The sequence below is a fragment of the Pseudomonas sp. SDO5271_S396 genome, from assembly GCF_054071795.1.
In genome coordinates, this window is the sequence record NZ_JBSVWB010000005.1 from 114,235 (window position 1) to 170,764 (window position 56,530).

56 protein-coding genes (2 of these 56 running past the window's edge) are annotated in these 56,530 nt (G+C 60.5%); 26 read left to right on the forward strand and 30 right to left on the reverse strand.

Going from position 1 to position 56,530, the window contains the following annotated elements; genetic code table 11:
* From ACW9IN_RS06135 to ACW9IN_RS06170, 8 genes are all read right to left on the reverse strand, one after another.
* Positions 1-1,614, reverse strand: the 5' portion of a protein-coding gene (locus ACW9IN_RS06135; RefSeq protein ID WP_457365037.1) for a phage tail-collar fiber domain-containing protein. 381 nt of this gene lie to the left of the window's left edge; the window shows 1,614 of its 1,995 coding nt (coding positions 1-1,614); it begins with the start codon at positions 1,612-1,614; its stop codon lies off the left edge, out of view.
* On the reverse strand, positions 1,615-2,244 hold the full coding sequence (locus tag ACW9IN_RS06140; RefSeq protein ID WP_457365038.1) for a phage tail protein I: 630 nt from the start codon (positions 2,242-2,244) through the stop codon (positions 1,615-1,617).
* Positions 2,241-3,236 (reverse strand): baseplate J/gp47 family protein, encoded by a 996-nt coding sequence (locus tag ACW9IN_RS06145; RefSeq protein ID WP_457365039.1) that lies wholly within the window; start codon positions 3,234-3,236, stop codon positions 2,241-2,243. The genes ACW9IN_RS06140 and ACW9IN_RS06145 overlap by 4 nt, the downstream gene beginning before the upstream one ends.
* The gene (locus ACW9IN_RS06150; RefSeq protein ID WP_457365040.1) at positions 3,233-3,565 is read right to left on the reverse strand and encodes a phage baseplate protein; all 333 of its coding nucleotides are present in this window, start codon (positions 3,563-3,565) and stop codon (positions 3,233-3,235) included. Before ACW9IN_RS06150 ends, ACW9IN_RS06145 begins: the two co-directional genes overlap by 4 nt.
* A 9-nt stretch (positions 3,566-3,574) precedes the next feature.
* Positions 3,575-4,186, reverse strand: a complete 612-nt coding sequence (locus ACW9IN_RS06155; RefSeq protein WP_457365041.1) for a phage baseplate assembly protein V — start codon at positions 4,184-4,186, stop codon at positions 3,575-3,577.
* 9 nt (positions 4,187-4,195) lie between these two features.
* Positions 4,196-4,693 (reverse strand): hypothetical protein, encoded by a 498-nt coding sequence (locus ACW9IN_RS06160; protein ID WP_457365042.1) that lies wholly within the window; start codon positions 4,691-4,693, stop codon positions 4,196-4,198.
* A 21-nt stretch (positions 4,694-4,714) separates the two neighbouring features.
* Positions 4,715-5,059, reverse strand: coding sequence for a phage holin family protein (locus ACW9IN_RS06165; protein WP_457365043.1), 345 nt, complete (start codon positions 5,057-5,059; stop codon positions 4,715-4,717).
* 598 nt (positions 5,060-5,657) lie between these two features.
* Positions 5,658-6,392 carry a LexA family transcriptional regulator gene (locus ACW9IN_RS06170; RefSeq protein ID WP_457365044.1) on the reverse strand — a complete coding sequence of 245 codons (735 nt, stop codon included), beginning with the start codon at positions 6,390-6,392 and terminating at the stop codon, positions 5,658-5,660.
* 199 nt (positions 6,393-6,591) lie between these two features.
* Between ACW9IN_RS06170 and mutS the strand changes: the two genes are divergently transcribed.
* Positions 6,592-9,183: a DNA mismatch repair protein MutS gene (gene mutS, locus ACW9IN_RS06175; protein ID WP_457365045.1), complete on the forward strand. Its 2,592-nt coding sequence runs from the start codon at positions 6,592-6,594 to the stop codon at positions 9,181-9,183.
* A 142-nt stretch (positions 9,184-9,325) separates the two neighbouring features.
* Complete coding sequence (gene fdxA / locus ACW9IN_RS06180) at positions 9,326-9,649, forward strand: ferredoxin FdxA (protein ID WP_457365046.1); 324 nt, start codon at positions 9,326-9,328, stop codon at positions 9,647-9,649.
* A 496-nt stretch (positions 9,650-10,145) separates the two neighbouring features.
* Here fdxA and apbC read toward each other — a convergent pair whose 3' ends face one another.
* The gene (apbC, locus tag ACW9IN_RS06185; RefSeq protein WP_457365047.1) at positions 10,146-11,240 is read right to left on the reverse strand and encodes an iron-sulfur cluster carrier protein ApbC; all 1,095 of its coding nucleotides are present in this window, start codon (positions 11,238-11,240) and stop codon (positions 10,146-10,148) included.
* A gap of 171 nt (positions 11,241-11,411) precedes the next feature.
* Between apbC and metG the strand changes: the two genes are divergently transcribed.
* The 4 genes from metG (at position 11,412) to ACW9IN_RS06205 (ending at position 15,539) form a co-directional block, all read left to right on the forward strand.
* On the forward strand, positions 11,412-13,463 hold the full coding sequence (gene metG / locus ACW9IN_RS06190; RefSeq protein WP_457365048.1) for a methionine--tRNA ligase: 2,052 nt from the start codon (positions 11,412-11,414) through the stop codon (positions 13,461-13,463).
* A gap of 119 nt (positions 13,464-13,582) precedes the next feature.
* Positions 13,583-14,539 (forward strand): electron transport complex subunit RsxB, encoded by a 957-nt coding sequence (rsxB, locus tag ACW9IN_RS06195; RefSeq protein ID WP_457365113.1) that lies wholly within the window; start codon positions 13,583-13,585, stop codon positions 14,537-14,539.
* A gap of 68 nt (positions 14,540-14,607) precedes the next feature.
* Positions 14,608-15,246: an endonuclease III gene (gene nth, locus ACW9IN_RS06200; protein WP_457365049.1), complete on the forward strand. Its 639-nt coding sequence runs from the start codon at positions 14,608-14,610 to the stop codon at positions 15,244-15,246.
* Between the two features lie 107 nt (positions 15,247-15,353).
* Positions 15,354-15,539 (forward strand): PA3496 family putative envelope integrity protein, encoded by a 186-nt coding sequence (locus ACW9IN_RS06205; RefSeq protein WP_457365050.1) that lies wholly within the window; start codon positions 15,354-15,356, stop codon positions 15,537-15,539.
* Positions 15,540-15,609: 70 nt separating this feature from the next.
* Here ACW9IN_RS06205 and ACW9IN_RS06210 read toward each other — a convergent pair whose 3' ends face one another.
* The 3 genes from ACW9IN_RS06210 to ACW9IN_RS06220 form a co-directional block, all read right to left on the reverse strand.
* Positions 15,610-16,242: a response regulator gene (locus tag ACW9IN_RS06210; RefSeq protein WP_457365051.1), complete on the reverse strand. Its 633-nt coding sequence runs from the start codon at positions 16,240-16,242 to the stop codon at positions 15,610-15,612.
* Positions 16,243-16,832: 590 nt separating this feature from the next.
* Positions 16,833-18,050, reverse strand: a complete 1,218-nt coding sequence (locus ACW9IN_RS06215) for an argininosuccinate synthase (RefSeq protein WP_457365052.1) — start codon at positions 18,048-18,050, stop codon at positions 16,833-16,835.
* 129 nt (positions 18,051-18,179) lie between these two features.
* The gene (locus ACW9IN_RS06220) at positions 18,180-19,088 is read right to left on the reverse strand and encodes a flagellar protein MotY (RefSeq protein WP_457365053.1); all 909 of its coding nucleotides are present in this window, start codon (positions 19,086-19,088) and stop codon (positions 18,180-18,182) included.
* 156 nt (positions 19,089-19,244) lie between these two features.
* Here ACW9IN_RS06220 and pyrC point away from each other — a divergent pair, with 156 nt between their 5' ends.
* Both pyrC and rnt read left to right on the forward strand, forming a co-directional pair.
* Positions 19,245-20,291 carry a dihydroorotase gene (pyrC, locus tag ACW9IN_RS06225; protein ID WP_457365054.1) on the forward strand — a complete coding sequence of 349 codons (1,047 nt, stop codon included), beginning with the start codon at positions 19,245-19,247 and terminating at the stop codon, positions 20,289-20,291.
* On the forward strand, positions 20,288-20,959 hold the full coding sequence (rnt, locus tag ACW9IN_RS06230; protein ID WP_457365055.1) for a ribonuclease T: 672 nt from the start codon (positions 20,288-20,290) through the stop codon (positions 20,957-20,959). The genes pyrC and rnt overlap by 4 nt, the downstream gene beginning before the upstream one ends.
* A gap of 64 nt (positions 20,960-21,023) precedes the next feature.
* On the opposite strand, the gene ACW9IN_RS06235 is transcribed toward rnt, so the two are convergent.
* Positions 21,024-21,626 (reverse strand): peroxiredoxin C, encoded by a 603-nt coding sequence (locus ACW9IN_RS06235; RefSeq protein WP_457341699.1) that lies wholly within the window; start codon positions 21,624-21,626, stop codon positions 21,024-21,026.
* Positions 21,627-21,870: 244 nt separating this feature from the next.
* Between ACW9IN_RS06235 and ACW9IN_RS06240 the strand changes: the two genes are divergently transcribed.
* Both ACW9IN_RS06240 and bfr read left to right on the forward strand, forming a co-directional pair.
* Positions 21,871-22,089 carry a bacterioferritin-associated ferredoxin gene (locus tag ACW9IN_RS06240; RefSeq protein WP_010564137.1) on the forward strand — a complete coding sequence of 73 codons (219 nt, stop codon included), beginning with the start codon at positions 21,871-21,873 and terminating at the stop codon, positions 22,087-22,089.
* 201 nt (positions 22,090-22,290) lie between these two features.
* A complete protein-coding gene (gene bfr, locus ACW9IN_RS06245; RefSeq protein ID WP_457365056.1) occupies positions 22,291-22,761 on the forward strand; it encodes a bacterioferritin in 471 nt (156 codons plus the stop codon).
* Positions 22,762-22,828: 67 nt separating this feature from the next.
* Here bfr and grxD read toward each other — a convergent pair whose 3' ends face one another.
* Both grxD and ACW9IN_RS06255 read right to left on the reverse strand, forming a co-directional pair.
* Positions 22,829-23,167, reverse strand: coding sequence for a Grx4 family monothiol glutaredoxin (grxD, locus tag ACW9IN_RS06250; protein WP_457365057.1), 339 nt, complete (start codon positions 23,165-23,167; stop codon positions 22,829-22,831).
* 100 nt (positions 23,168-23,267) lie between these two features.
* The gene (locus ACW9IN_RS06255; RefSeq protein ID WP_457365058.1) at positions 23,268-25,376 is read right to left on the reverse strand and encodes a molybdopterin oxidoreductase family protein; all 2,109 of its coding nucleotides are present in this window, start codon (positions 25,374-25,376) and stop codon (positions 23,268-23,270) included.
* 433 nt (positions 25,377-25,809) lie between these two features.
* Here ACW9IN_RS06255 and argF point away from each other — a divergent pair, with 433 nt between their 5' ends.
* Together argF and ACW9IN_RS06265 are read left to right on the forward strand one after the other, a co-directional pair.
* A complete protein-coding gene (gene argF / locus ACW9IN_RS06260) occupies positions 25,810-26,730 on the forward strand; it encodes an ornithine carbamoyltransferase (protein WP_457365059.1) in 921 nt (306 codons plus the stop codon).
* Positions 26,727-27,773, forward strand: a complete 1,047-nt coding sequence (locus ACW9IN_RS06265; RefSeq protein ID WP_457365060.1) for an ABC transporter ATP-binding protein — start codon at positions 26,727-26,729, stop codon at positions 27,771-27,773. The genes argF and ACW9IN_RS06265 overlap by 4 nt, the downstream gene beginning before the upstream one ends.
* An 8-nt stretch (positions 27,774-27,781) precedes the next feature.
* Here ACW9IN_RS06265 and ybaK read toward each other — a convergent pair whose 3' ends face one another.
* Positions 27,782-28,252, reverse strand: a complete 471-nt coding sequence (ybaK, locus tag ACW9IN_RS06270) for a Cys-tRNA(Pro) deacylase (RefSeq protein ID WP_457365061.1) — start codon at positions 28,250-28,252, stop codon at positions 27,782-27,784.
* 326 nt (positions 28,253-28,578) lie between these two features.
* On the opposite strand from ybaK, the gene ACW9IN_RS06275 reads away from it, so the two are divergent.
* The 11 genes from ACW9IN_RS06275 (at position 28,579) to ACW9IN_RS06325 (ending at position 41,049) form a co-directional block, all read left to right on the forward strand.
* Positions 28,579-29,433 carry an MIP/aquaporin family protein gene (locus ACW9IN_RS06275; RefSeq protein WP_457365062.1) on the forward strand — a complete coding sequence of 285 codons (855 nt, stop codon included), beginning with the start codon at positions 28,579-28,581 and terminating at the stop codon, positions 29,431-29,433.
* Positions 29,434-29,513: 80 nt separating this feature from the next.
* Positions 29,514-31,019, forward strand: coding sequence for a glycerol kinase GlpK (gene glpK, locus ACW9IN_RS06280; RefSeq protein WP_457365063.1), 1,506 nt, complete (start codon positions 29,514-29,516; stop codon positions 31,017-31,019).
* A 95-nt stretch (positions 31,020-31,114) separates the two neighbouring features.
* The gene (locus tag ACW9IN_RS06285; RefSeq protein WP_457365064.1) at positions 31,115-31,870 is read left to right on the forward strand and encodes a DeoR/GlpR family transcriptional regulator; all 756 of its coding nucleotides are present in this window, start codon (positions 31,115-31,117) and stop codon (positions 31,868-31,870) included.
* 211 nt (positions 31,871-32,081) lie between these two features.
* The gene (gene glpD, locus ACW9IN_RS06290; RefSeq protein WP_457365065.1) at positions 32,082-33,620 is read left to right on the forward strand and encodes a glycerol-3-phosphate dehydrogenase; all 1,539 of its coding nucleotides are present in this window, start codon (positions 32,082-32,084) and stop codon (positions 33,618-33,620) included.
* A gap of 373 nt (positions 33,621-33,993) precedes the next feature.
* Positions 33,994-34,920: a glutamate/aspartate ABC transporter substrate-binding protein gene (locus ACW9IN_RS06295; protein WP_457365066.1), complete on the forward strand. Its 927-nt coding sequence runs from the start codon at positions 33,994-33,996 to the stop codon at positions 34,918-34,920.
* Between the two features lie 195 nt (positions 34,921-35,115).
* The gene (locus tag ACW9IN_RS06300) at positions 35,116-35,862 is read left to right on the forward strand and encodes an amino acid ABC transporter permease (protein WP_457365067.1); all 747 of its coding nucleotides are present in this window, start codon (positions 35,116-35,118) and stop codon (positions 35,860-35,862) included.
* On the forward strand, positions 35,862-36,533 hold the full coding sequence (locus ACW9IN_RS06305) for an amino acid ABC transporter permease (RefSeq protein WP_457365068.1): 672 nt from the start codon (positions 35,862-35,864) through the stop codon (positions 36,531-36,533). Before ACW9IN_RS06300 ends, ACW9IN_RS06305 begins: the two co-directional genes overlap by 1 nt.
* Complete coding sequence (locus tag ACW9IN_RS06310; protein ID WP_457365069.1) at positions 36,530-37,264, forward strand: amino acid ABC transporter ATP-binding protein; 735 nt, start codon at positions 36,530-36,532, stop codon at positions 37,262-37,264. Before ACW9IN_RS06305 ends, ACW9IN_RS06310 begins: the two co-directional genes overlap by 4 nt.
* A gap of 208 nt (positions 37,265-37,472) precedes the next feature.
* Positions 37,473-39,374, forward strand: a complete 1,902-nt coding sequence (aauS, locus tag ACW9IN_RS06315) for a two-component sensor histidine kinase AauS (RefSeq protein WP_457365070.1) — start codon at positions 37,473-37,475, stop codon at positions 39,372-39,374.
* Positions 39,371-40,711, forward strand: coding sequence for a two-component response regulator AauR (gene aauR, locus ACW9IN_RS06320; RefSeq protein ID WP_457365071.1), 1,341 nt, complete (start codon positions 39,371-39,373; stop codon positions 40,709-40,711). Before aauS ends, aauR begins: the two co-directional genes overlap by 4 nt.
* Positions 40,711-41,049 carry a GlpM family protein gene (locus tag ACW9IN_RS06325; protein WP_457365072.1) on the forward strand — a complete coding sequence of 113 codons (339 nt, stop codon included), beginning with the start codon at positions 40,711-40,713 and terminating at the stop codon, positions 41,047-41,049. Before aauR ends, ACW9IN_RS06325 begins: the two co-directional genes overlap by 1 nt.
* Before the next feature lie 71 nt (positions 41,050-41,120).
* On the opposite strand, the gene ACW9IN_RS06330 is transcribed toward ACW9IN_RS06325, so the two are convergent.
* From ACW9IN_RS06330 to ACW9IN_RS06355, 6 genes are read right to left on the reverse strand one after another with little or no spacing between them, the layout of a single operon-like run.
* A complete protein-coding gene (locus tag ACW9IN_RS06330) occupies positions 41,121-42,518 on the reverse strand; it encodes a sigma-54-dependent transcriptional regulator (protein WP_457365073.1) in 1,398 nt (465 codons plus the stop codon).
* Positions 42,508-44,277, reverse strand: coding sequence for an ATP-binding protein (locus ACW9IN_RS06335; RefSeq protein WP_457365074.1), 1,770 nt, complete (start codon positions 44,275-44,277; stop codon positions 42,508-42,510). The genes ACW9IN_RS06330 and ACW9IN_RS06335 overlap by 11 nt, the downstream gene beginning before the upstream one ends.
* Entirely contained in the window at positions 44,277-45,401 is a 1,125-nt protein-coding gene (locus ACW9IN_RS06340; protein WP_457365075.1) for a GNAT family N-acetyltransferase, read from the reverse strand. The genes ACW9IN_RS06335 and ACW9IN_RS06340 overlap by 1 nt, the downstream gene beginning before the upstream one ends.
* A 30-nt stretch (positions 45,402-45,431) precedes the next feature.
* Entirely contained in the window at positions 45,432-46,391 is a 960-nt protein-coding gene (locus tag ACW9IN_RS06345) for an alpha/beta hydrolase (protein ID WP_457365076.1), read from the reverse strand.
* Positions 46,388-47,782, reverse strand: a complete 1,395-nt coding sequence (locus ACW9IN_RS06350) for an aspartate aminotransferase family protein (protein WP_457365077.1) — start codon at positions 47,780-47,782, stop codon at positions 46,388-46,390. The genes ACW9IN_RS06345 and ACW9IN_RS06350 overlap by 4 nt, the downstream gene beginning before the upstream one ends.
* On the reverse strand, positions 47,775-48,473 hold the full coding sequence (locus ACW9IN_RS06355; RefSeq protein ID WP_457365078.1) for an MtnX-like HAD-IB family phosphatase: 699 nt from the start codon (positions 48,471-48,473) through the stop codon (positions 47,775-47,777). Before ACW9IN_RS06355 ends, ACW9IN_RS06350 begins: the two co-directional genes overlap by 8 nt.
* A 227-nt stretch (positions 48,474-48,700) precedes the next feature.
* Between ACW9IN_RS06355 and ACW9IN_RS06360 the strand changes: the two genes are divergently transcribed.
* Entirely contained in the window at positions 48,701-49,471 is a 771-nt protein-coding gene (locus tag ACW9IN_RS06360) for a MipA/OmpV family protein (protein WP_457365079.1), read from the forward strand.
* Positions 49,472-49,526: 55 nt separating this feature from the next.
* Positions 49,527-50,393 carry a fatty acid desaturase family protein gene (locus ACW9IN_RS06365; protein ID WP_457365080.1) on the forward strand — a complete coding sequence of 289 codons (867 nt, stop codon included), beginning with the start codon at positions 49,527-49,529 and terminating at the stop codon, positions 50,391-50,393.
* A gap of 84 nt (positions 50,394-50,477) precedes the next feature.
* On the opposite strand, the gene ACW9IN_RS06370 is transcribed toward ACW9IN_RS06365, so the two are convergent.
* The 5 genes from ACW9IN_RS06370 to ACW9IN_RS06390 all read right to left on the reverse strand — a co-directional run bounded on the left by ACW9IN_RS06370 (position 50,478) and on the right by ACW9IN_RS06390 (position 54,096).
* Positions 50,478-50,882, reverse strand: a complete 405-nt coding sequence (locus tag ACW9IN_RS06370) for a transporter (protein WP_457365081.1) — start codon at positions 50,880-50,882, stop codon at positions 50,478-50,480.
* A complete protein-coding gene (locus ACW9IN_RS06375; protein WP_457365082.1) occupies positions 50,879-51,259 on the reverse strand; it encodes a transporter in 381 nt (126 codons plus the stop codon). Before ACW9IN_RS06375 ends, ACW9IN_RS06370 begins: the two co-directional genes overlap by 4 nt.
* On the reverse strand, positions 51,256-52,176 hold the full coding sequence (locus ACW9IN_RS06380; RefSeq protein ID WP_457365083.1) for an arginase family protein: 921 nt from the start codon (positions 52,174-52,176) through the stop codon (positions 51,256-51,258). The genes ACW9IN_RS06375 and ACW9IN_RS06380 overlap by 4 nt, the downstream gene beginning before the upstream one ends.
* Positions 52,177-52,367: 191 nt before the next feature.
* Positions 52,368-53,021, reverse strand: coding sequence for a DsbA family oxidoreductase (locus ACW9IN_RS06385; RefSeq protein WP_457365084.1), 654 nt, complete (start codon positions 53,019-53,021; stop codon positions 52,368-52,370).
* Between the two features lie 55 nt (positions 53,022-53,076).
* Positions 53,077-54,096: an alpha/beta fold hydrolase gene (locus ACW9IN_RS06390; protein WP_457365085.1), complete on the reverse strand. Its 1,020-nt coding sequence runs from the start codon at positions 54,094-54,096 to the stop codon at positions 53,077-53,079.
* A gap of 194 nt (positions 54,097-54,290) precedes the next feature.
* Between ACW9IN_RS06390 and metR the strand changes: the two genes are divergently transcribed.
* Positions 54,291-55,208 (forward strand): transcriptional regulator MetR, encoded by a 918-nt coding sequence (gene metR, locus ACW9IN_RS06395; protein ID WP_457365086.1) that lies wholly within the window; start codon positions 54,291-54,293, stop codon positions 55,206-55,208.
* 139 nt (positions 55,209-55,347) lie between these two features.
* Here the strand turns inward: metR and ACW9IN_RS06400 are convergent, their stop codons facing one another.
* From ACW9IN_RS06400 to ACW9IN_RS06410, 3 genes are all read right to left on the reverse strand, one after another.
* Positions 55,348-55,854 (reverse strand): N-acetyltransferase family protein, encoded by a 507-nt coding sequence (locus tag ACW9IN_RS06400; protein WP_457365087.1) that lies wholly within the window; start codon positions 55,852-55,854, stop codon positions 55,348-55,350.
* Positions 55,851-56,258: an NUDIX hydrolase gene (locus ACW9IN_RS06405; RefSeq protein WP_457365088.1), complete on the reverse strand. Its 408-nt coding sequence runs from the start codon at positions 56,256-56,258 to the stop codon at positions 55,851-55,853. Before ACW9IN_RS06405 ends, ACW9IN_RS06400 begins: the two co-directional genes overlap by 4 nt.
* A 204-nt stretch (positions 56,259-56,462) precedes the next feature.
* Positions 56,463-56,530, reverse strand: the 3' portion of a protein-coding gene (locus ACW9IN_RS06410; RefSeq protein ID WP_457365089.1) for an HD domain-containing phosphohydrolase. It continues 1,273 nt past the right edge of the window; 68 of the gene's 1,341 nt are visible here — the last part of the coding sequence; the start codon falls outside the window, past its right edge — the gene reads right to left on this strand; the stop codon is at positions 56,463-56,465.

Below are 56,530 nucleotides of genomic sequence, written 5' to 3' on the forward strand. Positions count from 1 at the left end.
GGAGAGGTTGGAAACCTCGAGTGCCAGTGCGCTGATGTCTATCTGGCCTTGGTTGACGGGGGCGTTCCAGGCTTTGATGCACCACATCACCGCAAGATTTCGAGGACGTGTAACCCCGAAATTATTGCCTTCAGCAGCCATCGTGCCGCCACTGCCTGTCACGCCACCATAGGCGGCACCTGGATAGTCCGCCGAGTTCGCCACATCCAATCCGTACGCCGAACGTGCGTTCGATTCAGGTGATGTCGTGGCGTTATACAGCCCAGTGACAGAGACGGTGGAGACCGTCGAATCGACCGTCTGCAAGCTACCCTTTTGGACTGTCCCCACTTCTCGTCCAGCATCTACGCCACGGCCATGATCCCAACCGCGCAAGAACTCCCCGCGCGACTCTGGCAGGCGAAAGAACCCGGCTGGCTCATTACCGGTGTTGAACGTAGTCCCTAGATACGTCGCCAGGTCAGGGTAGGTCGCAATGCTCTTCACACTGCCGTCCAACTCCAGGTATCCGGGCGGCACGGCAGCTTTGGGGAACGGAACGATCGAGCCGATGGGCACGGCAGATTTCAAGGTATCGAGCTCGCTGACCAGCGCTGCAACGTCGATGTTTCCCTGGTTGATGGGGGCGTTCCAGGCTTTGATGCAGTACATCACGGCAATACTGCGTGGGCGTGTTTCATTCGCAGTGCGAGGGTCGCCGTTCACGCCATCAGTAATCGGTGTGGCAACTGTAGGACCAAGGACCGTATCACCTGCTTTATTGGATACGAATGGCCCATTTGACGCTTCACTGATAACGCCCGCCCTACCACGCAACTCATGACCATGGCCCTGGAAAGAGTCTGCGCGCCAACTACCGATTACACGCCCAGCATCCACCCCCCGCCCATGATCCCACCCACGCAAAAACTCCCCACGGGACTCCGGCAGTCGAAAATTCCCAACGCCCTCATCGCCCTTGTTGAACGCCGTCCCCAGGAACTTCGCCAAGTCCGGATAGGCCGCCGCACTCTTGACGCTGCCGTCGATTTCCAGGAAACCCACCGGGACCTTGTCGACCGGAAACGCGACCATCGATCCCACGGGCAATGCCGAAGACTGGGCAATCAGCGTCTCGATCTCCGCCTTCGAATAGGTGCCCTGCTTCAGGTAGTCCATCACCCAGGCCCGTGTCGCCTTCACCACTGTGTCGTCAATCAACAACGTCACGATCGAAGCGTTGCTGGTTTCGAAGATCGAGCGGATGTAGAACTCTTTCCCCGACCCGGACGTGGCCAGCACCGGCTTGTAGGATTCGGGGTATTTGACGATGGCGTACAGGATGCCGGTGTCGGTCCACAGCCCGGCCTCGCGCACATACCAGCCGCCAACATCGGAGGGGATGGTGACTTCGGCCATCAGCCAGCTGGAGTTCTTTTCGTCCTGGAACAACGCGTTCAACGGGCCGCGCCAGACTTCGCGTTTCAGCGCTTTTGCGTTGGCGTCGGGGTTGTAGACGGCGCCGTTGCCGTCGCCGACGGAGATCTGCGCCAGTTTGATCGGTACGCCTGCGGCCTTGCAGGCGGTTTCGTAGGCGATCCCCGCATTAGTGAGCAGGGTGTAATAGTCAGCCATTTAATGCTCCTGTGGATAAAGAGTGGTGGTTTCGACGGTGTAGAGACCGGCCGCCATAAAAGCGCGTCCTGTGGCCTCGACCCCTGCCAACACGCTGGGGTAAATCGTGGTGAGTTCGCCGCACAACGTGGCGGCGCCGATGCTGTGGCGACCCGAGGCGCTCAATCCGACGGAAATCGACAGAATGTCGCGCTCGCTTTTGGCGTCCGCCAGGCGGCGGTCGAGTCGAGCGTCGACGGTTTCGCTGTAAGGCAATTCGGTCCAGGCCCGTACGGCAAAGCTGTAGGGCACGCCGGGCGGTGTCTGTTCGTACCAGGCGCGCACTTCGGGGCTCAGTTGCAGCCCCTTGGCGGCGTTTTCCAGGGCCTGGCGGGTGCCGGCCTGGCGTGCGGTGGGCCAGGCCAGTTTGACGGTCAGGCGCTTCTCGATTTCGGGCGCCGTGGTGCTCCACTCGTTCACCGCCCGATCCGCCGCCAGGTACGGCAGGAATGCTGCCGGGGTGCGGTCCGGGTCCATCAATTCGGGAAAGGGTGGCGTGACCCGCTCCAGTAAATAACCAAAACCCAGGTCCAGGGCTTTTTCCAGGGGGGCGCTGTTGACGGGCAACAGGCTCGGTTTGGGCTCACTCATAGTGTGCGCACCTCCACCTCGACACCCGTGCAATACGGGGCCTGGAACGCGGTGCTGATAATCGGCGCCAGCGGTTCGAGGATCTGCAATTGCACCGCGCCGGCGCTGTGGATGGCATAGTCGATCCAGCTGGGGTCCACGCGGCCTTCCAGGCGGTGACACGAGTCAGCGTAGGTTTGCAGCAGGTTTTGCGCCGCGACCTGGGTCAACCCCGAGTCGGGGCCGGCGTTGATTTTGGCGACCACACGAATCTTGTAGCGTTGAATCTGCGCCCCCTGGACGCTGACGAGATCGGTCTCCGGGCGGACATCGGGCCGTGCGAAATGACGCCGCACGCCGTCGAGCAAATCGGCGGACGGCGTGCCGTCGCCCTCCCGTGAAAGCACGGTGACCATCACTTCGCCCGGTGCCGTGCGCCGACCGTTGCCGTCCTTGACCTGGGCCGCAAAGCCATCCGGGTCGAAGGTGTAACTGACGGTGACCACGCCAGGCGTCGCGCTTTGCACCTTGACCGAGGGCCGTTCGCCAAGGGTGAACACTTCGCGGCGATACTGCATGCGCGAACCCGCCGCCGGCGCGTGGGGCGCCAGGTAATAGCGCAGGCGGGCGTCGTCATCGCTTTCCAGCACCGGCGGCACAGGCGGGAATGCCGACGGGTCACCGGGGTCGAGTACCTGGCGCTCCAGGCCCATGTCGGCCAGACGCGCATCCAGGTTGCTGCCGGTGGCCCACCACGCCAGCATCTGCTTGATGCGGGCGTTGTATTTGCGCTCGTGGGTTTGCAGGCGCACGCAAAACGCTTCCAGGGCCAGGGTCAGCAGTTCGCTTTCGTTGTCGAGACTGACCTTGAGCTTGGCCGCATTCTGCGGCGCGCGGGTGGCGACGTAATCGATGACAAACGCCTTGAATTCCGCCAGCAACGGTTCGAACGCATCGACGGCGATGATGGCCGGTTCCGCCAGTTGGTTCTGGCCAGGGATCAGCATGCTCATGTGACGACCTCGAAGGATTGTTGACGGTTTTTCCAGGTGCCAGCAAAACGCAGCAACAGACCTGCGCCCTGGCGGCTGGCGACGATGACCTGGGGTTGAAAGTCGGTGATGCCGTTCTGGGTGTTGTAGAACGCCTGGGCGGCATGGCTCTGGGCGAGGATCAGCAGGTCATCGCCCAGGTTCTGGCCTAGCAGTTGCGGGATCATCGAGCCGTATAGCGGGCGCTTCTGCCGAGTGCCCACGGGGGTAGTCAGCGCTCGGGTGGCACGCTGCACGAATTGCAGCCAGTCATCGACCGCTGCCCCGGTGTTCCTATCGATTCCGATCATGGCAAATCCTTATGCGCTGCTGATCACGCGGCCCTGGTGATCGACCACCGGGCCGCTCAGGTGAATGCCGGCGGCGTCGAGCACAAGGCCGCTGCCACCGAGTTGCAAATTGATGCGGTCGGCGCTCATCAGCAGCGTCGCCGCGCCGACCGTCGCCGTGACCTGCTCACGGGAACCGCTGACGGTGGTGGGGCCGTTGACCCAGTTGAAGGTGTGGCTGGCATCGTCGTAATCGCTTTGAGTGCCGTCCTGATAGCGGCGCCGCGTCAACGACGCCACACCGGACACTGGTGGAAACTGGCCGCTGTTGAGGCCGAACAGGGCGACCGATTGTTCGCCCCCTTCCCCACCGCCATAGTTGAGCAGCAGGCATTGTTCGCCCACCGAAGGAATGCGGGTTTCCGTCTGCGCACCGGCGCTGGGGTTGAAGAAGCGGATGGACGGCGAGAGCAACTCACCGTGACTGACCCGACAGGTATTGCTGGCCGGGTCGACCGCCTGGCAGACGCCGATCCGGCAGAAGCTTTCGGCACGGCGATAGAGGTCGTCGAGTTGGGCCTCCATTTCGGCCAGGCGCTCGACAATCGGCCCCAGTTGCATGCGCAGCAATGCATCGAACATGGGCGACTCCTACAGGGGGCGGTATTGATCCGGGTCGTCGATGTTCGAGACTTCCCAGGTGCGGGCAAACAGCGGAATACCGGTGGGATCTTCGAGCAGCAGCGGTCCGATATAGAGGGTTTGGGTGAAGGACACGGTCCAGGTGTCGTAGTCCGTTTCCGCGCTGACTGATACCGACGGTGCCGCGACAATCTCCACAGGCAAATCGCACTGGTCTGGAGGCAGACCCCAGCGGTTATCCAGGGCCAGGTCCATCAGTTGGCTGGCCAGGTCGCAGGCCGCGAAAGGTGCCGAACCGCTGGCCACGGTGGCCCTGAGTGAAACCGACAAGGCGTGGGCCTTGCGGCCCTCGACTGAACGGGTGCCGGGGCCGTTGCGCTCCACGCTGATCAGTACGCCGGCGCCGGCAAAGTCGTGGTGATTGCCTACACGCAATTGTGGGAAAGCACTTTTCAGCGCGTCTCCAATCGCGACAGGCAGTTGAGAAGGTTTTTCGAGAGGTGTCATCGCGTTGCGTCCTTGCGGCGGTTATTGCTGATCCGGGCGGGAGGTCGGGGCCTGGTTGACCCCGATGCGTTTGGCTGCCCACCGTTCATACAGGCCGATGGCGACATCCGCGCCAGCCATGGCCGTGAGGCAACCAATGGCGCCGGCGGTCCAGATCGACATGCCGGCGGCGTAACACAGCATCAGTGCCGATACCCCGCAGACCATGCACGCCCCGGAGCGCAGGGCGAGGCGCCGTATCAGCGACCAGCCACGGGCGCCCTCCTTGTCGGCGCGCCACATCTCACCCGACACCCCGCCGATCAAGGCCAGTGCGATCACCAGCCAGATAGGCATTTCCGCTAACGCTTGCTGCTCGTTTGTCATGTCACGCCTCCTGGCTGAGCATTACCGGCAACGGGCCGGTTTCTGGGTAAATCCATGGGTAGGTAGGCATTCCAAAAAGCCCGGTTGCCCGGGCTTTTCAGTAATGCGGTCCTTCTTCGATCTTTCGGCGCTACTGGCGCGGTACGGATCTTTCCTCGATGTTTTTCCGACCACGATCCCTGTCTGCCGGATAACTGCTTCTGGTGCTTTACGCTGCACACCCGGGTCAGTTGCCAACCCTCTGAACCGTTATGAGGCCGGTTCATCGCTGCCTGTTGTTGAAGCGGTGAAACTAAAGAGCGTCGGCATCCTTGCCGGTGTTGCCTGGCATCCCTGCCATCGCTTCGATGGCGTCCTTGCCGGTGTTGCGTGCCTTCCTTGTCTTCCTTGGCGGCATCCTTGCCACCTCCACCAGACCTTGTTGGCTGGCTTGAGACGAAGAATATGCATGCATGCATATACAGTCAATGCGTAAATGCATTTATTTTTCTTGATGGCATGCATGAGTGCATCAAAAGCCTTGCAGGCATTGGGCTGGATGATTTTTACAGGCGAAAAAAAGCCCGCTCAGGTGCGGGCTTTGTCTTGGGCAAGGCGGTCAGCGGGCGTACATGCCCCACCAGAACACGTGGCCGAGGATGCTGATCTGCTCCTCCTGGATTTCCTGGAAGCTGTAGTCTTCGTCCGGATGTTCATCACGATTGAAACTGCGCAGGCGAATCCCGGAAGGCAGGCGGTAGAGCTGTTTCACCCGCAGTTGACCATTGTGATTGATGGCATACAAGTCGCCATCGACGATATCGCCAATGCCGCTCTTGCCCGCATTCACGCCGACCGTCGCGCCGTCGCGCAGCACTGGCAGCATGCTGTTGCCACGCACGGTCACGCACTTGGCCTGGTCGAACTGCACGCCGTTGTGCCGCAAGCTGCGCTTGCCGAACCGCAGGCTGGCCTTCTCGCTTTCCTCGATGACGAATCTTCCTGATCCAGCAGCCAATTCAACCTCGCGCAGAAAGGGGATCGACACCTCGTCGTCATTCACGGGGGTGTCGTCATCCCACAGGCTTATGTCCTTGAGTTCCGAATGCATCGGGTCACGCCCCTCCTCCCGCGAAACGCCCACCGCCGCGCGGCCGCGCAGCTGGTCGGTGCTCACGCGAAAGTACTCGGCGATACGGGAAATGTGCTTGTCCGAGGGGTCAACGATCTTGCCGCTGAGGATCCGGGACAACGTGGATTGAGGCACGCCGGTACGCCGGTGAAGCTCCGTGGGGGAGATCCGGTCGCGGTCCAGCAGTTCTCTTAAGACGGATGAAACGTTGCGTTTTTGCATAACGGGGATAATGACGGGGGATTTTGGGGTTTGCAAATGCTGATTTGCATATTTCTGGCATTTACCTTGCCGGGGTACCTATCCGCTTGTGAACTGCGCCCGCCCGACCTCGCGTGTTAACCTTGCCGCCATCGCAAAATCGCAGGGCGGAATGCCCCACCTTTGCCCCACTCCTTTCAACGAATTTGCCTACTATCCAATGAGTAAGAACACTCCCGAGCTGTCCTCCCACACCCCAATGATGCAGCAGTACTGGCGCCTGAAAAACCAGCACCCTGATCAGTTGATGTTCTATCGCATGGGCGACTTCTACGAGATCTTCTATGAGGATGCGAAGAAGGCTGCCAAGTTGCTCGACATTACCCTGACGGCGCGTGGGCAGTCGGCGGGGCAGTCGATTCCGATGTGCGGGATTCCTTACCACTCTCTGGAAGGTTACCTGGTCAAGCTGGTGAAGCTTGGCGAGTCGGTGGTGATTTGTGAGCAGATCGGCGATCCGGCGACGAGCAAGGGGCCGGTTGAACGTCAGGTGGTGCGCATTATCACGCCGGGCACGGTGAGTGACGAGGCGCTGCTGGATGAGCGCCGCGATAACCTGATCGCCGCCGTGCTGGGGGATGAGCGGCTGTTCGGGCTGTCGGTGCTGGACATCACCAGTGGCAACTTCAGCGTGCAGGAGATCAAGGGCTGGGAGAATCTGCTGGCGGAACTGGAGCGCATCAACCCGGTGGAGTTGTTGATCCCGGATGATTGGCCGAAGGACCTGCCGGCGGAAAAGCGCCGTGGGACCAAGCGCCGTGCGCCGTGGGATTTCGAACGTGATTCGGCGCTGAAAAGCCTGTGCCAGCAGTTCTGCGTGCAGGACCTGAAAGGCTTCGGCTGCGAAACCCTCACCTTGGCCATCGGCGCCGCCGGTTGCCTGCTCAGTTATGCCAAGGAAACCCAGCGCACTGCCCTGCCGCACTTGCGCAGCCTGCGCCATGAGCGTCTGGACGATACCGTGGTGCTCGATGGCGCCAGCCGTCGCAACCTGGAACTGGACACCAACCTGGCCGGCGGGCGTGACAACACCCTGCAATCGGTGGTCGACCGTTGCCAGACCGCCATGGGCAGCCGCTTGCTGACCCGTTGGTTGAACCGCCCATTGCGCGACTTGAGCGTGCTGCAAGCGCGTCAGTCGTCCATTACCTGCCTGCTGGACGCTTACCGCTTCGAGAAATTGCAGCCGCAGTTGAAGGAGATTGGCGATATCGAGCGCATCCTGGCGCGGATCGGTTTGCGCAACGCACGCCCCCGTGACCTGGCTCGCCTGCGTGACGCCCTCGGCGCGCTGCCGCAACTGCAAGTGGCGATGACCGAGCTGGACACGCCTCACCTGCAACAACTGGCCGTGACCACCGGCACGTACCCGGACCTTGCAGCCCTGTTGGAGAAGGCCATCATCGACAACCCGCCAGCCATCATCCGTGACGGCGGCGTATTGAAGACCGGCTACGACGCCGAGCTGGACGAGTTGCAATCCCTGAGCGAAAACGCCGGGCAATTCCTGATTGATCTGGAGGCCCGCGAAAAGGCCCGCACCGGGCTGGCCAATTTGAAGGTCGGCTATAACCGTGTGCATGGCTACTTTATCGAACTGCCGAGCAAGCAGGCCGAGTCGGCGCCGATCGACTATCAGCGTCGCCAGACTCTTAAAGGTGCCGAGCGCTTTATTACACCAGAACTGAAAGAGTTCGAAGACAAGGCGCTGTCGGCCAAGAGCCGCGCCCTGGCTCGGGAAAAGATGCTTTACGAAGCCTTGCTCGAAGACCTGATCAGCCGCCTGGCGCCGCTGCAGGACACCGCTGCCGCGCTGGCGGAACTGGATGTGCTGAGCAATCTGGCCGAGCGCGCGCTGAACCTTGACCTGAACTGCCCGCGTTTCGTCAGCGAGCCGTGCATGCGCATCGTGCAGGGCCGTCACCCGGTGGTGGAACAGGTGTTGACCACGCCGTTCGTCGCCAACGACCTGTCGTTGGACGACGATACCCGCATGTTGGTGATCACAGGCCCGAACATGGGCGGTAAATCCACCTATATGCGTCAGACGGCGTTGATCGTGCTGCTGGCGCATATCGGCAGTTTTGTACCGGCGGCCAGCTGTGAGTTGTCCCTTGTGGACCGTATTTTCACGCGGATCGGCTCCAGTGATGACCTGGCCGGCGGCCGCTCTACCTTTATGGTGGAAATGAGCGAAACCGCGAACATCTTGCACAACGCCACTGAACGCAGCCTCGTGCTGATGGATGAAGTAGGGCGCGGCACGAGTACCTTCGACGGTTTGTCCCTGGCCTGGGCGGCAGCCGAGCGCCTGGCGCATCTGCGTGCCTACACCTTATTTGCCACCCACTACTTCGAACTGACCGTGCTACCGGAAAGCGAACCGCTGGTGGCCAACGTGCACCTTAACGCCACCGAGCACAACGAGCGCATCGTGTTTCTGCACCATGTATTGCCTGGGCCGGCCAGCCAGAGCTACGGCCTGGCCGTAGCGCAATTGGCCGGTGTGCCGAACGATGTGATCACCCGCGCCCGCGAACACCTCAGCCGCCTGGAAACCACCGCCTTGCCCCACGAAACCGTGGTCGCCAGCCCCGCCAAGGCCAAAACCAAACCCAGTGCGCCGCATCAGAGCGATATGTTCGCCAGCCTGCCCCACCCGGTGCTGGAGGAGTTGGCCAAGCTTGACCTGGATGACGTAACGCCGCGCAAAGCACTCGAAATGTTATATGCACTGAAGGTTCGGATATAACGCTGACGCGTGCAAGCTGGTAGACTCTCGCGCGGTTTGGGATGCTGCGGGCTATTAGCCTGGCCTGCAGACTATCGCTCCCGAACCTCGCGAGCCCTGCCACAAAGGGTTTCGCCGCCGCCGCCTGAGGAGAAAATTAGAAATGACCTTCGTCGTCACCGACAACTGCATCAAGTGCAAGTACACCGACTGCGTGGAAGTATGTCCGGTGGACTGCTTCTACGAAGGCCCGAACTTCCTGGTTATCCACCCGGATGAGTGCATCGACTGCGCCCTGTGTGAGCCGGAATGCCCGGCCGTCGCCATTTTCTCCGAGGACGAAGTCCCGGCAGAGATGCAGGAATTTATTGCGTTGAACGTCGAGCTGGCGGAAATCTGGCCGAACATCACCGAACGCAAGGATCCGATGCCGGATGCAGCAGAGTGGGATGGCAAAAAAGGCAAGATCGCAGACCTCGAACGCTGATAGCGTCGCCGCCCCCAAAAGGCCCCTTGCGGGCCTTTTTGCCTTTCTGGAGACAGGGTTTCACTTTTCTGCAGGCAAAAAAAAGGGGCGGTATGACCCGCCCACATTTTTTCCCTAGTCCCTGTATTCCTTTTCATCATCCTGATGAATCGCATCCTGCGACGTTCCTTCAAACCATCGTTCCTTGATGGCTGTGCCAATCCGTGGACACAGGGCTGATGTTAAAGAGTTCCAAGGGAAGTTCAACGGGATCCAACCCAGGGAATGACAGGTTTCTTGATTCCACATCCAATATTTAATTCTTATATTTCAACAAGATAGAAAACTCTCTCGTCGATTCGAGACAGACATGGATGGTAAAAAAACCAAACACTTACGAAAAAGTAAGCAAATGCTTACACGAGCAATTGCGTAAAAGCGTAACGGGCTACTGTTGCCAATCTTCCAGACATGAAAAAGCCCCGGCAGGGCCGAGGCTCTTTCCTTTCAATGGCCGTCAATCATCACTGACGGTAATGGTCGGCATCGCCGGAGCAGCCGCTTCCTGCAGCACAATCCGAGCGCCCACGTGGCGAGCCAGTTCCTGGTAGATCATGGCGATCTGGCTATCAGGTTCGGCCACAGCGGTGGGCTTGCCACTGTCAGCCTGCTCACGGATCAGCATCGACAGCGGCAACGAAGCCAACAGTTCGACACCGTACTGGCTGGCCAGCTTCTCGCCACCGCCCTCGCCGAACAGATGTTCTGCATGGCCGCAGTTGGAACAGATGTGTACCGCCATGTTTTCCACGACACCCAGCACCGGGATATTGACCTTGCGGAACATTTCCACGCCTTTCCTGGCGTCGAGCAGTGCCAGGTCCTGAGGCGTGGTCACGATCACCGAGCCGGCCACCGGAACCTTTTGCGCCAGGGTCAGCTGGATATCGCCTGTGCCTGGCGGCATATCGATCACCAGGTAGTCCAGGTCGCCCCAGGCGGTCTGGGTGACCAGTTGCAGCAAGGCACCGGATACCATCGGTCCGCGCCAGACCATCGGCGTGTTGTCATCGGTGAGGAAAGCCATGGACATCACTTCGACGCCCAGAGACTCGATGGGCACGAACCACTTCTGGTCCTTGACCTTGGGTCGGGTGCCTTCGGCGATGCCAAACATCACACCCTGGCTCGGTCCATAGATATCCGCGTCGAGAATACCCACGCGCGCGCCTTCTCGCGCCAGGGCCAGGGCCAGGTTAGCCGCTGTGGTGGACTTGCCCACGCCGCCTTTGCCGGAGGCTACGGCCACCACGTTCTTGACGTTGGCCAGGCCCGGGATCTGCGCCTGCGCCTTGTGCGGCGCAATCACGCACTGGATGTCGACCTTGGCCGAACGCACGCCGTCCAAACCTTCGATGGCCATTTGCAGCATCTGCGCCCAGCCGCTCTTGAACAGGCCGGCGGCGTAACCCAGTTCCAGGCGAACGTCCACTTGGTCACCCTGAACCTCGATGGCACGAACACACCCGGCGCTGACCGGGTCCTGATTCAAATAGGGGTCGGTGTACTGGCGAAGAACGGCTTCCACCGCTGCGCGATTGACGGCGCTCATGGGCTACTCCCGAAAAAGACTGACTGAAACAGGCGGCTATCCTAACCGTTCCAGAGGCTTAACGGCATGCTTTCGCAGGTTTGGACGCAGCGGAAACAGCGCCACGGGGTGAAATAAATTTCCCGGCGCTTTATAGTGGCCGACCTCCGTTTCATCAAGTAGCCGAGCCCCATGTCCGAGCCACGCAAGATCCTCGTCACCAGCGCCCTGCCCTATGCCAATGGCTCCATCCATCTTGGCCATATGCTTGAGTACATCCAGACCGATATGTGGGTGCGCTTCCAGAAGCATCGCGGCAACCAATGCATTTATGTCTGCGCGGACGACGCCCACGGTTCGGCCATCATGCTGCGCGCCGAAAAGGAAGGGATCACGCCAGAACAACTGATCGCCAACGTGCAGGCTGAACACAGCGCCGACTTTGCCGATTTCCTGGTGGACTTCGATAACTACCACTCGACCCACGCCGAAGAAAACCGCGAGCTGTCGACCCGGATTTACAAACGGCTGCGGGACGCGGGGCATATCGACCAACGTTCGGTCACACAGTATTTCGACCCGGAAAAGAAAATGTTCCTGGCCGATCGCTTCATCAAGGGCACCTGCCCCAAATGCGGCACCGAAGACCAATACGGCGACAACTGCGAGAAGTGCGGCGCCACCTACGCGCCTACCGAATTGAAGGACCCGAAGTCGGCGATTTCCGGCGCGACCCCGGTGCTCAAGGATTCGCAGCACTTCTTCTTCAAGCTCCCGGACTTCCAGGCCATGCTGCAAACCTGGACCCGCAGCGGCACCTTGCAGGACGCCGTGGCCAACAAGCTCGCCGAATGGCTCGACAGCGGCCTGCAACAGTGGGACATCTCCCGCGATGCACCGTATTTCGGCTTCGAGATTCCTGACGAGCCAGGCAAATATTTCTATGTGTGGCTGGACGCGCCAATCGGCTACATGGCCAGCTTCAAGAACCTGTGCGACCGCACGCCGGCGCTGGACTTCGATACGTTCTGGGACCAGGACTCAACCGCAGAGCTGTACCATTTCATCGGAAAAGACATCGTCAACTTCCACGCCCTGTTCTGGCCGGCAATGCTCGAAGGCTCGGGCTACCGCAAGCCGACCGGCATCAACGTGCATGGCTACCTGACAGTCAACGGCCAGAAGATGTCCAAGTCCCGGGGCACCTTTATCAAGGCGCGCACCTACCTGGATCATCTGTCGCCGGAATACCTGCGTTACTACTACGCCTCCAAGCTGGGTCGTGGCGTCGATGACCTGGACCTGAACCTGGAAGACTTTGTACAGAAGGTCAACTCGGACCTGGTGGGCAAGCTGGTCAACATCGCCAGCCGCTGTGCAGGGTTCATCCACAAGGGCAATGCGGGCCTGCTGGTGAGCGAAAATGCCGCCCCGGAGCTGACCGAAGCGTTCCTGGCCGCTGCGCCCAGTATCGCCGATGCCTACGAGGCCCGTGACTTTGCCCGTGCCATGCGCGAGATCATGGGCCTGGCCGACCGCGCCAATGCCTGGATCGCCGACAAGGCGCCGTGGTCACTGAACAAGCAGGAAGGCAAGCAGGCCGAGGTCCAGGCGATCTGCGCCACGGGCATCAACCTGTTCCGCCAGTTGGTGATCTTCCTCAAGCCGGTGCTGCCAGTGCTGGCCGCCGACGCCGAGGCCTTCCTCAATGTCGCACCGCTGACCTGGAACGATCACACCACCTTGCTCGCCAACCATCAATTGAACGAATTCAAGCCACTGATGACCCGTATCGACCCGGTCAAGGTGCAGGCCATGACCGACGCGTCGAAAGAAGACCTGATCGCCAGCCAGACCGATACCGGCGAATCGGCGCCAGCCGGCAATGGCGAACTGGCCAAGGACCCGATTTCCCCGGAAATCGAATTCGACGCCTTCGCAGCCGTGGACCTGCGTGTCGCATTGATCGTCAAGGCTGAAGCCGTGGAAGGTGCCGACAAGCTGCTGCGCCTCACGCTGGACATCGGTGACGAGCAACGCAACGTGTTCTCGGGCATCAAGAGCGCCTACCCGGATCCGTCCAAGCTCGATGGCCGCCTGACCATGATGATCGCCAACCTCAAGCCGCGGAAAATGAAGTTCGGTATCTCCGAAGGCATGGTGATGGCAGCCGGCCCTGGTGGCGAAGAAATCTACCTGTTGAGCCCCGACAGCGGTGCCAAGCCGGGCCAGCGCATCAAGTAAGCGAGTAAGGCCGGTGTCGAGCGGGCTTGTGTGGCCAGCGGGCTTGCCCGCTTGCTACAAAAGCTGCTCACAACTCAAACCCGCTCAATACGACACGCCGCCTGCCAATGATCGCCCCCATGAACCTCATTCAACGCATCGATGCACTCTTGCCGCAGACCCAATGCGGCAAATGCGGGCATCCTGGCTGTAAGCCTTACGCCGAGGGTATCGCACGGGGCGAAGCCATCAACCGGTGCCCGCCAGGCGGGCAGGAAACCATCGCGGGTCTGGCGCAATTGCTGGGCGTGCCGGTGCTGGAACTGGACATCAGCCGGGGAGAAGCGCCGGCGCAGGTCGCCTATATACGCGAAGCCGAGTGCATCGGCTGCACAAAATGTATCCAGGCATGCCCGGTTGATGCGATTGTCGGCGCGGCGAAGTTGATGCACACCGTAATCCTCGACGAATGCACCGGCTGCGACCTGTGTGTAGCCCCCTGCCCCGTCGATTGCATTGAGATGCGCCCGGCAGCCAGTGTGTTGCCGATTGTAGGTGGCTTGGCGGCCAATGATCAGCAGCGTCATGAACGTGGCCTTAAACGCGACCGGGCACGCCGACGCTTTGAGCAACGCAACGCACGACTGCAACAGGAAGAAGCCTACAGGCTTGCCGAACGGCTGGCTCGGACCAATCGCCCTGCGCCCACCTTATCCATACCGTCCGTCGACGCTCAGGATGCAGCGGTCAAGAAAGCCAAAATCACGGTGGCCATGAGTCGTGCCCAACTGCACAAATCATTGAAGGCATTTGGTCACCCACCAACGTTTGAACAGCAGTCACAGCTGATCACCCTGCAACAGCAGTTCGAAGCCGCAGAGCAGGCGCTGGCTGCGCTGGAGACGCCCAGTGCCCCCACGACAGCGACGGCATCCAGCAAGACCGCCGACCTCAAGCGTGCCAAAATCCAGTTGGCAATGCGCCGGGCCGAGCTGAAGAAGGCCCTGGATGCGAACGCAGACCCTCAGCGACTAGCCAAAGCACACCATGATCTCGACGAGGCGCAGCGCCACGTAGATGCTCAAGGCAAGGCCTGACACGCGATAACGCTTGCCGTGTGTATCGCTACAATTTCGCCGACCGCCCGCAAGGAACTCACGCCCCCATGAATGCCGCAAAGCGCCTGGAAATTTTTCGCAGGTTTCACGAAGACAATCCGGAACCCAAGACCGAGCTGGCCTACACCACACCGTTCGAGTTGCTGATTGCCGTGATCCTCTCGGCACAGTCCACGGATGTGGGCGTCAACAAGGCCACGGCCAAGTTATACCCGGTGGCCAACACGCCCGAGGCAATTCATGCCCTGGGTGTGGACGGTTTGTCGGAGTACATCAAGACCATCGGGCTCTATAACAGCAAGGCCAAGAACGTCATCGAGACCTGTCGCTTGCTGGTGGAGCTGCACGGCAGCGAAGTGCCACAGTCCCGCGAGGCCCTGGAAGCACTGCCTGGCGTAGGCCGCAAGACCGCGAATGTGGTGCTCAACACGGCGTTCAGGCAACTGACCATGGCGGTGGACACGCATATTTTTCGTGTAAGCAACCGTACTGGCATCGCCCGTGGCAAGAACGTGGTGGAGGTGGAAAAGCAGTTGATGAAGTTCGTGCCCAAGCCGTACCTGCTTGACTCCCACCACTGGCTGATTCTGCACGGGCGTTATGTCTGCCAGGCGCGCAAGCCGCGCTGCGGGAGCTGTCGCATCGAAGACCTGTGCGAATTCAAGGAAAAGACTTCCGACGATTGAGTGTTTATTGTTTTTTTCGATCCATCGATTGAAAAAATCTTTTTTACCCGTTCATGGATTATCGTTATAAGGAGCGCCAACGGCAGTCTTAGCCTGGAGTTAACCTTATGAGCACTGGCAAAGAACAACTGGATGTAGAAGACGACCTGGTTAGCGAGTCGGAGGACGACGGGGCGGAAGCGCCTGTGGTGGAGGTAGCCAAGACCAATCTCAGCAAACGTCGCACCATCGACAATCTCCTGGAAGAACGACGTTTGCAAAAACAGCTGGCGGATTACGACTTCGATCTCTGACAAGATCGCCGGCAAGCAGAAGCCTCCCTGACGGAGGCTTTTTTCTGCCCGAAGGCTTGTGCTTTTCGGCCTAGACCAGGCCGTTACGCTGGGCCAGTTCGATAAGGTCTACCAAAGAGCGAGCATTGAGCTTGAGCAGCAGGCGAGTCTTGTAGGTACTGACAGTCTTGTTGCTGAGAAACATACCGTCGGCAATCTCCTTGTTGGTCCTGCCGCGGGCCAGTTGCTGCAGCACCATCATTTCCCGGCCCGACAGGCGCTCGACCATTTCCGCTTCACTGGCATTCCCCAGGGTAGACCGTACAGAGTTGAGCGCCTGGTTGGGAAAGTAGCTGTAGCCCGACAAGACTGCCTTGATCGCACTCAGCAACTCTGTCAGATCCTGTTGTTTGCATACATAGCCAGCAGCTCCCGCCTGCATGCAGCGCATGGAGAAATGACCAGGGGCCTGGGATGTCAGCACCAACACCTTGAACGGAGCCGGCTGCTTGGTGGAGGACAGCCGGCAAATGACTTCCAGCCCGTCGAGTTTGGGAATTCCAATATCCAATATGACAATGTCCGGCATATGTTCCCGTGCAAGCTGCAACGCATCGACACCGTTATCAGTCTCGGCAACGACCTCATAACCATGACGCTCCATTAGCATACGCACAGCAAGACGAATGACGGGATGATCATCCACGATCAGCACTTTATTCATGAGGAAAGTCCAATTTCGCTGTTCGAATTATTTAGAGCAAGCACAATAGCCTAGTCGTTTCTCCGTTGGCATAGCGTCCCCCCCCCCCGAGCAACAGTAAGCAGAGACCCAACCCACATCGATATCGGAATTACCTTACAAAAAATCGCTAAGCCGGATGTATCAGCCTCTATTGAAGCTTTCAGAACTTTCCGGGGCCTTACATATTTTGAGTGAAATATCCCCCCTGAAAGGCATACAGGGTAAACATTGCGCACATCAGTTTCAGCAAATGCCCCTTGCACGAAGGAAAACAACTGGAAGAAAGGCGAAAAAGATCCAATTTTTTAGTTCCATTCAACATATTTATTTACACCCAAAATCCCTACAGATTCTTTAACCCCTACACATCCAACTCCGCTAAGTGAGTGAAATTTCTGTAGGACATAGTTCCTGCAAAGGTGTAAAAAAACATTCCCCCCTTCAAATAACCATAACCACTTAAAAGCACAAGAACGATTTAAATTAAACACCCATAAACATGGGTAAAAATCAGCGCCAAAAAAATGGCCCCTTGAACAGGAGCCATTTTTCCATAACGTGCTTGAAACTCAGAACAACAAGCGACCCTTGTTGGCCGCAATGCGCATACGCAATGCATTCAACTTGATAAAGCCTGCAGCATCCGCCTGGTTGTAGGCACCGCCATCTTCTTCGAAGGTGGCAATGTTGGCATCGAACAGCGACTCATCGGACTTGCGACCGGTCACGATCACATTGCCCTTGTACAGCTTCAGGCGCACCACACCGTTCACGTGAACCTGAGAGGCGTCGATCATTTGTTGCAGCATCAGACGCTCAGGGCTCCACCAGTAGCCGGTGTAGATCAGGCTGGCGTACTTGGGCATCAGCTCGTCTTTGAGGTGAGCGACTTCGCGGTCCAGGGTGATGGATTCGATGGCGCGGTGAGCGCGCAGCATGATGGTGCCGCCCGGGGTTTCGTAGCAACCACGGGACTTCATGCCCACGTAACGGTTCTCGACGATGTCGAGACGGCCGATGCCGTGTTCACCGCCAATGCGATTCAGGGTCGCCAACACCGTGGCCGGGGTCATTTCAACGCCGTCCAGCGCGACGATGTCGCCGTTGCGGTAGGTCAACTCCAGGTATTGCGGCTTGTCAGGCGCGTTCTCCGGGGAGACGGTCCAACGCCACATGTCTTCCTCGTGCTCGGTCCAGGTGTCTTCCAGCACACCGCCTTCATAGGAGATGTGCAGCAGGTTGGCATCCATCGAGTAAGGGGACTTCTTCTTGCCATGACGTTCGATCGGGATAGCGTGCTTTTCGGCGTAATCCATCAGCTTTTCACGGGACAGCAGGTCCCATTCACGCCAAGGAGCAATCACTTTCACGCCAGGCTTGAGGGCGTAGGCGCCCAGCTCGAAACGCACCTGGTCGTTGCCCTTGCCGGTAGCGCCATGGGAAATGGCGTCAGCGCCGGTTTCGTTGGCGATTTCGATCAGGCGCTTGGCGATCAGCGGACGTGCGATGGAGGTACCCAGCAGGTACTCGCCTTCGTAGACGGTGTTGGCGCGAAACATCGGGAAAACGAAATCGCGGACGAACTCTTCGCGCAGGTCGTCAATGTAGATCTCCTTCACGCCCATGGCTTGCGCCTTGGCACGTGCAGGTTCGACCTCTTCGCCCTGACCCAGGTCAGCGGTGAAGGTCACCACTTCACAGTTATAAGTATCCTGCAGCCACTTGAGGATCACCGAAGTGTCCAGGCCGCCGGAATACGCGAGAACGACCTTGTTTACGTCGGCCATGCCATCACTCCACGGGGTTGTACGGAAAGGCGTCGATTCTACCGACCAAAACCGTGAAATTACAGGGGCGCGACAGCAAATGAAAATAAAGCGACAGATTATGTCGAACGGGCGACCCAGAACCGCACTTTATGACGTGGCGGCCGGGTTCGCCGGTGCAGTTGCCTGGGGGGCCGGCTTTTCGGGTGCCGCCACACGTTCGAGCTGAATGTTCACGCGGCGGTTCCTGGCGCGGTTAGCGGCATTGGTGTTGGGCACCAATGGGTAGCTTTCCCCATGGAAACGCACGGTGATCTGGGATTCCGGAATGCCGTTGGCCTTGAAGTAATCCACTACGGCCAGCGCGCGGCGACGCGAGACGTCGCGGTTGGTCAGGCGATTGCCGCTGTTGTCGGAATGCCCATTGAGCTCGATATGGTTGACTGTGGGGTCCGCTTTCATGAACGCGAGGATCACCGCCAACTTCTGCTTGGCGGCCGCATCCAGCTCAATACCACCACCCGGGAAGCCGACTTCTGTCTGCTTGACCTGATCGTAGTTCATCGGTAACAGCTTGGCGGTGCACACCTGATAGTCGTTGTAAGCCTTGTTGAATTTCACCGGCAGCAGACGAATCTCCGAGTATCCGCCCTCACGCCCGTAATGCCGCACGGTCGGGCTGCGCCCTTCAAGCAAACCACTGAACAGGCGCCCGGCCTGGGCCTGGGAACTGTTGAACAGTACATCGCCACTACCGGCGCGCACGGCGCCGAGATTGATGTCCCCCCGGCCCGGCTGCCACGGTGCGGCGGCGGCCAGCAAAGTGGCCGAGCCTGCCCCAAGCGCACCGTTGTAGGCTTTGAGACGAAATGTGGCCTGCTCTCCGGCCCGGCGCACGAACTCGCCCGAGCCGAAATCGGTGATCGGCTGAGTCAGACGGCACTCGAACTGGTCGCCTTCCACCTTCCACTCGATGTTCTCCAGACGCGTCTGGAACGTGAGGGCCATCGCAGGCAGGCTGGCGAACACACTGAGCAGGGCTAGATAATGCTGGCGCACGGGAGGCTCCACTGGTTTCTACAACACTTCAAAGCGTCATACATCGTTAAGGCATACCCAGGGATATCGGTCGCATCCGGCAAAACTTGATAGCGAGTGCCTGCAAGAGTCTTTTCCGGTAGCATTCCCACCAGATTGACCCGCCTGGAATCCCCAATGTCCGACCGCCTGACCCTGCTGCGTCCCGACGACTGGCATATTCATCTTCGCGATGGTGCTGCGTTGCCCCACACCGTGGCCGATGTAGCGCGCACGTTTGGCCGCGCCATCATCATGCCTAACCTGGTACCTCCGGTGCGTAATGCCGCCGAAGCCGACGCCTATCGCCAGCGTATCTTCGCTGCACGGCCGGCCGGCAGCCGCTTCGAGCCGCTGATGGTGCTCTACCTGACCGACCGCACCCAGCCTGAAGACATTCGCCAGGCCAAGGCCACCGGTTTCGTGCATGCCGCCAAGCTGTACCCGGCCGGCGCGACCACCAACTCCGATTCCGGCGTGACCAGTATCGACAAGATCCTGCCAGCCATCGAAGCCATGGCCGAAGTGGGCATGCCGCTGCTGATCCACGGTGAAGTCACCCGTGGCGATGTGGATGTCTTCGATCGCGAGAAGATCTTCATCGATGAACACATGCGCCGCGTGGTCGAGCTGTTTCCGACCCTCAAGGTCGTGTTCGAGCACATCACCACCGCGGATGCCGTGCAGTTCGTCACCGAGGCCTCGGCCAACGTTGGCGCGACCATCACCGCACATCACTTGCTGTACAACCGCAACCACATGCTGGTGGGTGGGATACGACCGCACTTCTATTGCCTGCCGATCCTCAAGCGCAACACCCACCAGGTAGCGTTGCTGGACGCAGCCACCAGCGGCAGCCCGAAGTTTTTCCTCGGTACCGACTCCGCTCCACACGCCCAACATGCCAAGGAAGCCGCGTGTGGCTGTGCGGGTTGCTACACGGCGTATGCGGCAATCGAGCTGTATGCAGAAGCGTTCGAGCAACGCAATGCCCTCGACAAGCTCGAAGGTTTTGCCAGCCTCAATGGTCCGCGGTTCTATGGGCTGCCGGTAAATACCGACCGTATCACCCTGGTTCGTGAAGACTGGACCGCCCCCGCCAGCCTGCCGTTTGGCGAGTTGACCGTCATCCCGCTGCGCGCCGGTGAAACACTGCGCTGGCGCCTGCTGGAGGAAAGCAAGTGAGTGAAGACTTTTACGATGACGAACAAGAGCATGGTGGCGGTAGTTCCCGTCACCCGATGGCCGAGCGGTTTCGCGGCTATCTGCCGGTGGTCATCGACGTAGAGACCGGAGGTTTCAACAGCGCGACCGATGCACTGCTGGAAATCGCCGCCACTACCATCGGCATGGATGAACAGGGTTTTGTGTTCCCGGAACACACCCACTTCTTCCGCGTCGAGCCGTTCGAAGGGGCGAATATCGAAGCCGCCGCGCTGGAGTTCACCGGGATCAAGCTCGATCACCCACTGCGTATGGCAGTGAGTGAAGAAGCAGCGCTCACCGACATTTTTCGCGGCGTGCGCAAGGCCTTGAAAGCCAATGGCTGCAAACGCGCGATTCTGGTGGGCCACAACAGCAGTTTCGACCTGGGCTTCCTGAATGCAGCCGTGGCGCGGCTGGACATGAAGCGCAACCCGTTCCACCCGTTCTCCAGCTTCGATACCGCCACCCTCGCCGGCCTGGCTTATGGCCAGACCGTGCTGGCAAAAGCGTGCCAGGCAGCCGGCATCGACTTTGACGGTCGTGAGGCCCACTCGGCTCGCTACGACACCGAGAAGACAGCCGAGCTGTTCTGCGGCATCGTCAACCGCTGGAAAGACATGGGCGGCTGGGAAGATTACAACGACTGAAGTCATTTCCCGCGCATAAAAAAACCGGCCTGCTCAGGCCGGTTTTTTTTGCATTGAACCTGGCTTACAGCTTGCCAGCGTTCTCGCTCAGGTAAGCAGCAACGCCTTCTGGCGAAGCGTTCATGCCTTTGTCGCCTTTTTTCCAGTTGGCTGGGCAGACTTCGCCGTGCTCTTCGTGGAATTGCAGGGCGTCAACCAGGCGGATCAGCTCTTCCATGTTACGGCCCAGCGGCAGGTCGTTAACGATCTGGGAGCGAACGACGCCTTTGTCGTCGATCAGGAACGCGCCACGGAAAGCCACGCCGCCTTCGGACTCAACGTCGTAGGCCTTGGCAATGTCGTGCTTCAGGTCGGCAGCCATGGTGTATTTGACTTTGCCGATGCCGCCATCATTGATGGCAGTGTTGCGCCAGGCGTTGTGGGTGAAATGGGAGTCGATGGAAACCGCTACCACTTCGACGTTGCGCGCCTTGAAATCGTCCATGCGGTGGTCCAGAGCGATCAGCTCCGAAGGGCAGACGAAGGTGAAGTCCAGCGGGTAGAAGAACACCAGGCCGTATTTGCCTTTGATGGCTTCAGACAGTTTGAAGCTGTCAACGATTTCGCCATTGCCGAGGACTGCGGGTACGTCGAAATCCGGGGCTTGTTTGCCGACGAGTACGCTCATTGGATATCTCCTGATGTGAGGGTGACGATTGAAGTAAAAGGATCGCTTCCAAGCCTGCCTCAAATAAACGACAGCCCTGTGACGCAATCACGCTTCGTGAAGACCGACCATCATACACTGAAAAAACCGTTCGTCAGCGCGCCAGGGGCGCAAGTGCAAGGGTCGAGATTCTACTTTGACAATCATTCTCGTTAACATTAAGATCCATCGCACTGAAGCCTCAAACCCGCGATGGTTCTCCCTTATGTATGTGTGCCTCTGTACTGGCGTGACCGACGGACAAATCCGCGAAGCGATCTATGAAGGTTGCTGCAGCTACAAGGAAGTGCGTGAAACCACCGGCGTTGCCAGCCAATGTGGCAAATGTGCTTGCCTCGCCAAGCAAGTGGTACGGGAAACCCTGACTCAGCTGCAGACAGCTCAGGCCGCGCTCCCCTATTCAGCAGAATTTACACACGCGTGAATCAGCGTGTTTTGAAGAACCGGACTTAGTGTCCGGTTTTTTTATGTCTGCAATTCAATTAGTTAGCGTCAAGACGCGGAACACAAACATTCTTATTCCGATTAATTTTCATTTATTATTCAATAACTTAGGTTTGACACTAAGGTTTTCGCCGCTCAAACTCCGCCTTATACACAGCTATTACAGGGCAGGACCCCAGTCATGAAAGGCGACATCTCAGTCATCCAGCAACTCAACAAAATCCTTGCCAATGAACTGGTCGCGATCAATCAGTACTTTCTGCATGCCCGCATGTACGACGATTGGGGCCTGGAAAAGCTGGGCAAGCGTGAATACAAGGAATCCATCAAGGCCATGAAGGATGCAGATGCGTTGATCAAGCGGATTCTGTTCCTGGAAGGTCTGCCGAACGTGCAGGACCTGGGCAAGCTGAACATCGGCGAACACACCCAGGAAATGATCAGCAGCGACCTGAAGTTCGAACACAAGAGCCACAGCGACCTCAAGGCTGCCATCGCACATTGCGAAACCAAGGGTGACTTCGGTAGCCGTGAATTGTTGGAAGACATCCTGGAAGACCAGGAAGAACACATCGATTGGCTGGAAACCCAACTGGGCCTGATCAACAAAGTCAGCCTGGAAAACTACCTGCAATCGCAGATGGGCGAATAAACCCTCGGCGCGCAGGTACAAAAAAGCCCCGCTCTCTTTCGAGAAGCGGGGCTTTTTATTGCGCGAATCAGGCGTTGCTCTTCGCTGCCGCGTTTGCCGCCGCTTCTTTGATCAGCGCTTGCAGCGAACCATCAGCCGCCATCTCGACGATGATGTCACTGCCGCCGACCAGCTCACCGGCCACCCACAGTTGTGGGAAGGTAGGCCAGTTGGCGTACTTGGGCAGGTTGGCGCGGATTTCAGGGTTCTGCAGGATATCCACGTAGGCGAATTTTTCGCCGCACTGCATGATGGCCTGGGAAGCCTTCGCGGAGAAACCGCACTGAGGCGCGTTGGGTGCGCCCTTCATGTAAAGCAGAATGGTGTTGTTGGCAATCTGCTCTTTGATCGTTTCGATGATATCCATGGAACACCTCGGCTGGAACTTTGCGACTCACAGGTCGGCACGGTGGCGCATTGTAGCGCAAAATCCCAGCAGAATGCTCAGGCAAGCCGACAGTCTGACATCACGCCGCCGCCACCCGCACCGGCACCCCATTGAGCGCCGCATTGCCTGACAGTTCGTCCAGCTGTCGCTCATCGGTCAGGTCATTGGCGCTCGCGCCCGGCTGCCCACTGGCGATGCTCATTTGCACGCCGGGGCGGCCATGCCCCCAACCATGGGGCAGACTGACCACGCCGGGCATCATGTCCTGGCTGGCCATCACCTCCACTTCGATCATCCCGATCCGCGAGCTCACGCGCACACGTTGCCCGTCGCTCAGATCACGGCTGGCCAAATCATCTGGATGCATCAGCAACTGATGGCGCGGCTTGCCCTTCACCAACCGGTGATAGTTATGCATCCAGGAATTGTTGCTGCGTACATGGCGACGGCCGATCAGCAAGAGTTCGTCCGCCACCGGAACCGGTTGTGCGGCGAAGCGTGCCAGGTCGGCCAGGATCACCGCCGGCGCCGCCTGCACCTTGCCATCAGCGGTTTTCATCCGGGCAGCGAGATTGGGCTGAAGCGGCCCCAGATCCACGCCGTGGGGGTGGTCCGCGAGCATTGCCAGCGACAGTTTGTGGCTCGAAGCATCACCGTAGGCCCCGGCGCGCAGCCCGAAGTCGATCATCTGCGCAGGCGCCAGAGTCGGTTTAAGTGTCGTTCCGGTCTGGGCGGCAAACGCCCGGGCCAGGCCCACAAAAATCTCCCAGTCATGCAGCGCGCCCTCGGGCTTGGGCAGAATCGCCCGGTTGAAACGCGTGACGTTGCGCACTGCAAACATATTGAAAGTCGTGTCGTAGTGATCGTTTTCCAGTGCAGAGGTGGACGGCAGGATCAAGTCGGCATAACGCGTGGTCTCGTTGATATACAGATCGACGCTGACCATGAACTCCAGGCCCTCCAGGCCCTGCTCCAACTGCTTGCCGTTGGGTGTCGAGAGCACCGGGTTGCCGGCCACGGTCACGAGCGCGCGGATTTGCCCTTCGCCTGCGGTGAGCATTTCTTCGGCCAAGGCGGACACAGGCAGTTCACCACTGTATTCAGGGCGACCGGAAACCCGGCTCTGCCAACGATTGAAATGCCCGCCCGACGTAGAAGCCACCAGGTCCACCGCCGGAGTGGTGCACAAGGCGCCGCCGACACGGTCCAGGTTGCCGGTCACCAGGTTGATCAATTGCACCAGCCAGTGACACAACGTGCCGAATGCCTGGGTCGAAACCCCCATGCGTCCATAACACACCGCCTTGTCTGCCGCGGCAAAGTCCCGCGCCAGCTGGCGGATCTGTTCGGCAGGCACCGCACACTGCGGGCTCATTGCCTCGGCGCTGAACCCGGCGATTGCACGGCGCACCTCGTCCAGGCCTTCGACCGGCAAATGACTGTCACGCGTCAGGTTTTCACTGAACAACGTGTTGAGCACTCCAAACAACAACGCCGCATCACCGCCCGGGCGCACGAACAGATGCTGGTCGGCCATCGCCGCCGTCTCGCTGCGCCGCGGGTCGACCACCACCACTTTGCCGCCACGGGCCTGGATGGCCTTGAGGCGCTTCTCCACATCGGGCACGGTCATGATGCTGCCGTTGGAGGCCAGCGGGTTGCCACCGAGGATCAACATGAAGTCGGTGTGATCGATGTCCGGGATCGGCAGCAACAACCCATGCCCGTACATCAAATGACTGGTGAGGTGATGAGGCAACTGGTCCACCGACGTCGCGGAAAATCGGTTGCGCGTCTTCAACTGGCCGAGGAAATAGTTGCTGTGGGTCATCAGCCCATAGTTATGCACGCTGGGATTGCCCTGATACACCGCCACTGCGTTCTGCCCATGGCGAGCCTGGATGCCCGCCAGTCGCTCGGCCACCAACGCAAACGCGTCATCCCACGGGATCGGCTTCCATTCGCTGCCGACCCGCAGCATGGGTTGATGAAGGCGGTCGGGGTCGTTCTGAATATCCTGCAACGCCACAGCCTTGGGGCAGATATGCCCGCGGCTGAAACTGTCCAGAGGGTCACCCTTGATCGATGTGATCGCCAGGCTGCCGTCATCAGCTCGGGTGGTTTCCAGGGTCAGGCCGCAGATGGCTTCACACAGGTGGCAGGCACGGTGGTGCAGAGTCTTGGTCATGGCCAGTCTCTTTATCAGGCTTTGGCCCAACTATGGCCCGCGACTGAGAGGCGCGCCACCAACGTTAGTCCCGTGAATCGCCAAGCATCAGGCCGGACCATGAGTAAGCGTGAGCAAATGTTTCAGAAGCCATTGCCCCACTGCCAAAACCGACACAGCCTGGCTCGGGCCCGCCCTCGCGCATTGCAAAAGGCCTTGGGGCCAGTGTACAAATGGCCCGCTGCTGTCAGGAAATCGTCTTCAAAAGCGCTCGCGCGCCCTTCTTGAACACCCCTAAAAACCGTAGCCCTATTGGTAAGACGCGACATTTAATTATAAGATCGCGCCTTCCCCTATTTCGTCGCCCCGTGCGGCTTTCGCCGCAGGTCTCGCCCGTTGTCACAATAAACAAGGCTTTGAGTATCTGCGGTCTGTTGCAAAAAGGTAGTTAATGATGAGCGCAAGGCACTTTCTCTCCCTGATGGATTGCACACCCCAAGAGCTGGTCAGTGTGATCCGTCGAGGCATTGAGCTTAAAGACCTGCGTAACCGCGGCGTACTCTTCGAGCCTTTGAAAAACCGCGTGCTCGGCATGATTTTCGAGAAATCCTCGACCCGTACCCGCGTGTCGTTCGAAGCGGGCATGATTCAGCTGGGTGGCCAGGCCATCTTCCTGTCGTCGCGTGACACCCAATTGGGCCGTGGCGAGCCGATCGCCGACAGCGCCATCGTCATGTCGAGCATGCTCGATGCCGTGATGATCCGTACCTTTGCCCACAGCACCGTGACCGAATTTTCCGCCAACTCCCGGGTACCGGTGATCAACGGCCTGTCCGATGACCTTCACCCCTGCCAGTTGCTGGCCGATATGCAAACCTTCCTCGAACACCGCGGTTCGATCCAGGGCAAGACCGTGGCCTGGATCGGCGACGGCAATAACATGTGCAACAGCTATATAGAAGCGGCGATCCAGTTCGACTTCCAGCTGCGCGTCGCCTGCCCTGAAGGCTATGAGCCTGATGCACGCTTTCTGGAGCAGGCCGGTGATCGCGTCACGATCGTGCGCGACCCGCGAGAAGCCGTGACCGGCGCCCACCTGGTGAGCACCGACGTCTGGACCTCCATGGGCCAGGAAGACGAAACCACCAAGCGCCTGGCGCTGTTTGCGCCGTTCCAGGTTACCCGTGCCCTGCTTGATCTGGCCGCGCCGGACGTACTGTTCATGCATTGCCTGCCCGCCCACCGTGGCGAAGAAATCAGCCTCGACCTGCTGGACGACCCGCGTTCGGTCGCATGGGACCAGGCCGAGAACCGCCTGCACGCACAAAAGGCCCTGCTTGAATTCCTCGTTGCACCGTCGTACCAGCAGCCATGAGCCAGCCACTGTTGCTGAACCTGCGCAATCTGGCATGCGGTTATCAAGACCAACGGGTGGTACAGAACCTCAGCCTGCACCTCAATGCCGGCGACATCGGTTGCCTGCTCGGCTCCTCGGGCTGCGGCAAAACCACCACACTGCGCGCGATTGCCGGTTTCGAGCCGATACATGAAGGTGAAATCAGCCTGGCAGGCGAGGTGATCTCCAGCGCCGGCTTCACCCTGGCCCCGGAGAAACGCCGGATCGGCATGGTGTTTCAGGACTACGCGCTGTTTCCTCACCTTAGCGTGGCCGACAACATCGCCTTCGGCATTCGCAAGCACCCTCAAAAGGACCGAGTGGTGGCCGAGTTGCTGGAGTTGGTCAACCTGAAGAATCTGGGCAAGCGTTTCCCCCACGAGCTTTCCGGCGGTCAGCAACAACGCGTCGCCCTCGCCCGCGCCCTGGCTCCCGAGCCACAACTGCTGTTGCTGGATGAACCCTTTTCCAACCTCGATGGCGAACTGCGGCGCAAGCTCAGCCATGAAGTGCGCGACATTCTCAAGGCGCGTGGCACCAGCGCAATCCTGGTAACCCACGACCAGGAAGAAGCGTTCGCCGTGAGTGATCAGGTGGGTGTGTTCAAGGAGGGCCGTCTCGAGCAGTGGGATACGCCCTACAACCTCTATCACGAACCACACACGCCTTATGTCGCCAGCTTTATCGGCCAGGGTTATTTCATCCGTGGCCAATTGAGTTCGCCGGAATCGGTCGCTACCGAACTGGGCAACCTGCGTGGCAACCGCGCCTACAGTTGGCCAACCGGCAGCGCCGTGGATGTCTTGCTGCGCCCGGACGACATCGAATATGCGCCGGACAGCGCCCTGCAAGCTCGGATCGTCGGCAAGACCTTCCTGGGCGCGTCGACGCTGTATCGACTGCAACTGCCGACCGGTGCGCAACTGGAATCGATTTTCCCCAGCCATGCAGACCATCCGGTCGGGGCCGACGTGGGCATTCGTGTGGCCGCCGAACACCTGGTGCTGTTTCAGGCAACGTAGGCGCGAGCCTACGCCCGACCGATTTCCGCGAATTTGGCCTGGGTATGTTCAGCCAGCACCGCTGCCGGTAGCTCGACTTCCAAGCCCCTTCTCCCGGCACTGACGAAGATCGTCGCAAAAGGCTGCGCCGTCACATCGATAAACGTGCGCAGCCGCTTCTTCTGCCCCAGCGGGCTGATCCCACCCAACAGATAACCGGTCGAGCGTTGCGCCGCCGCCGGATCGGCCATCTCGACTTTCTTCACGCCAGCGGCATGCGCCAAGGCTTTCAGGTCGAGGCTTCCGACGACCGGCACCACCGCCACCAGCAGCTCACCTTTTTCACTGCTGGCCAGCAGGGTCTTGAATACCTGCGCCGGGTCGAGCCCCAATTTTTCCGCAGCCTCCAGCCCGTACGACGCCGCCTTGGGGTCGTGCTCGTAACTGTGGACGCGATGTTCGGCGCGAACTTTCTTCAACAGATCCAGTGCGGGGGTCATGAACACTCCGGGCATGACAGACAGAAGGCCAATTCTAGGCCAACGCCCTGCAAAACGCTCTAGTGCGGCCCCTTAAGCGCGAATGCTGGAAAAAAACCTGCATGATCATTCACCAGACCAATAGTTTGAAAATGACCAATGGTTCACTTTCGACCTTTGACAGCCATCTTTCTTGTCTATATTTTTTCGTTTACGAATACCGCAGGAAAACTCCTACGGTCTCATAGCTATCCGCCGTATCAGGGATGGGGATCCCGGCTACGGTGTACAGCGCGCAAGGCCCGTTGCGGCCAGGCGCCAGACAAGAAAAACAACTGAGGCTTTCAATGACTACTGCTCTTCAACAGCCCTCGCTTTCGAGCCAATGCATGGCCGAATTCCTGGGGACTGCGCTACTGATCTTCTTCGGCACCGGATGTGTCGCTGCGCTCAAGGTCGCGGGTGCCAGCTTTGGCTTGTGGGAAATCAGTATCATCTGGGGGGTTGGCGTCAGCATGGCGATCTACCTGAGCGCCGGCATTTCCGGGGCCCATCTCAACCCCGCCGTCAGTATTGCCCTGTGCATTTTCGCTGACTTCGACAAACGCAAACTGCCCTTCTATATCCTTGCGCAGATCGCGGGCGCCTTCTGCTCGGCTGCGCTGGTGTACACGCTCTACAGCAACCTGTTTTTCGATTACGAACAAGCCCATCACATGGTGCGTGGCTCCCAGGCCAGCCTGGAGCTGGCCTCGGTCTTTTCCACCTACCCGCACGCTCTGTTGAGCACGGCCCAGGCTTTCCTGGTGGAAATGGTCATCACCGCCATCCTGATGGGCGTGATCATGGCGCTTACCGACGACAACAATGGCCTGCCACGCGGCCCGCTGGCACCGCTGTTGATCGGCTTGCTGATCGCCGTGATCGGCAGCGCCATGGGCCCGCTTACCGGCTTTGCGATGAACCCCGCACGGGATTTCGGGCCCAAGCTGATGACCTTTTTCGCTGGCTGGGGTGAAATGGCATTCACGGGTGGCCGGGATATTCCTTACTTCCTGGTTCCTATTTTCGCGCCGATCGTTGGCGCATGCCTGGGCGCCGCCGCTTATCGTGGGCTGATTGCCCGCCATCTGCCGAGCGCCACACCTGCTATAGCTGAAACACCTGACACGGCTGTCAACGGCAAGACCCGCACCTCCTGATAGCGCCAGCCTGGTTCCGACTGCCCTCTCGCGGTCCAGGCTGATGACCGACTTACCTATTTTCGCCCAAGGCAATCGACATGACCGACCTCCAGAACAAGAACTACATCATTGCCCTTGACCAGGGCACCACCAGTTCCCGGGCGATCATCTTTGATCGTGACGCCAACGTGGTCTGCACTGCCCAGCGTGAATTCGCCCAGCACTACCCGCAAGCCGGTTGGGTCGAACATGATCCGATGGAAATTTTCGCCACCCAGAGCGCAGTGATGGTCGAGGCCCTGGCACAAGCCGGCCTGCACCATGACCAGGTCGCCGCCATCGGCATCACCAACCAGCGCGAAACCACGGTGGTGTGGGACAAGGTTACTGGCCGCCCCATTTATAACGCCGTGGTCTGGCAGTGCCGTCGCAGCACCGAAATCTGCCAGCAGCTCAAGCGCGACGGCCACGAGCAGTACATCAGCGAGACCACGGGCCTTGTGACCGACCCGTATTTCTCCGGCACCAAGCTCAAATGGATCCTCGACAACGTCGAAGGCAGCCGTGAACGCGCACGCAACGGCGAGCTGCTGTTCGGCACCGTCGACAGCTGGCTGATCTGGAAATTTACCGGCGGCAAGACCCACGTCACCGACTACACCAACGCCTCGCGCACGATGCTCTTCAACATCCACACCCTGGAATGGGATGCGAAGATGCTGGAGATCCTGGATATCCCTCGGGAAATGCTGCCGGAAGTGAAGTCATCGTCGGAGATCTACGGTCGCACCAAAAGCGGCATCGCCATCGGTGGCATCGCCGGCGACCAGCAAGCAGCCCTGTTCGGCCAAATGTGCGTCGAAGCTGGCCAGGCCAAGAATACCTATGGCACCGGCTGCTTCCTGCTGATGAACACCGGCGACAAGGCGGTGAAATCCCAGCACGGCATGCTCACCACCATTGCCTGCGGCCCACGCGGCGAAGTGGCCTACGCCCTGGAAGGCGCCGTCTTCAACGGCGGCTCCACCGTGCAGTGGCTGCGCGATGAGCTGAAGATCATCAACGATGCCCTCGACACCGAATACTTCGCCAACAAGGTCAAGGACAGCAATGGTGTGTACCTGGTGCCGGCCTTTACCGGCCTGGGCGCCCCCTACTGGGACCCCTACGCCCGTGGCGCGCTGTTCGGCCTGACCCGTGGCGTACGCGTGGATCACATTATTCGTGCAGCCCTGGAGTCGATTGCCTACCAGACTCGCGACGTCCTCGACGCCATGCAACAGGACTCCGGCGAACGCTTGAAGGCCTTGCGCGTGGATGGCGGTGCCGTGGCCAACAACTTCCTGATGCAATTCCAGGCCGACATCCTCGGCACCCAGGTCGAGCGCCCGAAAATGCGCGAAACCACCGCATTGGGCGCCGCCTACCTGGCAGGCCTGGCCTGTGGTTTCTGGGGCAGCCTGGAAGAACTGCGCGGCAAGGCGGTGATCGAGCGCGAATTCGAACCTCAGCTGGATGAGGCGGCCAAAGAGAAGCTCTACGCCGGTTGGCAGAAAGCGGTCAGCCGCACCCGCGACTGGGAACCCCACGAAGACGCCGAATAAGCCAAGCGCCGGACCGGGTTGGGGTTGTAACTGGCAGGGAGCGGATTCCTGCGTCATCATGGGCCACTTTTGTATGGCAGCCCAAAGGACGCCCCATGAATCTGCCTCCCCGCCAGCAACAAATCCTCGAACTGGTCCGCGAACGCGGCTACGTCAGTATCGAGGAAATGGCGCAGCTGTTCGTTGTCACCCCGCAAACCATTCGCCGCGACATCAACCAGTTGGCCGATGCCACCTTGTTGCGCCGCTACCACGGTGGCGCCGCGTATGATTCCAGTGTCGAAAACACCGCCTACGCCATGCGTGCCGACCAGATGCGCGACGAGAAACAGCGCATCGGCGAAGCCATTGCCGCACAAATCCCGGATCACGCCTCACTGTTCATCAATATCGGCACCACCACCGAATCCATCGCCCGTGCGCTGCTGAACCACAGCCATCTTAAAATCATCACCAACAACCTCAACGTCGCCGCGATGCTCAGCGCCAAGGATGACTTCGATGTGCTGCTCACCGGCGGCAACGTGCGTCGTGACGGAGGCGTGGTGGGCCAGGCCAGTGTCGACTTCATCAACCAGTTCAAGGTCGACTTTGCCTTGGTAGGCATCAGCGGCATCGACGAAGACGGCAGCCTGCTGGACTTCGATTATCAGGAAGTACGGGTGTCCCAGGCGATCATCGCCAACGCGCGCCAAGTGATCCTGGCGGCGGACTCCAGCAAATTCGGGCGCAATGCCATGATTCGCTTGGGGCCGATCAGCCTGGTGGACTGCCTGGTGACCGACCAGCAGCCGGTGCCGGCACTGGTTCAGCTTTTGAACCAGCACAAGGTTCGGTTGGAAGTCGTGTAGCCCTGTGGTGAGCGAGCTTGCCCCGGGGCAAGTCCGCTCACCACATCCGTCGGTTGCCTCTCCTGCAAATGTTCACAAATTTTCTTTTCTCGGCCTTTCGATGAGTTTTTTCAATCGAAGTCGAGTGGCTGTGCCCGCGTTTATCGGCTACCATTTTCGCAAATGAACATCAATGTTCGAATTCAAATACGAAAAATCGCGAGGCCAGCCGATGAACCCTTCTACCTTGCCTGCTCCACCGCTCGCCGAAGTCTATGACGTGGCCGTTATCGGCGGCGGGATCAATGGCGTCGGCATTGCGGCAGACGCAGCCGGTCGCGGTTTGTCGGTATTCCTTTGCGAAAAGGACGACTTGGCCAGCCACACCTCTTCCGCCAGCAGCAAGTTGATCCACGGCGGCCTGCGCTACCTGGAACATTACGAATTCCGTCTGGTGCGCGAAGCCCTGGCTGAACGTGAAGTGCTGCTGGCCAAGGCCCCGCATATCGTCAAGCAAATGCGCTTCGTGCTGCCGCATCGCCCGCACCTGCGTCCGGCCTGGATGATCCGCGCCGGCCTGTTCCTGTACGACAACCTGGGCAAGCGCGAAAAACTCGAAGGCTCGAAAAGCCTCAAGTTCGGTGCGAACAGCCCATTGAAAAGCGAAATCACCAAGGGTTTCGAGTATTCCGACTGCTGGGTCGACGACGCCCGCCTGGTGGTGCTCAACGCCATGGCCGCCCGCGAGAAAGGTGCTCATATCCACACCCGTACCCGCTGCGTGAGTGCCCACCGCAGCAAGGGCCTGTGGGAAATGAACATGGAACGCGCCGACGGCAGCCTGTTCTCGATCCGTGCCAAAGCGCTGGTGAATGCCGCCGGTCCATGGGTCGCCAAATTCATCAAGGATGACCTGAAGCTGGATTCGCCCTACGGCATCCGCCTGATCCAGGGCAGCCACCTGATCGTGCCCAAGCTGTACGAAGGCGCCCATGCACACATTCTGCAGAACGAAGACCAGCGCATTGTCTTCACTATCCCTTACCTGAACCACCTGACGATCATCGGTACCACCGACCGCGAATACACCGGGGACCCGGCGAACGTGGCGATTACCGAAGGCGAAACGGACTACATGCTCAAGGTGGTCAATGCCCACTTCAAGAAGCAACTGAGCCGCGACGACATCGTCCACACTTATTCCGGCGTGCGTCCGCTGTGCAACGACGAATCCGATAACCCGTCGGCGATCACCCGTGACTACACCCTGGCCCTGTCCGGCGCGAAGGGCGAGGCGCCGATCCTGTCGGTGTTCGGCGGCAAACTGACGACCTACCGCAAACTCGCGGAATCCGCGATGACGCAGTTGGCGCCCTACTTCACCCAAATGCGTCCGAGCTGGACCGCCAAGGTCAGCTTGCCCGGTGGCGAAGACATGACCACGCCGGAAGTCCTGGCCGAGGCCATTCGCAGCCGATTCGACTGGGTGCCGAGCGAAATCGCACGCCGCTGGTCCACCACCTATGGCAGCCGCACCTGGCGTCTGCTGGAGGGCGTGCAATCGCTGGCCGATCTGGGTGAACACCTCGGTGGCGGCCTGTACACCCGCGAAGTGGATTACCTGTGCGCCGAGGAGTGGGCCACCCAGCCTCAAGACGTACTGTGGCGGCGCACCAAGCTCGGCCTGTTCACCACGCCGCAGGAACAGGACAATGTGCAGCGCTACCTGTCCCAGGTCGAACAGAACCGCAGCAAGATCGAAGCGGCCTGACGCCGCAGCTCACAGCAGCGAGCCCGTTCGACAAAAACCAGAAACGCCGCGCTTATCCCGATGAGCGCGGCGTTTTTGCGTTTCCACAGGCAATTCAGCCCTGACGGAAGCGCCAACATCGCATTCGGTTTTCCGAACGCCATATCCGACACCATTCGGTTTGCCGGACCCATGGTTGAGCCAACAGCCGTCACACAAAGTTAATTTCCATATAAATCAAACGTTTAATCATTTTGTTCAGGTCTGGCACGAGTCATGCTCTACACTCCTTGACGATTGCCTGGGGCGTCTCAGCAGCCGTCACGGGCATTAGCTGTACAAAGAGAGCCGTTTAGCCGGCTTCATAAAAAAAACAAATGTCGAGGAAGTATTGATGCGCATCGTTCCCCATATCCTGGGCGCAGCTATCGCTGCTGCTCTGATCAGCACTCCAGTTTTCGCCGCAGAACTCACCGGCACGCTGAAGAAAATCAACGACTCCGGCACCATCACCCTCGCTCACCGCGACAGCTCCATTCCGTTTTCCTACATCGCGGATGGTTCGGGCAAACCCGTCGGCTACTCCCACGACATTCAGCTGGCTATCGTTGAAGCCCTGAAAAAAGACCTGAACAAGCCCGACCTGAAGACCAAGTACAACCTGGTCACCTCGCAAACCCGTATCCCGCTGATCCAGAACGGCACCGCGGATATCGAGTGCGGCTCCACCACCAACAACGCCGAGCGCGCCCAGCAAGTTGACTTCACCATCAACATCTTCGAAATCGGCACTCGCCTGCTGGTCAAGAAAGGCGCTGACGGCAAGCCGAGCTACAGCGATTTCGCTGACCTCAAAGGCAAGAACGTCGTGACCACCGCCGGTACCACGTCCGAGCGCATCATCAAGGCGATGAACGCCGACAAGCAGATGGGCATGAACGTCATCTCCGCCAAGGACCACGGCGAATCCTTCCAGATGCTGGAAAGCGGCCGCGCCGTTGCCTTCATGATGGACGACGCCCTGCTGGCCGGTGAAGAAGCCAAGGCCAAGAAGCCGGACGACTGGGTCATCACCGGTACTCCGCAGTCCTTCGAAGCCTACGCTTGCATGGTTCGCAAAGACGACCCAGCGTTCAAGAAGGCCGTGGATGACGCCATCGTTGGCCTGTACAAGTCCGGCGAAATCAACAAGATCTACAGCAAATGGTTCGAAAGCCCGATCCCACCGAAAGGCCTGAACCTGAACTTCCCGATGAGCGAAAAGGTCAAGGATCTGATCGCGAACCCAAGCGACAAACCAGCGCCAGACGTAAAAATCTGATACCTGACTAAGCTTATCTCCTGAGGGAGCCAACCCCTCCCTCAGGCGTCTGTTACTACCTGCTGGCTGTACTGTGGAACACTCGACCTGGCGGTTTTCGAGCCGATCGCGTGTGCCTGGCGTTCACCGCCAGGCGGGAAAGGATCTTCCCCAAGCGGGTGCTTGTACATCGATCGATCTTGAGGGGAGACCCTAATGAATTACAACTGGGACTGGGGCGTGTTCTTCAAGTCCACCGGCGTGGGCAGCGAGACTTATCTCGACTGGTACATCGCCGGCCTGGGCTGGACCATTGCCATCGCTATCGTGGCATGGATTATCGCCTTGCTGCTGGGCTCCATTCTGGGGGTCATGCGCACCGTGCCAAACCGCATCGTATCGGGCATCGCGACCTGCTACGTGGAACTGTTTCGTAACGTGCCGCTGCTGGTTCAGCTGTTCATCTGGTACTTCCTGGTACCCGACCTGCTGCCGCAAAACCTGCAGGACTGGTACAAACAAGACCTCAACCCGACCATCTCGGCCTACCTGAGCGTCGTGGTCTGCCTGGGCCTGTTCACCGCCGCCCGTGTGTGTGAGCAAGTGCGCACCGGCATCCAGGCGCTGCCACGCGGCCAGGAATCCGCGGCCCGCGCCATGGGCTTCAAGCTGCCGCAGATCTACTGGAACGTGCTGCTGCCCCAGGCCTACCGGATCATCATTCCGCCGCTCACCTCGGAATTCCTCAACGTCTTCAAGAACTCCTCCGTGGCGTCCCTGATCGGCTTGATGGAACTGCTGGCACAAACCAAACAGACTGCCGAATTCTCGGCCAACCTGTTCGAAGCCTTCACCCTGGCCACGCTGATCTACTTCACCCTGAACATGAGCCTGATGCTGCTCATGCGCCTGGTCGAGAAGAAAGTCGCCGTGCCCGGCCTGATCTCCGTGGGGGGTAAATAATGGACTTCGATTTCAGCGGCATCATCCCCGCTATCCCGGGTCTGTGGAACGGCATGCTCATGACCCTGCAACTGATGGTCATGGGTGTGATCGGCGGTATCGCCCTGGGCACCATCCTGGCGCTGATGCGCCTGTCGTCCAGCAAGCTGCTGTCCCGCGTGGCCGGCGCCTACGTGAACTACTTCCGTTCGATCCCGCTGCTGCTGGTGATTACCTGGTTCTACCTGGCGGTACCGTTCGTGCTGCGCTGGATCACCGGCGAAGACACCCCGATCGGTGCTTTCACCTCCTGCGTCGTGGCCTTCATGATGTTCGAAGCCGCGTACTTCTGTGAAATCGTACGGGCGGGCGTGCAGTCGATTCCCAAGGGCCAGATGGCGGCGGCACAGGCCATGGGCATGACCTACGGCCAGACCATGCGCCTGATCATCCTGCCGCAGGCGTTCCGCAAGATGACCCCGTTGCTGCTGCAACAGTCGATCATCCTGTTCCAGGACACCTCGCTGGTCTACACCGTGGGCCTGGTGGACTTCCTCAACTCCGCCCGCTCCAACGGCGACATCATCGGCCGCTCCAACGAGTTCCTGGTCTTCGCCGGTGTCGTCTACTTCATCATCAGCTTTTCCGCCTCGCTGCTGGTCAAGCGTCTGCAAAAAAGGTTTGCCGTATGATCTCTATCAAGAACATCAACAAGTGGTATGGCGACTTCCAGGTGCTGACCGATTGCAGCACCGAGGTTAAAAAAGGCGAAGTGATCGTGGTGTGTGGGCCGTCCGGTTCGGGCAAATCCACCCTGATCAAGTGCGTCAACGCGCTGGAACCGTTCCAGAAGGGCGACATCGTCGTGGACGGCACCTCCATCGCCGACCCGAAGACCAACCTGCCGCAACTGCGTTCGCGCGTGGGCATGGTGTTCCAGCACTTCGAACTGTTCCCGCACCTGACCATCACCGAGAACCTGACCATCGCGCAGATCAAGGTGCTGGGCCGCAGCAAGGAAGAAGCCACCAAGAAAGGCCTGCAACTGCTCGACCGCGTGGGCCTGTCGGCACACGCCCACAAGCACCCGGGCCAACTCTCCGGCGGCCAGCAGCAACGTGTGGCCATCGCCCGCGCCCTGGCCATGGACCCGATCGTCATGCTGTTCGACGAACCGACCTCGGCCCTCGACCCGGAAATGGTCAACGAAGTGCTCGACGCAATGGTGCAACTGGCCCACGAAGGCATGACCATGATGTGCGTAACCCACGAAATGGGCTTCGCCCGTAAAGTGGCCGACCGCGTGATCTTCATGGACGCCGGCAAGATCATCGAAGACTGCCCGAAAGAAGAGTTCTTCGGCGACATCAACGCCCGCTCCGAACGCGCGCAGCACTTCCTTGAGAAAATCCTGCAGCACTAAGCCCTACAAAGCTTCCACTGTAAAAACCGGGCCCATGTGGGAGCGGGCTTGTGTGGGAGCTGGCTTGCCTGCGATGGCATCACCTCGGTACCCCTGTGATACCGAGGCGTCTGCATCGCGGGCAAGCCCGGCTCCCACAAAAGCCAGGCCCCACACAAACAGGTCCATTCCAGGGCCGGCAAGCTCTGGTTGACCCAAGGCATCTGTGATGAAATGCGACCCCAACCCTTATCGCGCCGCGCCGCCATCACTTGCCGTGAAGCCCCGTCTGATACGCCAGCTTTTCCTGCCGCCGTTGATCATCGCCCTGATGATCGGCCTGGGTTACATCGGCTTCTGGGTCAGTGAGTACTATGGCATCCGCACCCTCAGCGACAACGGCGAGCGCCAGCTGGAGTTGCACGCCCGTACCGTCGAAAGCGAACTGAGCAAATACACCTACCTGCCCAGCCTGCTGGAACTGGAGTCCAGCGTCTCCACGCTACTGGCCGACCCGAACCAGGAAACCCGCAAAACCGTCAACGATTACCTCGAAGGCCTGAACCGGCGCAGTCGCAGCCGCGCCATCTACGTGATGGACACTACCGGCCGGGTACTAGCCACCAGTAACTGGCGCGATGCCGACAGTTACCAGGGTGAAGACCTGTCCTTTCGCGCCTATTTCCAGAACGCCGTCCGCGGTCAGCCTGGTCGTTTCTACGGCATCGGCAGCACCAACGGCGAACCCGGCTACTACCTGGCCCATGGCCTGGAAGAGCACGGCAAGATCATCGGTGTCGCGGTGGTCAAAGTGCGCCTCGAAGCCCTTGAAGAGCGCTGGCAACGCGCGCGCCTCGAAGCGTTTGTAAGCGACGAGAACGGCATCATCATTCTGTCCAGCGACCCGGCGCGCCGCCTCAAGGCCGTGCGCCCGCTCAGCGACGAGACCAAGGAGCGCCTGGCCCACAGCCTGCAATATTACTGGGCGACCTTGAACGAGCTGGAGCCCCTGGCCCGCGAACGCCTCAACGAAGGCACCGAAAAACTCACCTTCCCGGCCAACAGCGAAGTGGTGGCCGACGAACACGAAGTCAGTTACCTGGCCCAGACCCGCCCGCTCAACGACACGCCGTGGAATTTCACCCTGCTCACCCCGCTCAATGACTTGCGCCGCGCCGCGATCAACCAGGGCATCCTGGTGGCCGTCGCCTTCGGCCTGGTCGCCTTTCTGCTGATCGCCTGGAACGAGCGCCGCAAGGTCATCGCCACCCGCCTCGCCGCCCGGGAAGCCTTGCAGGAGGCCAACAGCCAGCTCGAACGGCGGATCGCCGAACGCACCACCGACCTGCGCGCTAGCAACGAACGGCTCAAGGGCCAGATTCGCGAGCGGCGCCAGGCCGAAGAAACCCTGCGTCGTGCCCAGGACGAACTGGTGCAGGCCGGCAAACTGGCGGCCATCGGGCAGATGTCCACCAGCATCGCCCACGAGTTGAACCAACCCCTGGCAGCGCTGCGAACCTTGTCTGGCAACACCGTGCGCTTTCTTGAGCGTGGCGCCCTGGACACCGCCAGCGCCAACCTCAAGACCATCAATGAACTGATCGACCGCATGGGCCGCATCACCGCCAGCCTGCGCTCCTTCGCCCGGCGCGGTGACGACCAGGGCGAAGCCGCATTGGGTAAAGCCGTGGACGCAGCATTCCAGGTGTTGAGCGCGCGCCTCGATAGCCTGCCGCTGACTCTGCACCGTGACTTCACCCCTGCCCAGTTGCAGATCGACCAGACGCGCCTGGAACAGATTCTGGTCAACCTGATCGGTAATGCCCTCGACGCCATGCAAGCGCAACCAGCCCCGCAACTGTGGCTGGAGGGTCAACAGATCGATGACAAATACCGCCTGTACGTGCGCGACAACGGTCACGGCATCGACCCCGAAGCGCGCAAGCATCTGTTCGAACCGTTCTTCACCACCAAGCCCGGCGAACAAGGCCTGGGCCTGGGCCTGACCCTGTCCGCCAGCCTCGCTGCGGCCACCGGCGGCAACCTTGCCGTGGAGCACCCGGCCAGTGGCGGAACCGCCTTTGTCCTGTGCTTGCCGATGGCCGGCGCTCAACAACACGAGCCGACATGAACACAGATCTGAATGCCAACCTGACGGTCCTGATCGTCGAAGACGACCCCCACGTGCTGCTCGGCTGCCAGCAGGCACTGGCGCTGGAAGACATTCCCAGCGTGGGCGTAGGCAGCGCAGAAGAAGCCCTGACCCGCATCGGCGAAAACTTCGCCGGCATCGTGATCAGCGACATTCGCCTGCCGGGCATCGACGGCCTGGAGCTGTTGAACCGCCTCAAGGCCCTGGATAAAAGCCTGCCGGTGGTGTTGATCACCGGGCATGGCGATATTTCCATGGCGGTCGGTGCCATGCGCAACGGCGCCTACGACTTCATGGAAAAGCCCTTCTCGCCCGAGCGCCTGGTGGACGTGGTTCGCCGTGCCCTGGAGCAACGCGGGTTGGCCCGGGAAGTCTGGTCGCTGCGCCGCCAGTTGGCCGAGCGGGATTCCTTGGAAGGTCGCATCATCGGCCGTTCGCCGGCCATGCAGAACCTGCGGGAACTGATCGCCAATGTCGCCGACACCTCGGCCAACGTATTGATCGAAGGTGAGACCGGCACCGGCAAGGAGCTGGTCGCGCGTTGCCTGCATGATTTCAGTCGGCGTCACACCCACCAGTTCGTCGCCCTGAACTGCGGCGGCCTGCCGGAGAACCTGTTCGAAAGCGAGATATTCGGCCACGAGGCAAATGCCTTTACCGGCGCCGGCAAGCGTCGCATCGGCAAGATCGAGCACGCCCATGAGGGCACACTGTTTCTCGATGAAGTGGAGAGCATGCCGATCAACCTGCAGATCAAGCTGCTGCGGGTATTGCAGGAGCGCACCCTGGAGCGCCTGGGTTCCAACCAGAGCGTGGCGGTGGATTGCCGGGTGATCGCCGCCACCAAGTCCGACCTCGACGAACTGAGCCGCGCCAGCCAGTTCCGCAGCGACCTGTACTACCGCCTCAACGTGGTCACGCTGGAACTGCCGCCCCTGCGCGAGCGCCGCGAAGACATCCTGCAATTGTTCGAACACTTCCTGCAGCAATCCTCCCTGCGCTTTGACCGCACCGCGCCCGACCTCGACAACCAGACCCTGTCCAGCCTGATGAGCCACGACTGGCCCGGTAACGTGCGCGAACTGCGCAACGTCGCCGAACGCTTCGCCCTGGGCCTGCCCGCCTTCAAGAAAAGCGGCGCCAGCGGCGGCAGCCATGGACTGGCCTTCACCGAAGCGGTGGAAGCGTTCGAGCGCAACCTGCTCAACGACGCCCTGCAACGCAGCGGCGGCAACCTGACTCAAGCGAGCCAGGAACTGGGGATGGCCAAGACCACCCTGTTCGACAAGGTCAAGAAATACGGGTTGAGCCACTGATGGACCTGGTACTCAAAGCCGCCCTTGGCGCGGCAGTGGTGTTGATTCTGGCGGCGCTGGCCAAGACCAAAAACTATTACATCGCAGGCTTGGTGCCGCTGTTCCCGACCTTTGCCCTGATCGCCCACTACATCGTCGGCAAGGGTCGCTCGGTGGAGGACTTGAAAACCACGATCCTGTTCGGGATGTGGTCGATCATTCCGTACTTTGTGTATTTGGCGACGTTGTATGTGATGGTCGACCGGATGCGGCTGGAAGCCTCGCTCGCGGTGGCGGCAGTGGCGTGGTTGATCGCGGCGACGGTGCTGGTCAGCGTCTGGGTGCGCGTCCATTCCTGACTGTGGGAGCGGGCTTGCTCGCTCCCACACAAGCCTGCTCCCACATTTTGGATTGAGGTGTATCAGATAGGTCAGCGAACGATCTTGTCGACCTGAATGCCCAGCTTCTTCAGCCGATACCAGAAGCTGCGCTCGGAAATCCCGATTTTCTGCGCCGCCGCGGCCTGCACGCCGTTGCTCTCCTGCAACGCCGCCAAAATATAGGCCTTCTCCACCTCAGCCAGCGCCGCATCCAGGTCCGGCGGCAGCCCCGGCCCGTCGCTCAGAATCGCCTCGACGCCGCCCTCGCTCGGCCTTGAGGCAAACAGGTAGCCCGGCAGGTCGATGTCTTCGATCACCGGCGACGCCGCCACGATGGTCGCGCGCTCGACGCAGTTCTGCAGCTCTCGGATATTGCCCGGCCAGTGATACGCCGCCATGGCCTGCAACGCTTCCGGGCTGAAGCCGGTGATGCGCTTGCCGGCGGTGGCGCTGAGGGTCTGGGCGAAATGGCGGGCCAGCGGCGCGATGTCTTCCACGCGCTCGCGCAGGGACGGCAAGGGAATCGGAAATACGTTGAGGCGGTAATACAGGTCCTCGCGAAACTCCTTGTTGGCCACCGCGTCCAGCAGGTTCTTGTTGGTGGCGGCGATCACCCGCACATCCACCTTGCGCTCGCGCGGATCGCCCACCGGCTCGATCACCCGCTCCTGCAACGCGCGCAGGATCTTGGCCTGCAAGGCCAGGGGCATATCGCCCACTTCATCGAGAAACAGCGTGCCCTTGTCGGCCTGTTGAAAACGCCCGACCCGGTCGGCCACGGCGCCGGTAAACGCGCCTTTGCGATGGCCGAACATTTCACTTTCCAGCAGGCCCTCGGGAATCGCCGCGCAGTTCACCGCCACGAAGGGTTGATCGGCGCGGCTGCCGTGCTTGTGAATCGCGCGTGCCACCATCTCTTTGCCGGTACCGCTTTCGCCGGTGAGCAGGATGGTTGCGTTGCTGTCGCGCACCGAATCCACCGCTTGCAACACCTTGCGAAACGCCGGGCTGTCGCCCACCAGGCTGTCGAACTGGGCGTGCTCGTCCAGCTCGGCGCGCATGCGGGCGTTGTCGCGCATGATGTCGCGAAATTGCAGGGCCTTGGCCACGGTGATGTCCAGTTCGTCGATATCGAACGGCTTGGCAATGTAGTCGTAGGCGCCGTTGCGCATCGACTGCACCGCGTTTTTCACCGTGCTGTAGGCGGTCATCACGATCACCGGCACCTGGGGGTAACGCACCTTGATCTCGGCCAGCAGCGCCGGCCCGTCCATGCCCGGCATGCGCCAGTCACTGATCACCAGGTCGATGCTTTCCTGCTCCAGCACTTTGAGCGCATGCAGGCCATTGCCGGCGGTAAATACCTGGATGTCCCCCTGGCCCAGGGCCGACGCCAGCAGGTCGCAGAGCTTGGGCTCGTCGTCGACCACCAATACGTTATGCGTCATGACTGTCCTCGTCGTCTTCGCCCGTCGCCGGAATGTACAGGCTGAAGGTGGCGCCGGCATCTTTCTCACTGGCACATTCAATGCTGCCGTCGTGACTTTCCATGATCGAATAGACTTTGGCCAGACCCAGGCCGGTGCCCGAGGCCTTGGTGGTGACGAACGGCGTGAAGATGCGCTCGATCATGTCCGCCGGGATACCTTGGCCGGTATCGGCAATGCTGATGATCGTGTTGTCGTCTTCGCTACGGATGCCCAGGGTCAGGCGCCCGCCCTCGGGCATGGCGTCGATGGCGTTGAGAATCAGGTTCAGGCAGGCCTGTTTGAGCTGCTTGGCATCGGCGTAGATCGTCGCGCCGGGCGCCTGGTCATCGATCTGTGCATCGATGTTGTGGGTGGACAGCTCCGGGCCGCAGAAGCCGAGGATTTCCTCTACCAACACGCGCGCCGGCTGCATCACGCGCAGGGGCGGGTTGGGTTTGGCGAAGTCGAGGAACTCGGTGATCAGGTCGTTGATGCGGCTGACCTCGCTGATCACGTATTCCAGGTGGCGCTTGTCGGTGTCCGGCAAGTCCGCGCGACGGTGCAGCAACTGGGTGGCGGTCTTGATGATGCCCAGCGGGTTGCGGATCTCGTGGGCCAGGCCCATGGCAACTTCACCCAGGGCGTGCAGGCGGTCGCGCCGGCGCAATTGGGCTTCCAGGTGATGCAGCTCGCCCAGGCGTTCGGTCATGTGGTTGAAGGTGCTGCTCAACTGGGCCAGCTCATCACCGCCGCTGACCAGCACCCGGTGCTCGTAATTGCCCGAGATCACCGCGCTCACGCCTTGGGACAAATCCCGCAGCGGTTTGGTCAGGCGCCGCGACACCAACACCCCCGCCGCCAGCGACAGCGCCGAACTGAGCAGGAAAATCAGCACGAACAGGTTGCTCTGGTTCACCAGCCCCACCAGGCTGGTATGGCGCAGCAGGCCACTGAAAATCACGCCTTGCAGGTCGCCGGCGTCGTTGAAGATCGGCCAGTACAACCCGCTGTAGTTGTTGGTGAACTGCTCGCTGGGCTGCTTGGTGCTGCGCATCAGGGTCTCGACGTTCTTGGGGATGCGCGAGGGGTGATCCTCAAAGCGCTGGGTAGAGAAGATCTCCGAGAAGCCGTCGGGGTTGGCCAGGTACAGACGCAAATCCAGGGAGTGCACATCGGCCACACTGGTGAGGAAACTGCTGTCCAGGTAGGTGGCCACCAGCAACAGGTAATCGACGCCGTCCTGGGTGGTCTCGAAGGTGGACACCACGATCCCGGTGCTCACACCCGCCACCTGCACGGTCTGCAGCACCGCGTTGCTGGTGAGGTTGATCTGTTTGACGATGTCATCGGAGGCGGTGCTGAACACCAGTTTATGGTCGCTGGTGCGAATCAGCGCCACCACATCGATATCCGTGGCATCGGCGATGTCGGCCGTCAGCCGGTCATGCTTGGCGGCCTGACGGTTCGACGGTGGGCTGGTGTAACGCAGGAACAGCTTGGCCATGCGCGCGTTGTCGTGAAGGATGTCGCCGATCTCGTCCTTGACGATCTTGGTCGACTCTTGCAGCCAGATCCTTACGTTGCTGTCGAAAATCTGCGACAGCGTGGTGGCGGCCAGCTCCGCCGCGATCATCGTCGGAATCACGCTGACCAGCCAGAACGCCAGCACCAGCTTGCGCTGGACACTCCAGCGCGAAATGGCAAAAGGACGGGCTTTCGGGCGGGTCTTGGTGATCATCAGGTTTCGCTTATCGCAGCAGCCATGGCAGGGTCGGAACGATCCGGTCGAATAAACAGTTTTACAAGCTTGAGCAGGCCGTTGACCAGCCGGTTGCGATGCCGGAAGAACACACTGTTGCCCTGGAACTCGCAGCCCAGGCGCAGCTTACTGGCATACCCGGCCTGCCCGCACTCATACACTGCAATCTTGTGTTCAATACAGTAGTCGACATTGGTCAGCCAACTGCGGAAGTACAGGTTGTAGTCGCGGGTGAACTCGACGTCATGCCCGAAAAACTTGTCCACCAGCCGGTGTTCATCCACCAGGATCAGGTTGAACGCCACTAGTTGCTCGTCCACCCAGTAAAGAACACAGACCGCGCGCTCCCCCAGCCGTTCGAGCACTCCGGTGAAATAGCCGGCGGGCAACCGTTCGAACTGCAACTCGGCGCGTGTGAGAGTGGCTTCGTACAGGCGCATGACCTCGGGCAGCACATCGTCGATATTGCGCCGCCACTCCACTCGCGGCCCCGGCGCGCGCAGCTTGCGCCGCAGGTCCTTGCGCGTGGATTTGCCCAGGGAACCGAGGTAGGCGTCCACCGACCCGTAAGGCAGCGGCAACACACCGGTCGGAAGGCTCGGCATGCTTTGAAAGCCGGCAGCGCGGCAACTGTCGAGCCAATGGGGGTCCTTGCTCGGCGCGTCCTTGACCGCCACCAGGCCGATGCCGAACTCATCGGCATCCTGGCGCGCCGCGACCAGCAATTGCTCGAACAACGCCGCGCGACGGGCCGGCGGCACATGGCTCGCAACGCCGGCATCGCAGCGCTCGGCCACAGGGGAACCGAGGGCGTACAACCCCAATTTCAAGAGGCCCGGCCACAGCCGTTCGACGCGCTCGGTCAACCGCTTGCCGGCGCCCGACACCGTGGTGTCGAGCCGATAATGGGTGATGAACGCGGCAGCCACGGCCACCAGCGTTCCATCGTCGAACACCGCCAGGTATCGCCACTGAAAATCATCGATGGCGGCGTTTTCCACGGCGACGTAATAGTCCCAGTCCTCCAGCGCCCCGGGAAAACAGTCGTTCCAGGCACTGCGCTGGATGGCCCGGATAGTCGGGAAGGCTTGGGTGGTGATCACAGGTGTCCCTTATTTCTGGATGAGCGCCAATCAAATATGGGAGCTGTCGAGCCCCGGCGAGGCTGCGATGGCATCACCCCGGAACACTGGGTAGACCGAGGCGCCTGCATCGCAGCCTCGCCGGAGCTCGACAGCTCCCACATTGATCTGCATGGGTTTGACGTCCGCATGCTGCGCGACAAATTCCGCACTCAACTCGATCACCCGGCGGTATTGCAGGTCGACGGTGATCATGTGGTAGCAATTGTCCAGCAGGATCTTGGTCACCGGCCCGCCCAGATGGCGCTCCACATAATCAGCGTTCCAGCGGCTGGTGATGTCGTCCTCGATGGAATGCAGCACCAGCGTAGGCGTCTGGATCGAGGGCATGAGCCGCTTCACCACGGCGTTCATCCGGTGCAACTCGCGCACCGTGATGCCCTCCATGGTCAACAGGCCAGCCTCGCTGCTCTGCCCTTCCTTCATCTGGCGCTCGACGATACCGCGCAGGCGTTCGTTCTTGATGCCATAGGGCGGTTTTTCTTCGAAGCGGCAAATGTGCACGCCGAATGGAATCTTCATCAACAACGGCGTCAGGAACGCCAGCTTGTTGATGCTCCAGCCGTCGTACTTCAGGGTGGTCGAGTACATCAGCAGACCCGCGACCTGCCCCGGGAACTGCGACGCCACATACATGGACATCACCGCCCCCATCGACAGGCCACCGACAAACACCTGCTCGTGGCGCTGCTTCACGCCGACGAAGGTCTTGCGCACGCCTTCGTACCAGTCGAGCCAGCCGGTGGCCTGCAGGTCGCTGTTGTCACCGCAGTGCCCGGCCAGGGTAGGCACGTACACCGTGCAATTGCCCGCCTTGACCAGGCCCTTGGCGACCTGGCGCAACTCCGTCGGGGTGCCGGTCAGGCCGTGGATCAACAGGATCCCGACCGGACCTTCACCGAGAACGAAACCGGCATCACCTTCACCGAGGTCGATCTCTACCTGTTTCACCGGTTGGTCGCCCGCACCAGCAGTTGCTCGAGCAGCTTCAGGCCCAGTTCGATTTCCGGGTAGCTGATTTCCAGGGACGGTGCCAGGGTGATCACGTTCTTGTAGTAACCGCCCACGTCGAGAATCAGGCCGAGTTTCTGGCCGTCCACCACCATGTCGCCCTTCATGCCTTCCTCGACCATGTAGTCCAGGGTCGCCTTGTCCGGGGTGAAACCATCCGGTGCGCAGATTTCGCAACGCAGCGCCAGGCCCAGGCCGTCGACATCGCCAATGATCGGGAAGCGCTTCTGCAGGTCTTGCAGGCCTTCGAGGAAGAACTTGCCCTTGGCCATGACCATCGCGCCGTAGTCGACTTCGTTGGTCATCTTGAACATTTCCAGGCCCACGGCCGTACCCAACGGGTTGGAGGCGAAGGTGGAGTGGGTGGAGCCTGGCGGGAAGATCTTCGGGTTGATCAATTCTTCACGGGCCCAGATGCCGCCCAGCGGGTTGAGACCGTTGGTCAGCGCCTTGCCGAACACGATCACGTCCGGTTGCACGTCGAAGTGCTCGATCGACCACAGTTTGCCGGTGCGGTAGAAGCCCATCTGGATTTCGTCGGAAACCAGCAGAATGCCGTGCTGATCCAGCACTTGCTTCAATTCGCGGTAGAAGTTCATCGGCGGGATCACGTAGCCGCCGGTGCCCTGGATCGGCTCGACGTAGAACGCCGCGTATTCGCTGGCGCCGACTTTCGGGTCCCACACGCCGTTGTATTCGGTCTCGAACAGACGGGCGAACTGCTGCACGCAGTGGCTGCCGTACTCTTCCTTGGTCATGCCTTTGGGGCCACGGAAGTGGTACGGGAACGGGATGAACTGCGCACGCTCGCCGAAGTGGCCGTAACGGCGACGGTAGCGGTAGCTCGAGGTAATCGACGACGCACCGAGGGTACGGCCGTGGTAGCCGCCTTCGAAGGCGAACATCAGGCTCTTGCCGTTGGTGGCGTTACGCACCACCTTCAGGGAGTCTTCGATGGACTGCGAACCACCGACGTTGAAGTGCACGCGACCGTCGAGGCCGAACTTCTTCTTGGCATCCACCGCGATCATTTCCGACAGCTCGATCTTGCCTTTGTGCAGGTACTGGCTGGCGATTTGCGGCAGGGTGTCGATCTGCTGTTTCAGCGCGTTGTTCAGGCGCGGGTTGGCGTAGCCGAAGTTGACCGCCGAGTACCACATTTGCAGGTCGAGGTAGGCCTGGTCTTCGGTGTCCCAGACGTAGGAGCCTTCGCAACGGCTGAAAATACGCGGTGGCTCGATGTAGTGAACGGTGTCGCCGTAGGAGCAGTACTTGGCTTCTTTGTCCAGAAGCACCTGGTCTTCGGCGGTAGCGATACGGATATCAGACATGGTGGAAGAGTTCCTGGTTGTCAGCAGTAAAGGAGTTGGCGTTGGCGGCGATGCCTTGTGGCAGCAGCGCCAGCAGCGCAGGCACTTCAGCGAAGGTCTCGAAGCGTGCGTGGGGAATGTCGTTGGCCACGCAGTAGTCGGCGAGGCTGCCCTTGGCGAACACGAAGTCGGCGGTGGACGCCACACACATGTCGGACTTGCCGTCGCCGATCACCAGCACGCGCTTGTTGCGCGGCGTGGACTTGCACTTGCAGTTGCCGGAGGCGGCACGGCAGGCATCGCTGGAATACGGGAAGTCGATGCGCCAGCTGTTCTGGTCGACCTGGCGCAGGCGGTTGGCGAGGATCGGCAGCAGGGTCACGTAGTTGCGTGACAGGATCCGCGCAATGCCCTGCTCGATGCCGTCGCTGACCACTTCGATGGACGCGCCCAGGCCGATGACGTGGTCGACGAAGTCCGGGAAGTCCGGGTCGATCTCGACGCTGTCGAAGTACGCCAGCAGTTCGTTCGGCGTGGCCTTGATCAGCGCCAGTTGGCGGCTCAGGCATTCGCGTGAACCGATATGCCCATCCAGCCATTCCTGTTCGATGGTTTCCCACTCGGGACCGGCGAAGCGTTGGAGGACGTTGTCGATGACGTCGGTGGGGGTGATGGTCCCGTCGAAGTCACACACGATATGCCAATGGATCATCAGTGTTTACCTTGGAAGAGCGCGCTGTGTGCGCTTGCAACAGGGGTAGAGCAGGGAGTGTGCCAACTGGCCATCGCCCAGCAGGGCTGGGGCTTTGCCCGGTGCAGGAAGGGATTTGTGTCGCGGGAGCTACAATTTTTGTAGCTTGCTACAAACAAGATGAGTGCTTGCGCGGCACGGGCGCTTCGCGCGTTCATGCGCACGTAATCAATCAAGGAACCGTGACCATGTTCAGGATCACATGCGCTGCATTCGCCGGTTTGCTTGGCCTGTGGAGCTTTTCGAACGCTGCCGTGGCCGAAGGCATCACCGGTGAAGTGGGTGCAGGCGTCAGCTATCAACCCCGGGAACCCACCGGCAGCCGCTACCAGATCACCGCCATTCCTTACTTCGATCTGGACTGGGGCAGTGTCAGCCTCGGTACCGACGACGGCCTGACCTGGAGCGCCCTGAGTACCAACGGTTTTACCGCCGGGCCCTATATCAACTACGTCCCGGGCCGCACCGCCAACGGCGCCCTTGCGGGCCTGCGGGATGCCTCGAGCATGGCCGAGGTGGGCGGGTTCGTGCAGTACGCGCCCGCCGACTTCTGGCGGGTCTACGCCCAGTTGGGCCGTGCCGTGGGCGGGGGACACGACCAGGGCGGCGTGCTCGGCAAGGTCGGTGGCGAACTGGGCTACCCGCTGGGCGGCGGGATCATTGGCAGCAGCGGCCTGATGGCGCACTTCGCCGACGACCGCCAGACCAACACGTTTTTCGGTGTGGACGACAACGAGGCCGCCGCCTCGGGCTTCAAGCCATACAACGCCAGCGGCGGCTTCCAGAACCTGACGTTTACCCAGAGCTTCGAGTTTCCCCTGGCGCCGAAATGGTCACTGCTGACCAGTGCCAGCTGGGTGCACCTGGTGGGTTCGGCGGCCGATAGCAGCATCGTCCGGCAGACCGGCGAAGTGAACCAGGGCCAGGTACAAACGGCCATCAGTTACAAGTTCGATTAGGTTGGTCTGGGGTTTGCAATGACGTCCTGGAATCCACTTTTCCAGGACATTTTCAATGGCTCGCCCCGCTTACCGCCTGCTGCATCACTCACTCTGGGACCTGGTGCCCATCGCCCTGGGCCTGGCGCATTTCGCGTTCGTCATCTGGCTGGTCGCCGCCTTCCACAGCCTCAGCTGGTGGGCCCTGGTGCCGCTGGCGCTGGTGTACGCGATCAGTCTGTCGTGGAGCATCAACAGCATCTCCCACAACCAGATTCACAATGCCTACTTCACCCACCGGCCCATGAACCGCGCGTTCGATTTGCTGCTGTCGGTGACCATCGGCTTCTCCCAGACGCTGTACCGCGATATCCACAACCGCCATCACCGTGGCAACGCCGACCTGCCGGGGCCGGACGGCAAGACCATCGACCCGCTGTCGATCTACCAGCGTGGCCACGATGGCCAGCCGGAAAACCCGTGGGCCTATACGTTCCTGAGTTTTTTCCGCGATGATCCCAAGCCGTTCTACGACGAAATGAAGCGCAAGCGCCCGGCGGATGCGCGCTGGGTCAAGGTCGAGATCGTCGTGACTGTGGCGTTCTACATCGCCCTGGCGTTCTACGACTGGCACGCGGTGTTGTGGCTGCTGCCGTTCTGGTACCTGGGCCAGTGCCTGTCATCGCTCAACGGCTACTACGAACACTTCGGCGGCAACCCGGACCTGCCGATTGCCTGGGGCGTGAGCTCCTACAGCGTGTTGTACAACCTGATCTGGATGAACAACGGCTACCACGCCGAACACCACTACCGGCCAAAGATGCATTGGACCAAGGTGAAGGCGTTTCATCGGGAAATTGCCGGGCAGCAACGCGAGGCGGGGGTGAAGCAGCTTCCGGTGTCACACGGGTTGGGCTTCCTGGTGGCGCACAGAAAATCCTGACCAGCCACTCACCCTTGTGGTGAGCAGGCTTGCCCTGCGCGAGGCAAGCTCGCTCACCACAAAGATCGAGTCAGGCCCGAGTGATCAGTTTTCTTCGCCTTCGGCCAGCAGGGCGATGCCGCCGATAATCACCGCGACGCCCACCCAGTGCAGCAGGCTGATGTGTTCTCCCAGCCCCAGCCACGACCCCAGCAACACCACCACGAACACCAGCGAACTCAGCGGGAACGCCAGGGACAGACTGCTGCGGCGCAGGATCAGCATCCACACGAAAAACGCGCCGATATAACTGCCGATCGCCGCCAGGATCCCGGGGTTGCGCGCCACCTCCCCCAGCCACTGCCAGCTCACGTCCATCTGCCCCAGTTGATCCCCGGCCACCTTGGTGAACAACTGCCCGGCGCTCTCGGTACAAATCAGCAGCGCCCACAGCACCACCGTGCCCAAGCGCCCATGCAGCCAGCCGTTATTCAGGGTTTGCGTACTCATGCCTGACTCCCTGCAATCGCCACCAACATCACACCAAACGTAATCACCAGGGTGCCCAGCCAGCGACGGCGGCTGACGGTTTCGCCCAGCACCACTTTGCCCGCCAGCACTACCCCGCAATAAGCCAGGGCCGCCGCCGGGAACAGCAGGCTCAACGGTGCGCGGGACAGGGCTTCGAGCCACACGAAGAACTCCACGGCATAGGCGCCGATCCCCGCCCACAGCAACGGCGCGTTGAACACCTGGCCCCAGAACGCATTCAGGCGAAAACCGCCCTCCAGTTCCGGCAAACGGTCCAGGCCGATCTTGAAACACAGCTGCCCGATCACATCGAGCACGATGGAAAACGCCACCAGCAACACCACGGTCAAGGTCACGGGAACAACTCCTCAAACAGGTCGATCAAGGCCGCATTGGTGGCCGCATTGCGTTGCAAATCTTCGGCGCTCCAGCGCTCGGGCGGCGGTTGGTCGGACTTGGCCTCCCATCGCTTGAACGCATTGCTGAACGCCGGTGTGGCGAACTCGCCGCACACGTCGATGCCGATGATGCGTTTACCCGCCGCCAAGGCCCGCAGGGCTTGCAGCAGATGGGTCAGGCGCATGCCGCCCTGGTCCCAGTTGGTGGCCGCGTCTTCACTGGCAAGTACGTCTTTGTCGATAGTGATCCAGATAGCATCGGTGGGCAGGTCGTCGATCATTTGTTCGAGGAACGCCGCCCAATCCAGCTCGGCCAGGTTGCGCCAGTGCAGGTGGTTTTCTTGCTGCCGATGGCCGGCGCCATCGCCGACCCGCCCCCAGACTTTCGACGGTGCATGCTGCCAGGGAAACAACTGCAACCGCCCCTGCTTCAAGGCGCCCAGGTTGCCACCGCGCAATTGCGGATTGTGCAGGTCGTCGCTGCATGGGCCGAGGGTGACGATGCGTTTGATCGCCGGCATTTTCAGCGCCCGATTGACCCACGAGCCACAGTGACGCTTGGGCGCAAAGCGCACCCAGTCGGGGTGGTTGTCGAAGTGGATCAGGCTGATGGGTTCTTTGAGGTCTGCGAGAAATGCCGGCGTGAGGTGGTGATAGTCGCCGGAGCCGACAAACAGGATTTCCGGGCGCGCGTCCACCGGCCGGGGCCGTTGGGCCAGGCGGTGGGCGAAGCGGTTCCAGGTCTTTTCGGTGGACCACAGGCGCAGTTTGGGGCCCAGGTCCAGCAGGTCAATGCGGGTCGCGGCGCCACTGGCCAGCCGCCGGGCAATCGGAGCCTGGCCGGTGAGGCTGTGGTCGAGGTCGAGAATGTTCAAGGCAGTGTCCCCTAAGGCTTTAAGGGGTCAATGCAAGGGACGGGCCAGCCACTATCGAAAGAACACGGAGAAACAAACGTGGGAGCTGGCTTGCCTGCGATAGCGGTGAGTCAGCTTGCATCGTCGTTGACCGACAGGTTGCTATCGCAGGCAAGCCAGCTCCCACACAAGCCAGGCCTGCAACGTCAGTGTCAGGAACGAGCGTCGCTGATGATCTGCCGAATCGCGCCCACAAACGCCTCCGCCGGCTGGCCGCCGCTGACGGCGTACTGGTCGTTGAACACGATGGTCGGCACCGAGGTCACGCCACGGGAAATCCACAGTTGCTCCTGCTCGCGCACCTCGGCGGCGTATTCATCGGACGCGAGAATCTCGGCGGCACGGGTGAGGTCCAGGCCGACGCTTTCGGCGATGATCGCCAGGGTCGCGTGGTCGGACGGGTCCTTCTGCTCGGTGAAGTACGCCTTGAACAGCGCTTCCTTGAGGTTGTACTGCAACCCTTCAAGGCCGGCCCAGTGCAACAGGCGATGGGCATCGAAGGTGTTGTAGATGCGGCTCTGGCCGTCGGTGCGAAAGGCAAAACCCAGCGCGGCGCCGGTGTCACGGATGCGTTCGCGGTTGGCCTGGGATTGCTCGGGCGTCGAGCCATACTTTTCGGTGATGTGCTCGACGATGTTCTGCCCCTCGGCAGGCATGTTCGGGTTCAGTTCGAACGGCTGGAAATGGATCTCGGCCTGGACTTCGCTGCCAAGCTGGTCGAGGGCATCGGTCAGCCCGCGCAGGCCGATGATGCACCAGGGGCAGGACACGTCGCTGACGAAATCGATTTTCAGGGGAGTACTCATGGTGGGCAACCTCGCTGGCATTCTTGCGCCGCAAAAGTTGCACCATACACCAATGTCACAGCACCTTCGAAGGCTCGCCCAGGTCAATCTGCGTCCAGTGCGCCGCATCCTCGCGATGGGCTTGCAGGTACGGCAGCACCGCCGTCAGCAGGGGCGCCTTGAACGCTTCCTGGAATCGATGGGCCATGCCCGGAATCAGCTTCAACTGGCTACCCTGGATATGCGCCGCCAGGTGTACGCCATGCATCACCGGCAACAACGGGTCGGCGGTACCGTGCACCACCAGGGTCGGTACGCGGAGTTGGTTGAGCAACGGCACGCGGCTCGGTTCGGCCAATATCGCCATGATCTGGCGTTTAACGCCGTCGGGGTTGAACGCGCGGTCATAAGCGACCGCCGCCTGATGCAACAGGGCTTCGCGATCATCCTTCACCACCGGGCTGCCCAGGGCGGCGAGCAAATCGGCCTGTTGCTCCAGTGCGACTTCGCGGTTGGGCGCGCTGCGCCGTGACAGCAGTTGCACCAGCGCCGCGCTGGGCGCCGGCAGGCCTTCGGCGCCGGAGGTGGTCATCACCAGGGTGAGGCTTTCCACCCGATCCGGAGCCATGGCCGCCAAGTGCTGGGCGATCATGCCGCCCATGCTCGCGCCCAGCACATGGAATTGCCGGACCTGTAACGCGTCCATCAGGCCCAGGGCATCGTCCGCCATATCGGTCAGCGTATAAGGCGCCGCCACGGGCAGGCCAAGCTTGTAGCGCAGCACTTCAAACGTCAGGTTGGCACTGGCCGGCGCCTGGCGCCAACTGGACAGGCCGACATCACGATTGTCGTAGCGAATCACCCGAAAACCTTGCTGGCACAGGGCAATCACCACTTCATCCGGCCAGTGGATCAACTGGCCGCCCAGGCCCATCACCAGCAGCAAGGCCGGATCGGACGCACGACCAATGCTCTGGTAGGCAATGCTTACCTGAGCCAGATCGACCGTTTGGGTCGGGACATTGACGTCACATCGAGAAGCCGCAAAAGACGGCAGGCCGAACAAGAGAGCGGCCAGCAAAAACACCACACGCATGAAAAACACCAAAACGCAGAACCCCAGTGGAGCGCGAGTCTGATGATGTTTGTTAAAGCGCGCTGCCACAGTTGCGTGACAGTTTGATGAAGAGTGCCGAGCGGTCACCTTCAAGCTGCGTGTCGACAGATTCGGCAACATGAGACAAACTCACGCAATTCGAATTCATCACAAATTGCTTTCATGGAGATCCCGTGCTCGAGATCCGTCACCTCAAGACCCTGCACGCCCTGCGCGAGGCCGACAGCCTGGTGGAAGCAGCCGAGCGCCTGCACCTGACGCAATCGGCGTTGTCCCACCAATTCAAGGAGCTGGAAGAACGCCTGGGCATGCCGTTGTTCGTGCGCAAGACCAAGCCGCTGCGCTTCACCAGCGCGGGCCTGCGTCTGCTGCAACTGGCTGACGCCACCCTGCCGCTGCTGCGCGGTGCCGAACGGGATATCGCACGGTTGGCCGGTGGCACCGCCGGGCGTCTGCACATGGCGATCGAGTGCCACAGCTGCTTCCAGTGGCTGATGCCGACCATCGACCAATTCCGCGATGTCTGGCCGGAAGTCGAGCTGGACCTGGCCTCGGGCTTTGCCTTCGCCCCGTTGCCCGCCCTGGCCCGTGGCGACCTGGACCTGGTGGTGACCTCTGACCCGCTGGACCTGCCGGGCATCACTTATGTGCCGCTGTTCACCTATGAAGCCATGCTGGCCGTGGCCAACCAGCATGCCCTGGCGAGCAAGTCGTACATCGTGCCGGAAGACCTGCTGACCGAAACCCTGATCACCTACCCGGTGGAACGCGACCGCCTGGACATCTTCACCCGGTTCCTGGAACCCGCCGATGTGGAACCGGCCCAGGTGCGCACCTCGGAGCTGACGGTGATGATGATGCAACTGGTGGCCAGCGGTCGCGGCGTGTGCGGCATGCCCCATTGGGCGCTGCATGAATACAGCTCGCGGGGCTATGTGAAGGCCAAGCGTCTGGGCGAAAAAGGCTTGTTTGCCACGCTGTATGCCGGGATCCGCGCCGACATGCTCGATGCGCCGTATATGCGCGATTTCTTGCTGACGGCCAAGGACACGTCGTTTTCCACCCTGGATGGGGTCAGCGCCGTGCGCTGATGTCAGAGACAGTGAGGATCAAACTGTGGGAGCGGGCTTGCTCGCGAAGACGCAGTGTCAGTCGATAGACTCATCACTGACCCACCGCATTCGCGGGCAAGCCCGCTCCCACATTGGAATGGGTTCTCACCCTGGAATATCAGTCGGGCTTGAGCTCGCGCCACATGTAGATCTTGTCGAAGTAATCGACACCCACCCGCACCGCCAGCGGTTCCAGGCCGTACTGAATGAAGCCGCAGCGTTGGTACAAGGCGAAGGCGGCGTCATTGCCGGCGGTAACGGTCAGTTGGATCACCTTCAGCCGCGGCTGTTTGCAGGCCTCCTCCAGAGCCGCTTCGACCAACCGACGGCCCAGGCCCCTGTGCTGATGGGCGGCGTTCACATACAGGCCGAACAGCGTCACCTTGTGCCGGGCCTTCTCCCGGGGCTCGAACGCCAGGCCGACGATGCCGACCAGTTCATCCCCTTCAACCGCACCGAGCAAACGGTCGAGCGGGTTGTTCAAGCGCTTTTCCCACCAAGTCAGTGGCATCGCCGCACGCTCCGCCACGCTGGAGGTGAATGCCTGGGGATAGGCACCGTACGCCTCGAGCATCAACGCCCGATACGCGACGGCATCACCGACCTCCAGGGTGCGAATGATCATGCTGGCAACGAAGCGCGATAAAACGGCAGGATCAAATCCCGCGTCAGCGGCGCCAGGTGCAGGCCGCCGTCACCGGCCGGGTCGATCCAGCGTATTTCCTCGATCTCCGCAGCTGGAGTCACCGGTACGTCGATCTGTACCTGAAACAACTCCGCCTGCACAGTGAAGCCGGGCTCGTTGGCAGCCGGGGCGGAGAAATGCCCCAGGTACACCGCTGCATTCGGGTCGATGCGCAGATTCAGTTCTTCGTACAACTCACGGGCCAGCGCTTCAGCGGGCTGTTCGCCGGCGTCGATCTTGCCGCCCGGCTGCATGAACGCCTGGGTGCCGCGCTTGCGCACCAGCAGAGTCTGGCCGTCTTGCCCGATCAGGAGCGCGGCGGCAATGCGGATGGTAGAAGTCATGAAAAGGTTACCTTGAACACAAAGGCGCAAGGATCACATGATCGTTGAGAGTGCCGCAATCAATGTGGGAGCAACTGTCTTGATGACGATCGTTCCCACGCTCTGCGTGGAAACGCATCCTGTGACGCTCCGCGTCACGACTTCAAGAGCGGACGCGGAGCGTCCAGGTAGGTATTCCCACGCGGAGCGTGGGAACAATCAATTTCAGAGTGTGGTTACAGCGGTGTCCTTGATAAACACGCTGTAACGCGCGCCCTCCATGGTTTCGAAGG

Bases quoted from the DNA above. Each gene is read 5' to 3' on its own strand.
- aauR (WP_457365071.1), top strand. From the start codon at position 39,371: ATGAACACAGATCTGAATGCCAACCTGACGGTCCTGATCGTCGAAGAC.
- ACW9IN_RS06165 (WP_457365043.1), bottom strand. From the start codon at position 5,059: ATGACAAACGAGCAGCAAGCGTTAGCGGAAATGCCTATCTGGCTGGTG.
- ACW9IN_RS06140 (WP_457365038.1), bottom strand. From the start codon at position 2,244: ATGAGTGAGCCCAAACCGAGCCTGTTGCCCGTCAACAGCGCCCCCCTG.
- pyrC (WP_457365054.1), top strand. From the start codon at position 19,245: ATGTCCGACCGCCTGACCCTGCTGCGTCCCGACGACTGGCATATTCAT.
- aauS (WP_457365070.1), top strand. From the start codon at position 37,473: ATGAAATGCGACCCCAACCCTTATCGCGCCGCGCCGCCATCACTTGCC.
- mutS (WP_457365045.1), top strand. From the start codon at position 6,592: ATGAGTAAGAACACTCCCGAGCTGTCCTCCCACACCCCAATGATGCAG.
- ACW9IN_RS06365 (WP_457365080.1), top strand. From the start codon at position 49,527: ATGGCTCGCCCCGCTTACCGCCTGCTGCATCACTCACTCTGGGACCTG.
- glpD (WP_457365065.1), top strand. From the start codon at position 32,082: ATGAACCCTTCTACCTTGCCTGCTCCACCGCTCGCCGAAGTCTATGAC.
- ACW9IN_RS06305 (WP_457365068.1), top strand. From the start codon at position 35,862: ATGGACTTCGATTTCAGCGGCATCATCCCCGCTATCCCGGGTCTGTGG.
- ACW9IN_RS06170 (WP_457365044.1), bottom strand. From the start codon at position 6,392: ATGCAAAAACGCAACGTTTCATCCGTCTTAAGAGAACTGCTGGACCGC.
- ACW9IN_RS06300 (WP_457365067.1), top strand. From the start codon at position 35,116: ATGAATTACAACTGGGACTGGGGCGTGTTCTTCAAGTCCACCGGCGTG.
- ACW9IN_RS06355 (WP_457365078.1), bottom strand. From the start codon at position 48,473: ATGATCCATTGGCATATCGTGTGTGACTTCGACGGGACCATCACCCCC.
- ACW9IN_RS06335 (WP_457365074.1), bottom strand. From the start codon at position 44,277: ATGATCACCAAGACCCGCCCGAAAGCCCGTCCTTTTGCCATTTCGCGC.
- ACW9IN_RS06205 (WP_457365050.1), top strand. From the start codon at position 15,354: ATGAGCACTGGCAAAGAACAACTGGATGTAGAAGACGACCTGGTTAGC.
- ACW9IN_RS06155 (WP_457365041.1), bottom strand. From the start codon at position 4,186: ATGTTCGATGCATTGCTGCGCATGCAACTGGGGCCGATTGTCGAGCGC.
- ACW9IN_RS06385 (WP_457365084.1), bottom strand. From the start codon at position 53,021: ATGAGTACTCCCCTGAAAATCGATTTCGTCAGCGACGTGTCCTGCCCC.
- ACW9IN_RS06285 (WP_457365064.1), top strand. From the start codon at position 31,115: ATGAATCTGCCTCCCCGCCAGCAACAAATCCTCGAACTGGTCCGCGAA.
- fdxA (WP_457365046.1), top strand. From the start codon at position 9,326: ATGACCTTCGTCGTCACCGACAACTGCATCAAGTGCAAGTACACCGAC.
- ACW9IN_RS06405 (WP_457365088.1), bottom strand. From the start codon at position 56,258: ATGACTTCTACCATCCGCATTGCCGCCGCGCTCCTGATCGGGCAAGAC.
- glpK (WP_457365063.1), top strand. From the start codon at position 29,514: ATGACCGACCTCCAGAACAAGAACTACATCATTGCCCTTGACCAGGGC.
- ACW9IN_RS06145 (WP_457365039.1), bottom strand. From the start codon at position 3,236: ATGAGCATGCTGATCCCTGGCCAGAACCAACTGGCGGAACCGGCCATC.
- ACW9IN_RS06235 (WP_457341699.1), bottom strand. From the start codon at position 21,626: ATGAGCGTACTCGTCGGCAAACAAGCCCCGGATTTCGACGTACCCGCA.
- ACW9IN_RS06360 (WP_457365079.1), top strand. From the start codon at position 48,701: ATGTTCAGGATCACATGCGCTGCATTCGCCGGTTTGCTTGGCCTGTGG.
- apbC (WP_457365047.1), bottom strand. From the start codon at position 11,240: ATGAGCGCCGTCAATCGCGCAGCGGTGGAAGCCGTTCTTCGCCAGTAC.
- ACW9IN_RS06160 (WP_457365042.1), bottom strand. From the start codon at position 4,693: ATGACACCTCTCGAAAAACCTTCTCAACTGCCTGTCGCGATTGGAGAC.
- rsxB (WP_457365113.1), top strand. From the start codon at position 13,583: ATGAACCTCATTCAACGCATCGATGCACTCTTGCCGCAGACCCAATGC.
- ACW9IN_RS06310 (WP_457365069.1), top strand. From the start codon at position 36,530: ATGATCTCTATCAAGAACATCAACAAGTGGTATGGCGACTTCCAGGTG.
- grxD (WP_457365057.1), bottom strand. From the start codon at position 23,167: ATGGATATCATCGAAACGATCAAAGAGCAGATTGCCAACAACACCATT.
- metG (WP_457365048.1), top strand. From the start codon at position 11,412: ATGTCCGAGCCACGCAAGATCCTCGTCACCAGCGCCCTGCCCTATGCC.
- ACW9IN_RS06265 (WP_457365060.1), top strand. From the start codon at position 26,727: ATGAGCCAGCCACTGTTGCTGAACCTGCGCAATCTGGCATGCGGTTAT.
- ACW9IN_RS06325 (WP_457365072.1), top strand. From the start codon at position 40,711: ATGGACCTGGTACTCAAAGCCGCCCTTGGCGCGGCAGTGGTGTTGATT.
- ACW9IN_RS06150 (WP_457365040.1), bottom strand. From the start codon at position 3,565: ATGATCGGAATCGATAGGAACACCGGGGCAGCGGTCGATGACTGGCTG.
- ACW9IN_RS06330 (WP_457365073.1), bottom strand. From the start codon at position 42,518: ATGACGCATAACGTATTGGTGGTCGACGACGAGCCCAAGCTCTGCGAC.
- ACW9IN_RS06240 (WP_010564137.1), top strand. From the start codon at position 21,871: ATGTATGTGTGCCTCTGTACTGGCGTGACCGACGGACAAATCCGCGAA.
- ACW9IN_RS06295 (WP_457365066.1), top strand. From the start codon at position 33,994: ATGCGCATCGTTCCCCATATCCTGGGCGCAGCTATCGCTGCTGCTCTG.
- ybaK (WP_457365061.1), bottom strand. From the start codon at position 28,252: ATGACCCCCGCACTGGATCTGTTGAAGAAAGTTCGCGCCGAACATCGC.
- ACW9IN_RS06350 (WP_457365077.1), bottom strand. From the start codon at position 47,782: ATGTCTGATATCCGTATCGCTACCGCCGAAGACCAGGTGCTTCTGGAC.
- ACW9IN_RS06215 (WP_457365052.1), bottom strand. From the start codon at position 18,050: ATGGCCGACGTAAACAAGGTCGTTCTCGCGTATTCCGGCGGCCTGGAC.
- ACW9IN_RS06390 (WP_457365085.1), bottom strand. From the start codon at position 54,096: ATGCGTGTGGTGTTTTTGCTGGCCGCTCTCTTGTTCGGCCTGCCGTCT.
- ACW9IN_RS06370 (WP_457365081.1), bottom strand. From the start codon at position 50,882: ATGAGTACGCAAACCCTGAATAACGGCTGGCTGCATGGGCGCTTGGGC.
- ACW9IN_RS06400 (WP_457365087.1), bottom strand. From the start codon at position 55,854: ATGATCATTCGCACCCTGGAGGTCGGTGATGCCGTCGCGTATCGGGCG.
- argF (WP_457365059.1), top strand. From the start codon at position 25,810: ATGAGCGCAAGGCACTTTCTCTCCCTGATGGATTGCACACCCCAAGAG.
- ACW9IN_RS06275 (WP_457365062.1), top strand. From the start codon at position 28,579: ATGACTACTGCTCTTCAACAGCCCTCGCTTTCGAGCCAATGCATGGCC.
- bfr (WP_457365056.1), top strand. From the start codon at position 22,291: ATGAAAGGCGACATCTCAGTCATCCAGCAACTCAACAAAATCCTTGCC.
- ACW9IN_RS06210 (WP_457365051.1), bottom strand. From the start codon at position 16,242: ATGAATAAAGTGCTGATCGTGGATGATCATCCCGTCATTCGTCTTGCT.
- ACW9IN_RS06255 (WP_457365058.1), bottom strand. From the start codon at position 25,376: ATGACCAAGACTCTGCACCACCGTGCCTGCCACCTGTGTGAAGCCATC.
- nth (WP_457365049.1), top strand. From the start codon at position 14,608: ATGAATGCCGCAAAGCGCCTGGAAATTTTTCGCAGGTTTCACGAAGAC.